Consider the following 55862-nt stretch of genomic DNA (forward strand, 5'->3'; position numbering starts at 1 on the left):
CGATGGTGCGGGCGCCACGGGCCCGGATCTCCTGGATGTTGGAGACGATCTTGTCGTGCAGGATCGACCGCCCGCGCGGCGAGGGGACGACCACGACGACCGGCAGCCCCTCCTCGATCAGCGCGATCGGGCCGTGCTTGAGCTCGCCCGCCGCGAAGCCCTCGGCGTGCATGTACGCCAGCTCCTTGAGCTTGAGCGCGCCCTCCAGGGCCACCGGGAAGCCGACGTGACGGCCGAGGAACAGCACCGAGCGCGCGTCGGCGAGCGAGCGGGCCAGCTCGCGCACCGGCTCCATGGTCTCCAGGACCTGCTCGACCTGCTTGGGCGCGTCGCCGAGCTCCTTGATGACGGCGAGGATCTCGTCGCCCCACTTGGTGCCGCGCACCTGGCCCAGGTAGAGGGCGACCAGGTAGCAGGCGACCAGCTGGGTCAGGAACGCCTTGGTGGAGGCGACGGCGACCTCGGGGCCGGCGTGGGTGTAGAGCACCGCGTCCGACTCGCGCGGGATGGTGGAGCCGTTGGTGTTGCAGATCGCCAGCACCTTGGCGCCCTGCTCCCGGGCGTGCCGCAGGGCCATCAGGGTGTCCATGGTCTCGCCGGACTGGGAGATGGCGATGACCAGCGTGCCCGGGCCCATGATCGGGTCGCGGTAGCGGAACTCGGAGGCGACCTCGACCTCGCAGGGGATGCGGGTCCAGTGCTCGATCGCGTACTTGGCGATCATGCCGGCGTGGAAGGCGGTGCCGCAGGCGACGATGACGACCTTGTCGACCGAGCGCAGGTCGGCGTCGGAGATGCGCAGCTCGTCGAGGATGAGCCGGCCGTCGGTGCCGATCCGGCCGAGGAGGGTGTCGGCGACGGCCTTCGGCTGCTCGGCGATCTCCTTGAGCATGAAGTAGTCGTAGCCGCCCTTCTCGGCGGCCGAGGCGTCCCAGTCGACGTGGTACTCGCGCACGTCGGCCGGGGTGCCGTCGAAGTTGGTCACCGTGACGCCGTCCCGGCGCAGCTCGACGACCTGGTCCTGACCCAGCTCGACGGCCTCGCGGGTGTGCGCGATGAACGCGGAGACGTCGGAGGCGAGGAAGTTCTCGCCCTCGCCGCGCCCGACCACCAGCGGCGAGTTGCGGCGGGCGCCGACGACCACGTCCGGCGCGTCGGCGTGCACGGCGACGAGGGTGAAGGCGCCGTCGAGGCGGCGGCAGACCACGCGCATGGCCTCCGCGAGGTCGCCGTCGTAGGCCTCGCCGAGCAGGTGGGCGACGACCTCGGTGTCGGTCTCGGAGCGGAGGGTGTGGCCGCGCTCGGCGATCTCGGCCCGCAGCTGGGCGAAGTTCTCGATGATGCCGTTGTGCACCACGGCCACCCGGAGGTGGTCGTCCAGGTGGGGGTGGGCGTTGGCGTCCGTCGGGCCGCCGTGGGTGGCCCAGCGGGTGTGGCCGATGCCGGTGGTGCCGCCGGGCAGAGGGGTCTCGGCGAGCGACTTCTCCAGGTTGGCGAGCTTGCCGGCCCGCTTGTCGGTGACCAGACTCCACTGCCCGTCGGAGTCCTGCGCCTGCACCGCGACACCGGCCGAGTCGTAGCCCCGGTACTCCAGTCGCTGCAGGCCTGCGATTACTACGTCGAGGGCGGACTGCGCGCCCACGTATCCAACAATTCCGCACATGCGTGCCAGCATAAGGGCGGTTCTGGGGCCCTTTTCCCGATTCCCGCGAACAGTGCGTGACCGACACCACAACCACGGTGAACGCCGCCACGGCTCACAATGGAGCATGTGCTGACCGAACTCTGTACGCGGGGCGCCGCCACGCCCGGCCCGTCGCCGTCCCCCTACGTGGACCTCAGTCGGGCCGAGTGGAGCGCACTGCGCGAGCGTACGCCGCTGCCGCTGACCGCCGAGGAGGTGGAACGGCTACGCGGCCTCGGTACCGCCCTCGACCTGGACGAGGTCCGCGACGTCTACCTGCCGCTGTCCCGGCTGCTGAACCTGTACATCCACGCCACGCACGAGCTGCGCGGCACGCTGGGCACCTTCCTGGACACGCCGGACACCGAGCGCACCCGCACCCCGTTCATCATCGGGGTGGCCGGCTCGGTCGCGGTCGGCAAGTCGACGACGGCCCGCCTGCTCCAGGCCCTGCTCGCCCGCTGGCCCGAGCATCCGCGGGTCGAGCTGGTGACCACGGACGGCTTCCTGCTGCCCAACGCCGAGCTGCGCCGCCGGGGCCTGATGGCCCGCAAGGGCTTCCCGGAGTCGTACGACCGACGGGCGCTGATGCGCTTCGTCGCGGACGTGAAGGCGGGCAAGGAGCGGGTCACCGCGCCGGTGTACTCGCACCTGGTGTACGACATCGTGCAGGGCGAGCGGCTCACCGTGGAGCGCCCGGACATCCTGATCGTCGAGGGCCTGAACGTGCTCCAGCCGGCCCTGCCCGGCAGCGACGGGCGCACCCGGCTGGCGGTGGCCGACTACTTCGACTTCTCGATCTACGTCGACGCCCGCACCGACGACATCGAGCACTGGTACCTGGACCGCTTCCGCAAGCTGCGGCAGACCGCCTTCCAGGACCCGAACTCCTACTTCCGCCGCTTCACCGAGGTGCCGGAGGAGGAGGCGATGGAGTACGGCCGGCAGGTCTGGCGCACCATCAACAAGCCGAACCTGCTGGAGAACGTGCTGCCGACCCGCGGCCGGGCCACCCTGATCCTCCAGAAGGGGGCGGACCACAAGGTCCGCCGGGCGCTGCTGCGCAAGCTCTGACACCGATGCGACGGAAGGGGCCCCGCCGGCGGCGGGGCCCCTTCCGTCGTGCCGGGCTCAGCCCAGGTGCGTCCGCACGGCCTCGGCGAGCCGCTGCGCGACGGACTCGGCCTGCACCGGGTCGGCGGCCTCGACCATGACCCGGACCAGCGGCTCGGTGCCGGACGAGCGCAGCAGCACCCGGCCGGTGGAGCCCAGTTCGGCCTCGGCCTCGGCGACCGCGGCGGCCAGCTCGACGCTGGTGTTCACCCGGCTCTTGTCGACGCCCTTGACGTTGATCAGCTGCTGCGGCAGACGGGTCATCACGGCGGCCAGGTCGGCCAGCGGCTGCTTGGTGCTGGCCAGTCGGGCGCCCAGCATGAGGCCGGTCAGGGTGCCGTCGCCGGTGGTGGCGTGGTCGAGCAGGATGACGTGGCCGGACTGCTCGCCGCCCAGCGCGAAGCCGTGCTCCTTCATCGCCTCCAGCACGTAGCGGTCGCCGACGGCGGTCTCCACCAGGTCGACGCCCTCGCGCTCCATCGCCAGCTTGAAGCCGAGGTTGGACATCACGGTGGCCACCGCGGTGTTGCGGCGCAGGGTGCCGGCGTCCTTCATGGCGACGGCCAGGATGGCGATGATCTGGTCGCCGTCCACCTCGTTGCCGTCGGCGTCGGCGGCCAGGCAGCGGTCGGCGTCGCCGTCGAGGGCGATGCCGAGGTCGGCGCGGTACTCCGTCATGGCGGCCTGCAGCCGGTCCAGGTGGGTGGAGCCGACGCCGTCGTTGATGTTGAGGCCGGTGGGCTCCGCCCCCAGGGTGTGGACGACCTCGGCGCCGGCCCGGGCGAAGGCCTCGGGGGCGACGTAGGCGGCCGCGCCGTGGGCGCCGTCGATGACGACCTTGATGCCGTCGAGGCGGTTGGGCAGCACGCCGATCAGGTGGGCGACGTACTTGTCGAAGCCCTCGGTGTACTCGCGCACCCGGCCGACGGCGGCGCCGGTCGGCCGGTTCCAGTCCTCGCTGCCGAGCGTGTGCGTGCGGTAGTGGGTCTCGATCGCGTCCTCGATGCGGTCGTCCAGCTTGTGGCCGCCGCGGGCGAGGAACTTGATGCCGTTGTCGGGCATCGCGTTGTGGCTGGCGGAGAGCATCACGCCGAAGTCGGCGCCGAGCGCGCCGGTGAGGTACGCCACGGCCGGGGTCGGCAGCACGCCGACCCGGAGCACGTCGACGCCGGCGCTCGCCAGGCCGGCGATGACAGCGGCCTCCAGGAACTCGCCCGAGGCACGCGGGTCCCGGCCGACCACCGCGACCGGCCGGTGGCCCTCGAAGGCGCCGGCCTCGCCGAGCACATGGGCCGCCGCGACCGACAGCCCGAGCGCGAGCTCGGCCGTCAGGCCCACGTTGGCCACCCCGCGCACGCCGTCCGTACCGAAGAGTCGTCCCACTGTCCCGTCCTCCATCACCACTGCTCGGAACCCAACCGATGGCACCCGGCCGCCGCACGATAGCCGGGGAACACGTCGCCCCGGAGTACACGTGGTACTCCGGGGCGACGGTTCGCGCAACCAGGGGGTGCGCCGCCAGGGCGGGCCGCACCCCCAGGGGCGCGATTAGCGCTTGCTGTACTGCGGCGCCTTGCGGGCCTTCTTGAGACCGGCCTTCTTGCGCTCGACGGCGCGGGCGTCACGGGTCAGGAAGCCGGCCTTCTTCAGCGCGCCGCGGTTGTTGTCCACGTCGGCCTCGTTCAGGGCACGGGCCACGCCGAGGCGCAGCGCGTAGGCCTGGCCGGAGACGCCGCCACCGGAGATGCGGGCGACGACGTCGTAACGGCCGTCAAGCTCGAGGAGCTTGAAGGGCTCGTTCACGGTCTGCTGGTGCACCTTGTTGGGGAAGTAGTTCTCCAGGGTGCGACCGTTGATCTTCCACTGGCCGGTGCCGGGGACGATGCGCACGCGGGCGATCGCCTCCTTGCGACGGCCGAGGCCGGCGCCCGGGATGGCCTCGCCGAAGCGGCCGGCCAGCGACTCGGAGGTGTACTCGCCCTCGGAGGTGTACTCGCCCTCGACAGCCTCAACGGCCTCGTCGAAGTCGACCTCAAGGGTCTCGGTGGTTTCAGTGGTCTCGGCCACGGTGTTCCTCAGCTCTTTTCAGTGTTGGGGGGCTTGGTGGCCGAATTACTGCGCGACCTGGGTGATCTCGAACGGCACCGGCTGCTGGGCAGCGTGCGGGTGCTGGTCGCCCGAGTAGACCTTCAGCTTCGAGAGCATCTGGCGGCCCAGGCTGTTCTTGGGGATCATGCCCTTGATGGCCTTCTCGACGGCCTTCTCCGGGTTGTTCGCCAGCAGGTCGTCGTAGCGCACCGACCGCAGACCACCCGGGAAGCCAGAGTGGCGGTAGGCCAGCTTCTGGGTCTTCTTGTTACCGGACAGGTGCACCTTGTCGGCGTTGATGATGATGACGAAGTCACCAGTGTCAACGTGCGGCGCGTAGATCGCCTTGTGCTTACCCCGGAGGAGGTTGGCGGCCTGGGAAGCCAGGCGGCCGAGCACGACGTCGTTCGCGTCGATGACGTGCCACTGACGCTGGACGTCGCCGGGCTTGGGGCTGTACGTACGCACGGTCGTAGCCTTCGCTTTTCAGTGAGTGAGTCCTGACAGGAGCACCTGGGACGGCAGAGCAGCCTGGTCAACCTTGGACGCAATTCAAGGGGGACCGCTGGTCGTCGAACCTGATGTCTCCGGCGTACCGACCTCTCACGTGAGATAGAGCGAGCCAATACGCACATCAAGCGTCCAGGTTACCGGGCGGGCGGGTGGGGGTCAAAAATCGGCTTCCCCCACCCCCGCCGTCACTCAGCGTTCGCGCTCCACCCGGCTGACGTCCCAGACCGGCTCGGGCGACTCGTAGACCCGGCCGTCGGCGCCGAACACCAGGTAGCGGTCGAAGGTCTTGGCGAACCAGCGGTCGTGGGTGACGCACAGCACGGTGCCGTCGAAGGCCTCCAGCCCGGCCTGCAGCGCCTCGGCACTGTCCAGGTCCAGGTTGTCGGTCGGCTCGTCGAGCAACAGGGCCGTCACGCCGGAGAGTTCGAGCTTGAGGATCATCAGCCGGGCCTGCTGCCCACCGGACAGCGACTCGAACTTCTGCTCCTCCTGCCGGTCCAGCTCGTAGCGGCGCAGCGCGCCCATCGCGGCGCTGCGGCTGAGCGCGTGCTCCTCCTCGACGATCGAGCGCACCGTCCGGCCGAACAGCTCCGGGTGGGCGTGGGTCTGCCGGAAGTGGCCGGGGACGACCCGGGCGCCGAGCTTCCAGGTGCCGGTGTGCGCGACGCTCTCGTCGCCCGCCAGCAGCCGCAGGAAGTGCGACTTGCCGGAGCCGTTGGAGCCGAGCACGGCGACCCGCTCGCCGTAGAACACCTCCAGGTCGAAGGGCTTCATCAGGCCGGTGAGCTCCAGCTGCTCCACGGTGAAGGAGCGCACGCCGGTACGCCCGCCCTTGAGCCGCATGGTGATGCTCTGCTCGCGCGGGGGCTCCTCCGGGCGGCCGGCCTCCTCGAACTTCTTCAGCCGGGTCTGGGCGGCGGCGTAGCGGGTGGCGAGCGCGTGGCTGACGGAGGCCGCCTGGCGCAGGGTGACGACCAGCTTCTTGAGCTTGGCGTGTTCCTCGTCCCAGCGCCGGCCCAGCTCCTCGAAGCGCGCGAAGCGGTCCTTGCGGGCCTCGTGGAAGCTGTCGAAGCCGCCGCCGTGCACCCAGACGCTGCTCCCGGCCGCGCCGGACTCGACGGCGATGATCTTGTCGGCGGCCTCGGAGAGCAACTCGCGGTCGTGCGAGATGAACAGGACGGTCTTCGAGGTGGCCTTGAGGGCCTCCTCCAGCCAGCGCTTGCCCGGGACGTCCAGGTAGTTGTCGGGCTCGTCGAGCAGCAGCACCTCTTCGGGGCCGCGCAGCAGCGCCTCCAGGACGAGCCGCTTCTGCTCACCGCCCGAGAGGGTGTTCAGGCCGCGCCACTGGGCCTTGTCGAAGGGCATCCCGAGGGCCGCCATGGTGCAGACGTCCCAGTCGGTCTCGTAGTCGTAGCCGCCGACGTCGGCCCAGTCGGAGAGCGCCTGGGCGTAGGCCATCTGGGTCTTCTCGTCGTCCTGCGCGATCATCGCCAGCTCGGCGGCGTCCACCGCGCGGGCGGCGACGGCGATCCGCTCGGGGGCGACGGACACCAGCAGGTCGCGGACGGAGGCGTCCGGGGCCAGCGCGCCCGGGGTGGCCCGCTCGTCCTCGCGGCCGGTGGTGCCGACGAACTGGCGCATCACGCCGAGCCCGCCGCTGATCGTCACCGTGCCGCCGTGCGGCTGGAGGTCCCCCGCGATCATCCGCAGCAGGGTGGTCTTGCCGGCCCCGTTGGCGCCGACCAGGGCGACTGCGGCGCCCTCGCCGACCCGGAAGGACGCGTCGTCGAACAGCACCCGCCCGTCCGGCAGGTAGTACTCCAGGTGCGAAATCTCGACGTGTCCCATGCGGACGATTGTCCCAAGCCGACGCGCCCGGCCCAAACGGATTACCCGACGGGCGGCTGACCGGGCAGTGTGCGCAGCCGCCTGGCCTGGCGGTTCCGCTCGGCGAGCTGGTCGTCCGGCGGGTAGCCGACTTCCTCCAGGGTGAGCCCGTACGGCCGGATCACGTTGACGGCCGAGTTGCGGACCCCGCCGGCCAGCACCTCGCCGGGGAACTCCACCGGCCGGTGCCCGTCGCCGACCAGCAGCATCGCCCCGACCAGCGCCCGGACCATGTTGTGGCAGAACGCGTCGGCGCGGACGGTGGCGACCGCCAGCGAGCCCTCCTGGGCGGCGTAGGAGTCCACCGGGACGCGGTCCCAGTGCAGCTCCAGCAGGGTGCGGATGGTGGTGGCGCCCTCGCGCTTCTTGCAGTACGCGGCGAAGTCGTGCTCGCCGAGCAGCAGCTTCGCGGCCTCGTTCATCCGGTCGACGTCCAGCGGGCGGTCGTGCCAGAGCACGTGCCCGCGCAGCAGCGGGTCGACCCCGCCGGGGTGGTCGGCGACCCGGTAGGCGTAGCGGCGCCAGATCGCCGAGAAGCGGGCGTCGAACCCGGCCGGCGCCTCGCCGACCCGGTAGATCCGGATGTCCCCGGGCAGCCGGCCGGCCAGTCGGCGCATCAGCTTCTCGCGGTGCGCCTCCCACAGCTCGGCCGGCAGGTCGACGTGCGCGACCTGGCCGCGGGCGTGCACCCCGGCGTCGGTGCGCCCGGCCACGGTCAGCGGGAACAGCTCGGGGCTGCGGGTGACGATCTGCAGCGCGCTCTCGATCTCCTCCTGGACCGTCCGGCGGCCGCCGCGCTGGCGGGCCCAGCCGGAGAACTCGGCGCCCTGGTAGGCGAGATCGAGCCGGACCCGGACGCACCCGTCGGCCGGGCCGTCCTTCACCGGCGGCTGCTCGGCGCAATCGTTGACCACAATCCACTCCAGACAGAAGGAACGGGCCCGCTCCCCCACGGATGGGAGAGCGGGCCCGCGACCACACCTAGCGGTGTCAGGCCTGCTCGGCCTCGACGGCCTCGTCGGCCTTGGCCTCGACCTTGGCGTCGGCCTCCTTGACGGCGCGCTTGGTGGCGCCCTCGGCCTCGCCGACGGCGGTCTGCGCGACGGTCAGCGCCTCGACCAGCTCGATCACGGCCATCGGGGCGTTGTCGCCACGACGGGGACCGATCTTGGTGATACGGGTGTAACCACCCGGGCGGTTCTCGTAGCGCGGCGCGATCTCGGTGAAGAGGGTGTGCAGCACGGCGATGTCGGTGATCGTCTTGCGCACCAGGCGACGGTTGTGGATGTCGCCCTTCTTCGCCTTGGTGATCAGCTTCTCCGCCAGCGGGCGCATCCGACGGGCCTTGGCCTCGGTCGTGGTGATGCGGCCGTACTGGAACAGCTCCCGGCACAGACCGGCGAGCAGCAGCGGCTCGTGGTGCGGGCCGCCGCCGAGGCGGGCACCCTTGGTGGGACGCGGCATGGATGACTCCTTGAATCTCCGACTACGGCCGTATCAGGTACCGCAGCGGGCGTCCGGGCACTGTTGCCCGGACGACTTTCACGACGACGGGGGCGGTTCGGTGGAACCGCCCCCGCGGCCAAATCTCTTAGTACTGCTCGGTCTCGGCGTAACCCGCGTCGTCCAGGTCGTCGGCGCCGAAGGCGTCGGCGGCGGCGGTCGGGTCGAACCCGGGCGGGCTGTCCTTGAGGGCCAGGCCCATGCCGGCCAGCTTCGCCTTGACCTCGTCGATCGACTTCGCACCGAAGTTGCGGATGTCGAGCAGGTCGGCCTCGGAGCGGGCGACGAGCTCACCCACGGTGTGGATGCCCTCGCGCTTGAGGCAGTTGTAGGAGCGGACGGTGAGCTCCAGCTCCTCGATCGGCAGCGCCAGATCGGCGGCCAGGGCGGCGTCCGTCGGGGACGGGCCCATGTCGATGCCCTCGGCGTCGATGTTCAGCTCGCGGGCGAGACCGAACAGCTCCACCAGGGTCTTGCCGGCCGAGGCCATGGCGTCACGCGGACGCATGGCGGGCTTGGTCTCGACGTCGACGATCAGCTTGTCGAAGTCGGTCCGCTGCTCGACACGGGTGGCCTCGACCTTGTAGGTGACCTTCAGCACGGGGCTGTAGATCGAGTCGACCGGGATGCGGCCGATCTCCTGGCCGGAGGCCTTGTTCTGGACGGCGGAGACGTAGCCGCGACCGCGCTCGACGGTCAGCTCCATCTCCAGCTTGCCCTTGCCGTTCAGCGTGGCGAGGACCAGCTCCGGGTTGTGCACCTCGACACCCGCCGGCGGGGCGATGTCGGCGGCGGTGACGACACCCGGGCCCTGCTTGCGCAGGTACATCACGACCGGCTCGTCGTGCTCCGAGGAGACGACCAGCTGCTTGATGTTGAGGATGAGGTCGGTCACGTCCTCCTTGACGCCCGGCACGGTGGTGAACTCGTGCAGGACGCCGTCGACGCGGATGCTGGTGACAGCGGCACCCGGGATCGACGACAGGAGCGTGCGGCGCAGGGAGTTGCCGAGGGTGTAGCCGAAGCCCGGCTCCAGCGGCTCGATCACGAACCGCGAGCGGAACTCGTCGACGACCTCTTCGGTCAGCGAGGGGCGCTGAGCGATAAGCATGGGGGGATTCCTCCAGTTGTCTTCGGCACCCACTATTTGATGCCGACAGGACCAAGCGTACGGGGTCCCGCGAACAGCGACGAATCACCGCGTGGGACCCCGTACGAAGGTTCAAAGCAGGTACTGCGAGCCCGAAGGCGCTGCGTCAGACGCGGCGGCGCTTCGGCGGACGGCAGCCGTTGTGCGGGGTGGGGGTGACGTCCTGGATCGAGCCGACCTCCAGGCCGGTGGCCTGGAGCGAGCGGATCGCGGTCTCGCGGCCGGAGCCCGGACCCTTGACGAAGACGTCAACCTTGCGCATGCCGTGCTCCTGCGCGCGACGGGCAGCGGCCTCGGCGGCCATCTGCGCGGCGAACGGGGTGGACTTGCGCGAGCCCTTGAAGCCGACGTGACCGGCGGAGGCCCAGGAGATCACGTTGCCCGCGGGGTCGGTGATCGAAACGATGGTGTTGTTGAACGTGCTCTTGATGTGCGCGTGGCCGTGAGCGACGTTCTTCTTTTCCTTGCGGCGGATCTTCTTCGCGCCGGCAGCCTGACGACCCTTGGGGGGCATAAGTCTGTTCTCCTACTGAGGTGGTCGGTCCGCTGACCCGCGGGCCGGAGGGATGTCCGGTTACGGGACGGACTACTTCTTGCCCGGCTTCTTCTTACCGGCGATCGCGCGACGCGGGCCCTTGCGGGTACGCGCGTTGGTGTGGGTGCGCTGACCGCGGACCGGCAGGCCGCGGCGGTGACGCAGACCCTCGTAGCAGCCGATCTCGACCTTGCGGCGGATGTCGGCGGCCACCTCACGGCGGAGGTCACCCTCGACCGTGTAGTTGGCGTCGAGGTACTGACCCAGCTTGACGAGGTCTTCCTCGGAGATGTCGCGAACGCGGACATCCGGGTTGACACCGGTCTCGGCCAGGGTCTGCTGGGCGCGGGTACGGCCGATGCCGTACACGTAGGTAAGGGCGATCTCGATCCGCTTCTCACGGGGGAGATCAACGCCGGCGAGGCGTGCCATTCAAGGCTCCTGTATTTCTTCAGAGGTCTTGCGTGCTACCTACTCCTTCGCCTCTCGACGATGGAGCCCCGGCCTCTGACCGGGGGCGGCAGTCCGTCCCTTCACTGGGACGGATCGGGTAGCCCACTTATGACGTTTTCGCGTCGCGCGAAGTACTACGAGAAATGCTGGGGAGAGATCAGCCCTGGCGCTGCTTGTGGCGCAGGTTGTCGCAGATCACCATGACCCGGCCGTGGCGGCGGATCACCTTGCACTTGTCGCAGATCTTCTTGACGCTCGGCTTGACCTTCATGTTCAGGTTCTCCGGGTCTAGATCTGACGTTCTTACTTGTAGCGGTAGACGATCCGCCCGCGCGTGAGGTCGTAGGGGCTGAGCTCCACGACGACCCGGTCGTCCGGCAGGATGCGGATGTAGTGCATGCGCATCTTGCCACTGATGTGCGCGAGGACCTTGTGACCGTTCTGCAGCTCGACCCTGAACATCGCGTTCGGAAGAGACTCGATCACGGTGCCCTCGATCTCAATGGCGCCTTGCTTCTTAGCCATGAACTGCGAGATCCACCTTCCGGGACCGGCTACCGTATGCGGCACGCTCGTGCGAACCTGGGTTCACCCCGCCCCCGAAGGGAAGAGGGCGTGCTGAAGCACGCTACGAGTGAGCCGACGGTCCATCCTACGCCAGCGTGTCCGGTGGGCCAAAACGAGATCCCCCGAAGGCAGCCATCGTGACGTTCCGGCTGGTCCCGGCGGGTCAGAACCCGGCGGTGACCTTCAGCGGCTCGACGTGGGCGGTGCAGGCCGCGCAGCGGCGGGCGGCCTCGGGGATCTCGGTCAGGCACTCGGGGCAGGGCCGCTTGGGGGTCTTCGCCTTCTTCGGCAGGTAGCGCGCGGTCGCCTTGGTGACCGGCAGCACGACGCAGAAGTACAGCACCGCCGCGGTCATCACGAAGGCGATCAGCACGTTGAGGAACTGGCCGTACGGGAAGGTGACCCCGGCCACCGTCGCCTTGTACGAGCTGAAGTCGCCGGCCGCGCCGACCACGACGCCGACCAGCGGGGTGAGGAAGGCCGACACGAAGCCGGTCACCACGCCGGTGAACGCGGCGCCGATGACGACACCGACCGCCATGTCGACCACGTTGCCGCGCATCATGAAGTCGCGGAATCCCTTGAACACTGCACTCTCCCGATCGATCGAAGCTGCTGAAGCCGCTACTGAAGCCACTGCCAGCCGATAAAAATAGGACAAAAGCCCTGGAGGTCCAAACCCCCAGGGCCCTGATCCCTTGTCAGCAGCGGAAGTTGGCCGCTCAGCCGACCGTCGTGAGACTAACCGAGCGGGTCCGGGGCGGCGGTGATGCCCAGCTTCGCGAGCTCCGCCTTGCCGCCGTCGAAGGCCGTCAGGACCAGCGGGCCCTGCTCGGTGACGGCCACCGAGTGCTCCCAGTGCGAGGCCCAGGTGCCGTCGTTGGTGACGACCGTCCAGTCGTCCTCCAGCACGGCGGTGTGCGGGGTGCCCAACGAGACCATCGGCTCGATCGCCAGCACGGTGCCGGGGATCAGCTTCGGGCCCTTGCCGCGGCCGCGCTCGACGTAGTTCAGCACGTGCGGCTCCATGTGCATCGCGGTGCCGATGCCGTGGCCGCCGTAGCCCTCGGTGATGCCCCACTTGCCCTTGGGGGGCAGCGGCTGGCGGCGGATGAAGCCCTCGATCGCCTTGGAGACGTCGACCAGGCGGTTGTTCTTCTTCATCTGGGCGATGCCGGCCCACATCGAGCCCTCGGTCACCCGGCTCAGCATCTCGACCTCGGGGCGGACCTCGCCGACCGCCACGGTGATCGCCGCGTCGCCGTGCCAGCCGTCCAGGATGGCGCCGCAGTCGATCGAGATGACGTCGCCCTCCTGGAGCACCCGGTCACCGGGGATGCCGTGCACGACCTCGTTGTTCACCGAGGCGCAGATCACCCCGGGGAACCACAGACCGCCGTGGTCGGCACGGAAGTTGGAGGTCGCACCGTGGTCGGTGATGACCTTGTCCGCGATGTCGTTGAGCTCCTGGGTGGTCACCCCCGGGGCGACCGCCTCCCGGCAGGCCTTCAGCGCCTCGGCGACGACCAGCCCGGCCGCTCGCATCTTCGCGATCTGCTCGGGGGTCTTGATCTCCACCATCTGGTCACGCCTTCCACGTTCTGTTTGCCACTGCCTACCACCGTACGACGCCGTACGGCCGCGCCGCCCGGGATCGGGGAGCGCGGCCGTACGGCGTCGCCGGGAAACTCAGTTGTCCTGCTTCAGCGCCTCGATCGCGCGCCGGGTGACCTCGTCCACCTTGCCGAGGGCCGAGATGGTCGCCACCAGGCCCTGCTGGACGTAGTAGTCGATGATCGGCTCGGTCTCCGTGTGGTAGACCTCCAGCCGGGTGCGCACCTTGTCCTCGGTGTCGTCCGAGCGCTGGTACAGCTCGCCGCCGCACTCGTCGCAGACGCCCTCGGCCTTCGGCGGGTTGTAGTCCACGTGGAAGACGTGGCCCCCGTCGTTGCGGCACAGGCGGCGGCCGGCGATCCGGCGGACGACCTCGTCCTCGGGGACCTCCAGGTCCAGCACGCCGTCCAGCTTGATCCCCTGCTCGACGAGGAACTCGTCGAGCGCCTTGGCCTGGCCGAGGTTGCGGGGGAAGCCGTCGAGCAGGAAGCCGCCCGCGGCGTCCTCCTGGAGCATGCGGTCCTTGGCCATCCCGATGGTGACCTCATCCGGCACCAGGCGGCCCGCGTCCATGTAGCTCTTGGCCTCGAGCCCCAGCGGGGTGCCCTGACCGATGTTGGCGCGGAACAGGTCGCCGGTGGAGATGTGGGGAATGGACAGGGTCTTGGCGAGCAGGTGCGCCTGAGTACCCTTCCCGGCCCCGGGAGGACCAACGAGGACGATACGCATCAGCGGAGGAACCCTTCGTAATTGCGCTGCTGGAGCTGGCTCTCGATCTGCTTCACAGTTTCGAGTCCGACGCCGACGACGATGAGCACGCTGGTGCCGCCGAACGGGAAGTTGGTCTGCTGTCCGAAGGCGACCAGGGCGATCATCGGGATCAACGCGATCAGGCCCAGGTAGAGCGAACCCGGCCACGTGATTCGGGTCAGCACGTAGTTCAGGTACTCGGCCGTCGGTCGGCCGGCCCGGATGCCCGGGATGAAGCCACCATACTTCTTCATATTGTCGGCAACTTCTTCGGGGTTGAAGGAGATCGCGACGTAGAAGAAGGCGAAGAAGACGATCAGCAGGAAGTAGGTCGCCATGTAGATCGGGTGGTCGCCCTTGACGAAGTGCTGGGTGACCCACACCGCCCAGCCCGACTGGCTACCGGTCAGCTGGACCACCAGGGCCGGGATGTACAGCAGCGACGAGGCGAAGATGACCGGGATGACACCGGCCTGGTTCACCTTGAGCGGGATGTAGGTCGACGTGCCGCCGAACGCCCGCCGGCCGATCATCCGCTTCGCGTACTGCACCGGGATCCGGCGCTGGGCCTGCTCGACGAAGATGACCAGCATCACAACGATGATGCCGACCGCGACCACGGACAGGAACTCGACCCAGCCGCCACCGATGGTGCCGGAGCCCTTGATCGCCCACATCGAGGACGGGAACTGCGCGGCGATCGAGGTGAAGATCAGCAGCGACATGCCGTTGCCGATGCCGCGGTCCGTGATCAGCTCGCCCAGCCACATGATCACCGTGGTGCCGGCGGTCATCGTGATCACCATGACGGCGATCCGGAACACGCTCGTGTCCGGGACGATCTGGTTGCCCACCGGGCAGCCGGAGAACAGCGCGCCGCTGGAGGCCGTCGCCACGATGCCGGTGCCCTGGAGCACGGCGAGCGCGATGGTCAGGTAGCGGGTGTACTGGGTGATCTTCGTCTGGCCGGCCTGGCCCTCCTTCTTCAGCGCTTCCAGTCGCGGGATCACGACCGTGAGGAGCTGGAGGATGATGCTCGCGGTGATGTACGGCATGATGCCGAGCGCGAAGATCGTCAGCTGGAGGAGCGCGCCACCACTGAACAGGTTGACGAGCCCGAAGAGGCCGTTGTTCTTGGTGTCCTTCACACACTCGTTCACGGCCGTGAAGCTCACGCCGGGGATCGGAATGTGTGAGCCCAGGCGGAACAGCACCATGATGCCCAGCGTGAACAGCAGCTTCTTGCGCAGGTCGGGCGTCTGGAACGCCCGCGCGAACGCACTGAGCACGGTGCCTCCTGCGCCTCCCGCGCGTCGTCGGCGGGAGGGTCGGTCCTGAATGGGAGTTTTGGCGGTACGGGCTCCCGTACAGACGGCACAGGCGAGCCTACGCGCAGCCTACAAGGGAACTCCACGGACTCTAACAGTGCGCAGCCACTCGGAAGAAGCGCGTACCGCCCCTCCCCCACTCACGGGGTACGGGATGCCCGGGTTTGCCACACAAAAGAACGAGGACACGTCAACGGAATGCCCGGAAAACGCGATGCCCGGGAAACGCGATGCCCGGGAAACGCGCGAGCCCCGCACCTCCCGAAGGAGGTGCGGGGCTCGCACGGAAGTCAGCGGGCTCAGACGAGCTCGGTGACGGTACCGCCGGCGGCGGTGATCTTCTCGGTGGCGGAGCCGGAGACGGCGTCGACCGTCACCTGCAGCGCAACCGAGATCTCGCCGGTGCCGAGCACCTTGACGAGGGAGTTCTTGCGAACCGCGCCCTTGGCGACCAGGTCCTCGACGGTGACCTCTCCACCCTGCGGGTAGAGCTCGGCCAGCTTGTCGAGGTTGACGACCTGGAACGTGATCTTGAACGGGTTCTTGAAACCCTTCAGCTTCGGCAGGCGCATGTGGAGCGGCATCTGGCCACCCTCGAAGCGATGCGGAACCTGGTAGCGGGCCTTGGTGCCCTTGGTACCACGACCGGCGGTCTTACCCTTGGAGGCCTCACCACGACCCACGCGGATCTTGTCGGTCTTGGCACCCGGGGCGGGACGCAGGTTGTGGATCTTGATCGGGTTGTCGCCCATGATCAGTCCACCTCCTCAACCGTCACCAGGTGACGGACCGTTTGGGCCATCCCGCGGATCTCGGGACGGTCCTCCTTCACCACGACGTCGTGCATGCGCTTGAGACCAAGCGAACGCAGGGTGTCACGGTGATTCTGCTTGCTGCCGATGTACGACTTGGTCTGCGTGATCTTCAGGCGAGCCATCAGGCACTCACCCCTGCAGCACGCGCCCGCAGCAGAGCAGCGGGAGCCACGTCCTCCAGCGGCAGGCCACGACGAGCGGCGATCTCCTCGGGGCGCACGAGGCCCTTCAGAGCAGCCACGGTGGCGTGCACGATGTTGATCGCGTTGTCCGAGCCGAGCGACTTCGACAGGATGTCGTGAATGCCGGCGCACTCCAGGACGGCGCGCACCGGACCACCGGCGATAACACCGGTACCGGGGGCGGCGGGCTTCAGAAGCACGACGCCGGCGGCCTTCTCACCCTGGATCGGGTGCGGGATGGTGCCCTGGATACGGGGGACCTTGAAGAAGTTCTTCTTGGCCTCCTCAACACCCTTGGCGATGGCGGCCGGAACCTCCTTCGCCTTCCCGTAACCGACACCCACGGTGCCGTCACCGTCGCCCACCACGACCAGCGCGGTGAAGCTGAAACGACGACCACCCTTGACAACCTTGGCGACACGGTTGATCGCGACAACGCGCTCGACGTAAGCGGTCTTCTCGACGGCGGGGGCGTTGCCCCGGTCGTCACGCTTACGGTCGCGCCGCTCGCCACCGCCGGTGCCACCGCCGGCGCCGCTACCGCGGCGCTGGGGTCCAGCCATTGGAATTACCTCTCTCGATTACGTCCGTCGACTGAGTCGACGAGCGGCTTAGAAGTCGAGCCCGGCCTCGCGAGCCGCGTCCGCCAGGGCGGCGATGCGGCCGGCGTACCGGTTGCCCGCGCGGTCGAAGACGACCGACTCGATGCCGGCGGCCTTGGCGCGCTCGGCGACCAGGCTCCCGACCTTCTTGGCCAGCTCGGTCTTGTCGCCCTCGGCGCCCTTGATGGACACGTCGAGGGTGGACGCCGACGCCAGGGTGTGACCCTTGGCGTCGTCGATGACCTGGGCGACCATGTGACGGTTCGAGCGCGTCACGACGAGGCGCGGACGCACCTCGGTGCCGACGACGCGCTTGCGAACGCGGATCGCGCGGCGCTTACGAGCGGCGCTCTTGTAGGCGTTGCCCTTGCCGATCTTGACAGAGACGCTCATCGCTTACTTACCACTCTTTCCGACCTTGCGGCGGATGACCTCGCCCGCGTACTTGACGCCCTTGGCCTTGTACGGGTCGGGCTTGCGCAGCTTGCGGATCTTCGCGGCGACCTCGCCGACCTTCTGCTTGTCGATGCCGTCCACGTGGAACTTGGTGGCCGACTCGACGACGAAGGAAATGCCCTCAGGGGCCTCGACCAGGATCGGGTGGCTGTAGCCCAGCTGGAACTCCATGTCGGAGCCCTTCGCCAGAACTCGGTAGCCGACACCGCTGATCTCCAGCGACTTGCGGTAGCCCGCGGTCACGCCGGTGATCATGTTCGCCACCAGCGTGCGGGAAAGGCCGTGCAGGGCCTTCGACAGACGCTCGTCGTTGGGGCGGGTGACGAGCAGCGTGCCGTCCTCGCCCTTACCGATCTCGATCGGCGCGGCGACAACGTGGGTGAGGGAGCCCTTGGGGCCCTTCACCGAGACCGCCCGGCCATCGATGGTGACGTCCACGCCAGCGGGGACCTGGATGGGCAGCCGTCCAATGCGCGACATTGCTGTACCTCCGTTTCCCGAATTACCAGACGTAGGCGAGAACTTCTCCGCCTACGCCCTTCTTGGCGGCCTGCTTGTCGGTGAGGAGACCCGAGGACGTGGAGATGATCGCCACGCCCAGGCCGCCGAGCACCTTCGGCAGGTTGGTGGACTTTGCGTAGACCCGCAGGCCCGGCTTGCTGATCCGCTTGATGCCAGCGATCGAGCGCTCACGGTTGGGGCCGAACTTGAGCTCGATGGTCAGCTTCTTGCCGACCTCGCCCTCAACGGGCTCCTCAACCTTGTAGGAGGAGATGTACCCCTCCTGCTGCAGGATCTCGGCGACGTGCGCCTTGATCTTGCTGGCCGGCATCGCCACGGAATCGTGGTACGCCGAGTTAGCGTTACGCAGACGCGTGAGCATGTCTGCGATGGGGTCGGTCATGGTCATGATGGCCTCAGGCCTCTCTCGCCGTGGTTTCTCCGCGCCAGGTCCCCCTGCCGCACTCCGAGGAGTGCGGCAGGGGCACAGACGCAGGGGACCTGCGGCGTCGTAAGACTGGGTGCGAGCCCTCCGAAGAGGGTCGACGGCAGCTATGGAGCTCCCGCGACAGGGGGCCCGACCTCACTACCCTACGGGATTCCGTACGCAGCCCCAAAAAGGGGCGCTGTGGGGTCGGGCACACCTGCTTCGCTATGGCATTACCGCGAGGTCCTGGACTACCAGGAGCTCTTGGTCACGCCCGGCAGCTCGCCGCGGTGCGCCATCTCACGAAGGCAGACACGGCAGAGGCCGAACTTGCGGTACACCGAGTGCGGACGGCCGCAGCGCTGGCACCGGGTGTAGGCCCGGACGCCGAACTTCGGCTTGCGCTCGGCCTTCGCGATGAGGGACTTCTTCGCCATGTGGTTACGCCTCCTTGAACGGGAAGCCCAGAGCGCGCAGGAGCGCCCGGCCCTCGTCGTCGGTCTGGGCGGTGGTCACGACGGTGATGTCCATACCGCGCTGACGGTCGACCTTGTCCTGGTCGATCTCGTGGAACATGACCTGCTCGGTCAGACCGAAGGTGTAGTTGCCACGGCCGTCGAACTGCTTCGGGGAGAGGCCACGGAAGTCACGGATACGCGGCAGGGCCAGCGACACCAGACGGTCCAGGAACTCCCACATGCGGTCACCGCGGAGGGTGACGTGGGTGCCGATCGGCTGGCCCTCACGCAGCTTGAACTGCGCGATGGACTTGCGAGCCTTCGTCACCGCCGGCTTCTGACCGGTGATGGCGGTGAGGTCGCGGATCGCGCCCTCGATCAGCTTGCTGTCACGGGCGGCCTCGCCGACACCCATGTTGACGACGACCTTGACCAGGCCGGGCGTCAGCATGACGTTCTCGTACGAGAACTGCTCCTGCAGCTGACCCTTGATCTCGGAGTTGTAACGCTCCTTGAGACGGGGGGTCACCTTCTCAACAGTCGTCTCAGACATCAGATGTCCTCACCGGTTCGCTTGGCAACGCGGATCTTGTTGCCCTCGTCATCGAAGCGGTAGCCAACGCGGGTGACGACCTTCTTGCCGTCCTTCTCCACGACCAGCTGGACGTTGGAGACGTGCACCGGGGCCTCGACGGTGACAATGCCACCCTGAGTGCCCGGGCCCGGCTTGGTGTGCTTCTTGACCCGGTTCACACCCTCGACCAGGACCTTGTTCTCGGCGGGCATGGCCTGAATGACCTTGCCCTGCTTGCCGCGGTCCTTGCCGGTGATGACCTGAACCAGGTCACCCTTCTTGATCTTCATGCTGTTCGCCATGGGTTAGAGCACCTCCGGCGCAAGCGAGATGATCTTCATGAACTTCTTGTCACGCAGCTCGCGGCCCACCGGGCCGAAGATGCGGGTACCACGGGGGTCACCATCGGTGTTCTTCAGAACGACCGCGGCGTTCTCGTCGAAGCGGATGTACGAGCCATCCGGACGACGACGCGACTTCACGGTACGGACGACGACGCACTTGACGACGTCACCCTTCTTCACCGAACCGCCGGGGATCGCGTCCTTGACGGTCGCGACGATGACGTCCCCGATGCCGGCGTAGCGGCGACCGGAACCACCGAGAACGCGGATGCAAAGGATTTCCTTCGCGCCCGTGTTGTCGGCGACTCGCAGTCGCGACTCCTGCTGGATCACAGCTTTCTCCTGATCGTCAACGAGAGCTGACGGGCCGGCCGCTGCTCACACCAGCGCCCGCGAGGGGCCTGGTGCACATACGGCCGTACCGCATCAACTTCGTTACTTGGCCTTCTCGAGGATCTCGACGACGCGCCAGCGCTTCGTCGCGGACAGCGGGCGGGTCTCCGCGAGGAGGACCCGGTCGCCGATGCCGCAGGCGTTCGCCTCGTCGTGCGCCTTCAGCTTGTTCGTACGGCGGATGACCTTGCCGTACAGAGCGTGCTTGACGCGGTCCTCGACGGCGACGACGACGGTCTTGTCCATCTTGTCGCTGACGACGAGACCCTCACGGGTCTTGCGGAAACCGCGCGTCTCGTTGGTGTTCTCAGTCATCAGGCGTTCTCCACCGTCTCGATGCCCAGCTCGCGCTCGCGCATCAGGGTGTAGATCCGCGCGATGTCCTTACGGACGAGCTTGAGCCGTCCGTGGTTGTCGAGCTGCCCGGTCGCCGCCTGGAAGCGGAGGTTGAACAGCTCCTCCTTGGCCTCACGGAGCTTGGCAACGAGACCCTCGTTGTCCAGCTCGCGGAGGTCAGCAGCCTTGGTGCCGGCCGACATCAGCTCTCACCTGCCTCGCGCCGGATGATCCGGCACTTCATCGGGAGCTTGTGAGCTGCGCGGGTCAGCGCCTCACGAGCCACCTTCTCGTTGGGGTACGACAGCTCGAACATGACCCGACCCGGGTGCACGTTCGCGATCCACCACTCGGGCGAACCCTTACCGGAACCCATGCGGGTCTCGGCCGGCTTCTTGGTGAGCGGACGGTCCGGGTAGATGTTGATCCAGACCTTGCCGCCACGCTTGATGTGACGGGTGACGGCGATACGAGCGGACTCGATCTGCCGGTTCGTCACGTAGGCCGGGGTGACGGCCTGGATGCCGTACTCGCCGAAGGCGAGCTCGGTGCCACCCTTGGCAGCGCCACGGCGCTTGGGGTGGTGCTGCTTGCGGTGCTTGACCCGACGGGGGATCAGCATTGGGGTCAGGCCTCCGTTCCGGTGTTCTCGGCAGCCGGAGCCTCCGCGGCCGCGGCCGCAGGGGCCTCGGACGCGGCGGGGCGACGGCCGCGGCCACCGCGCTCGCCACCACGGCGCTCGCCACCGCGGGCGGGACGACCACCCTCGGGACGGGCCGGGCGGTTACCCGAGCGGGCAGCGGCGTTCTCAGCGCGGACCTCGGCGATGTTCTTGACGTCGCCCTTGTAGATCCAGACCTTCACACCGATGCGGCCGAAGGTCGTCTTGGCCTCGAAGAAGCCGTAGTCGACGTTCGCGCGCAGGGTGTGCAGCGGCACACGGCCCTCGCGGTAGAACTCCGAACGGCTCATCTCGGCGCCGCCGAGACGACCGGAGCACTGGACCTTGATGCCCTTGGCGCCGGACTTCATGGTGCCCTGCATCGACTTGCGCATGGCACGGCGGAAGGAGACGCGGGAGGACAGCTGCTCCGCGACGCCCTGAGCCACGAGCTGGGCGTCCAGCTCGGGGTTCTTGACCTCGAGGATGTTCAGCTGGACCTGCTTGCCGGTCAGCTTCTCGAGGTCGCCGCGGATGCGGTCGGCCTCGGTGCCACGGCGGCCGATGACGATGCCGGGGCGAGCGGTGTGGATGTCAACGCGGACGCGGTCGCGGGTGCGCTCGATCTCGACCTTGGAGATGCCGGCGCGCTCCATGCCCTTCGTCATCATGCGACGAATGGCAACGTCTTCCTTGACGTAGTCCTTGTACAGCTTGTCGGCGTACCAGCGGGACTTGAAGTCCGTGCTGATGCCGAGGCGGAACCCGTGCGGGTTAACCTTCTGGCCCATTACCGGGTCCCTTCCTTGCTGCTGACGACCACGGTGATGTGGCTGGTCCGCTTGCGGATCCGGTAGGCACGACCCTGCGCACGCGGACGGAACCGCTTCAGGGTCGGGCCCTCGTCAACGTACGCCTCGCTGATGACGAGGTCGTCCACGTTGGAGTGGTTGTAGTTGTGCGCGGCGTTGGCAATGGCGCTGTCGAGCACCTTGCCGACGGGCACGGTGGCGGCCTGCGGAGCGAAACGCAGGACGGCCTGGGCCTCCGTGGCCGGAAGGCCACGGATGAGGTCCACCACGCGGCGGGCCTTCATGGGCGTGACGCGGATGTACCGCGCCTGGGCCCTGGCTTCCATGGTTGTCCCCTTGCTGGTGTAAGTCATTGAGTCGGTAATCTCGCTGGCGACTAGCGACGCTTCGACTTGCGGTCGTCCTTGACGTGACCGCGGAAGGTACGCGTCGGCGCGAACTCGCCGAGCTTGTGGCCGACCATCGACTCGGTGACGAACACCGGGACGTGCTTACGGCCATCGTGCACCGCGATCGTGTGGCCGAGCATGGCCGGGAAGATCACGGAGCGACGGGACCAGGTCTTGATGACGTTCTGGGTACCCGCCTCGTTCTGCGCGTCCACCTTCTTGAGAAGGTGGCCGTCGATGAAGGGGCCCTTCTTGAGACTGCGCGGCATCTGACCTGCTCCTAGCGCTTCTTGTTGGTCTTGCGGCGGCGCACGATGAGGGCGTTCGAAGCCTTCTTCGGGCTACGAGTGCGACCCTCCTTCTGGCCCCACGGCGAGACCGGGTGGCGGCCACCAGAGGTCTTACCCTCACCACCACCGTGCGGGTGGTCGATCGGGTTCATGGCGACACCACGCACGGTCGGGCGAACGCCCTTCCAGCGCATACGGCCGGCCTTGCCCCAGTTGATGTTCGACTGCTCGGCGTTGCCGACCTCGCCGACGGTGGCGCGGCAGCGCGCGTCCACCAGGCGGATCTCACCGGAGGGCATGCGCAGGTGCGCCATCTTGCCCTCACGCGCCAGCAGCTGGATGCCGGCACCGGCGGAGCGGGCCATCTTGGCACCGCCACCGGGACGCAGCTCCACCGCGTGGATGGTGGTACCGACCGGGATGTTGCGCAGCGGCAGGTTGTTGCCCGGCTTGATGTCGGCGCCAGCGCCGTTCTCGATCCGGTCACCCTGCGCGATGCCGCGCGGCGCGATGATGTAGCGCTTCTCGCCGTCCGCGTAGTGCAGGAGCGCGATGCGCGCGGTGCGGTTCGGGTCGTACTCGATGTGCGCGACCTTGGCCGGCACGCCGTCCTTGTCGTGACGACGGAAGTCGATCACGCGGTAGGCGCGCTTGTGCCCGCCACCCTGGTGGCGAACGGTGATCCGACCGGCGTTGTTACGGCCGCCCTTGCTGTGCAGGGGGCGAACCAGCGACTTCTCCGGCGTGGACCGCGTGATCTCTACGAAGTCGGCCACGCTGGAGCCACGACGGCCCGGCGTAGTCGGCTTGTACTTGCGGATGCCCATTTGGCTCTCTCGTCCTCGTCCTTATCGACGATCACGATCTCCGTTAGGAGACCGGACCACCGAAGATGTCGATGCGGTTGCCCTCAGCCAGCGTCACGATGGCGCGCTTGGTGTCCTTGCGCTTGCCAAAGCCCGTCTTGGAGCGCTTGCGCTTGCCCTGACGGTTGAGCGTGTTGACGGACTCGACCTTGACCGAGAAGACCGCCTCGACGGCCTGCTTGATCTGGGTCTTGTTGGCACCGGGCGACACGACGAACGTGTACTTGTTCTCGTCGAGGAGCGAGTAGCTCTTCTCCGAGATGACCGGCTTCACCAGGACGTCACGGGGGTCCGTGAACGTCTTGCTCGTGATCTCTGCAGCCATCAGGCGGCGCTCCCTTCGAGCTCGCCCTCAGCAGCCACGGCCTTGGCGGACGCGGCGGGACCCGCCACGAAACGCTCGAAGGCGGCCTGGGTGAAGACCACATCGTCGGAGACGAGCACGTCGTAGGTGTTCAGCTGACCGGCGTCCAGGATGTGCACGTGCGGCAGGTTGCGGGCGCTCTTCAGACCCAGCTCGTCGGCACGCTCGACGACGAGGAGGATGTTCTTGCGCTCGGTGATCTTGCCGAACAGACCCTTGGCGGCCTTGGTCGACGGCGCCTCGGCCGCGATCACGTCGGTGACGACGTGGATGCGGTTGTGGCGGGCCCGGTCGGTGAGCGCACCGCGCAGGGCGGCGGCGATCATCTTCTTCGGGGTCCGCTGCGAGTAGTCGCGCGGCACGGGACCGTGCACGACGCCACCGCCGGCGAACTGCGGGGCGCGGGTCGAGCCCTGACGGGCGCGGCCGGTGCCCTTCTGGCGGTACGGCTTACGGCCGCCACCGCGGACCTCGGCACGAGTCTTGGTCTTGTGGGTGCCCTGACGGGCCGCAGCGAGCTGCGCCACGACGACCTGGTGCATCAGCGGAACGCTGACCTTCGCGTCGAAGATCTCGGCCGGCAGCTCGAGGCTGCCGGTCTTGTCGCCCGAGGGCGACAGGATGTCAATGGTGCTCATATCCTCACAGCCCCTTCGCCGCGGTGCGGACGAGGACGAGGCCGCCGTTCGGACCCGGGATTGCGCCCTTGATCAGGAGCAGCCCCTTCTCCGCGTCAACGGCATGGACGGTCAGGTTCTGGGTGGTCACGCGCTCGTGGCCCATCCGGCCGGCCATCCTCATGCCCTTGAACACGCGACCCGGGGTGGCGCAGCCACCGATCGAGCCGGGCGAGCGGTGCTTGCGCTGCACACCGTGACCGGCGCCGAGGCCCCGGAAGTTGTGGCGCTTCATGACACCGGCGAAGCCCTTGCCCTTGGAGGTGCCGGTCACGTCGACCTTGACACCCGCCTCGAACAGCTCCGCGGTGATCTCCTGGCCGAGGGTGTACTCGGACGCGTCCGAGGTACGGAGCTCGACCAGGTGGCGGCGCGGGGTGACACCGGCCTTGGCGAAGTGGCCCGCGAGGGGCTTGTTCACCTTGCGGGGGTCGATCTCGCCGAAGCCGATCTGGACGGCGTCGTAGCCGGCCGGACTGTCAGCGGTGTGGACCTGGGTCACGACATTGGGCCCAGCCTTGACGACGGTCACCGGAACGATCCGGTTGTTCTCGTCCCAGACCTGGGTCATGCCGAGCTTCTCGCCCAGGATGCCCTTAATCTGCTTAGCCATCTTCGGTGCGCCTCTCAGAGCTTGATCTCGATGTCGACGCCAGCCGGCAGGTCGAGACGCATGAGCGAGTCAACCGTCTTCGGCGTGGGGTCGAGGATGTCGATCAGACGCTTGTGAGTACGCATCTCGAAGTGCTCGCGCGAGTCCTTGTACTTGTGCGGCGAGCGGATGACGCAGTACACGTTCTTCTCAGTGGGCAGCGGCACCGGGCCTGCGACCTGCGCACCAGTTCGGATCACCGTCTCGACGATCTTCTTCGCCGAGGAATCGATGACCTCGTGGTCGTAGGCCTTGAGCCGGATGCGGATCTTCTGTCCCGCCATGGCTACTCAGTAGTCCTTTGTCCTTAGTCACTGCACGACCACCCTCCGACCCCCGCGCTCGGGCGTGTCGCGCTCGCGCTTGCAAAAAACCGGCGAAAAGCTCGTCGGTTTCAAACTTTCGGGGTGGGGGGGCCGGGCCGAGGCCCCGCATGCACTTCCCGGAAGATTCCCGTACTTTCGCCCCGCAGCTGCCGTGGCGTCGACTTCACGCTTAACGGCCATCACGGGAACGACGAGTACCTGGGACTCGCTTCCAGTCCTCCCGGCGGGAGGCGCACAGCATCGGCAACTCAACCGAGCAACTTGGACATACTGCCACATGGAGCAGCCCGGATGCCAATCGGGGCCGGTGAGGTCGCCCTCACCGGCCCCGATCGGGTGACCGTCCTCAGCCGCGGCACGCACCACCGCGGACCCGCGTCACCAGGGTCGCTTGCTCCCGCAGGTCAGCGCCCACTCGTCGCCGGTCACGTTGGCGCACCACAGCTGACCCTTGTCGGGCTCGTTGTTGTACTCCTTGAGCTCCTTGTTCACCGGCGCGCAGTCGGTCGGCCCGGCCGGGTCGTACTTCGGGCACTTGCCGTTGCGGTTCACCAGGATGTGGGCGCGCCAGGCGTCCGCGCCCATGTCGATGCCCTTGGCCCCGGCGACCGGCACGTACTCGGGCTTGGTGGTCGGCATGTAGCGGTCCGCCGACCAGGAGGCGGCCATGGTGGCGAACAGCGCCACCGCGCAGACCGCGCCGGCGACCAGCCGGCCGGTGACCGCGGGCCGCAGGGTGAGCGGCGCCGGCCGCCCGTCGGTGCCGACCCGCTGCACCGTGCGCAGCCAGCCGGCGCCCCGCTGGACGAGGAACATCAGGCCGAGCACCGCGAGGATCATCAACGCGTACAGGATGATCCAGGTCGTCCGCGGGTACAGCTGGATGGACTTGGTCTGGGCCATCTGGGAGGCGAACCAGAAGCGCAGCAGCCAGGCGCTGATCAGGGTGGCCGTCACGGTCCGGACGGTGATGCTGCGCAGCCCGAGGCCCAGCGCCAGCGCGACCCCGGCGAGCAGCAGCAGGGTGTAGGCGCTCTGCCCGGCGAGCTCACCGTGCCACGGGAAGTCGTGGTAGTTCAGGTCGCCGTTGCGGTCCGAGGCCCAGCCCATGATGTACGCCGGGTCGATGTACACCGAGAGGTACGCGTACCGGTCCTTGGCCTGGGCACCCAGCCGCACCAGCTCGTACAGCAGCGGCGAGCCGACCACGCCGGCGCTCACCAGCGTCACGCCGAGGAACAGCAGCACCCGCTTGATCCGGGCGGCGCCCTGGCGCCACGGGATGACGAACAGCGTCAGGACGAGGACGCCGGGCGCGGCCCAGACGAACCAGCCCGAGTACCAGAGGAACATCAGGCCGAACGAGACGCCGAAGCCGAGGCCGCGCAGCACCGTGGACCGGGTCGACAGCTCGTGCGACCGGCGGAGCTCCCGCAGGGCGGCGGCCAGCATCGGCACCATGACCAGCATCGTGACGTGGCTGTACGGCCGGATCGGGTCGAGGAAGAGGATCGCCGACGGGACGGCGATCAGCAGCGCCCAGACCGGCCGCAGCATCAGCCGCCAGGAGAGGTACGCCATCGGGCCGACCAGTGCGCTGCAGATCAGCTGGACGTCCTTCATGGCGTAGCCGACGCCGCCGACGCCGCCGTAGAACAGCTTCGACCAGACCGCCAGCAGCGCCGGGAAGCCGGGCGGGTAGACGCCGGGCAGGCCCTTGCCGCGCAGCATGTCGTTGGCCATGCCCATGAGGTTGCCCGGGTCGCCCTCCTGACCGCCGAGGCCCCACTGGGTGCCGTTCAGCGCCACCGCGATCCCGCCCGCGACCGCGCCGGTGGCCAGTCCCGCGACGGCCGCGCAGACCAGCCGCTGGGCCAGCTGGTACCGGGCCAGGCTGCCCCGGTAGGCGGCGTACAGCAGCACCGCCAGGATGGGCAGGCCCACGATGGCGGCGTACTTCTGGAGCATGGCCAGACCGCTGACCTGGCCCACCCGGTTCAGCGGGTTGACGTCGATGCGGGTGCAGAGCAGCGCGAAGCCGAACGCCGCCACGATCGAGACCAGGGCCTCGGCCGAGCGGACCGCCCAGGGGCGCTCCAGCAGGCCGTCGAGCCGTCCGGGGCGGGGCGCGATCGCGCCCTCCGGTTCGAGCGACTCCTTGCGGGAGCCGCCGACCGGGCTGGTGGCCAGATCAGTCATGTCAGTCACTTCCGTGCAGTGGCCACGTCCGATGAGTGGCGAAGAATGGCGCAGTGGACCGGCGATCAGCGGCCATCATAGGGCGCTTACCAGAAGCCGAGGCCTCGGGCAAGAACCCCGTTCCGGCCGTATCGGGGCTGGGGCGTGGTGGTTCAGCAAGGTCCGCCCGGTCGGTCGTCGGTGCTCCCCATGAGCACCCCCTCACCCACCCAGAGCCCAGCGGCCGACCGAAGCGCTTACTCCCACCCCGTCGAATTCGGCCGGGCGCCTCGGGGGCGCCGTGACCCGGGGGCGTCCGGCCGGCTGCCGGCACCGCCCTCGGACCCGCTCGGGTCAGCTGCTGCGGACCGCGCGGCCGACCATGGCGCCGGCGTGGGAGAAGTCACCCGCGCCGAGCCGGCCGGCGGCGACCATCAGGGCGTGCAGGCGGGACGAGAGGTGAAGGTCGGCCGAGCGCGCAGCGTTGGTCCAGCCCTTGGCGCGCAGTTCCTTGGAGATCAGCGAGTAGTACCGCAGCTCCTCGTCGAAGCGCTTGCCGTCCTTGACCCGGTTCGAGGAGTCGCTGGCCTGGTGGCGCCGGTAGCGGAACACCTCGCGCTCGTCGACCAGCAGGTTGCCGCCCTCCATCAGCATGTCGACCATGAACGCCAGGTCGTGGATGGCGTCGATGTCCGGGCGGTACGGGATCTTCGACAGCGCGGACTGGCGGTAGGTGAGCGACGGCGTGTACAGCCAGTTGCCGGACAGCAGGCTCTTCACCGCGGCCTCGCCGCTGATCACCCCGGCCTTGCGGGCCGGTGCGCTGATCCGGCGCTTGACCTTGTCGCCGATGCCGAGCGAGGGCACCAGGGTCCCGTCGCTGTCCATCACCCGCACGCCCGGCTGGACGGCGATCGCGTTCGGGTCGGCCCGCAGGCGCTCCAGGACGACGTCCAGGTAGTCGGGCTCCAGCAGGTCGTCGGCGCCCATCATCGAGACGAACTCGCGCTCGGCCAGGGTGGAGGCCTTGTAGGTGTTGCCGTTGGGCCCCAGCCGCTCCGCGTTGCGGATGTACCGGATCCGCTCGTCGTTCAGGCTCTCGATGTACTGGGGCGCCCGGAAGCCCGGGTACTGGTCGTCCACGATGGTCAGCCGCCAGTCCTGCTGGTGCTGGGCCCGGATGCTGTCGATGGTGGCGAACAGGTACTCCGGATCGCCGTAGTACGGGATGACGAAATCGACGCTCATGACGGCGCCGCACCTCCTGGTCCTGGATCACGCTTCGGTGCCGCCCGGCCGCGGCCAGCGGGCGCCCCAAGTCAACCAGCTTTGCCGGGCCCGTGCGTCAGCCGGTCGGCCCACACCGGTGCCGGGGGGCGGAAACCGGGTGCGCAGAGGCCGCCAATCGGAAATTCTGGCACAAGGAAATACGTCCACCGGGCGGCCGGGGGATGAATGAACTCGGTAATGTCCGGATTTTCCGGAGCCCAAAAAGGCGGCACCTATTGGCGCCCCCTTCTTCCACAACGGATGAACGGGCGTCACCGTTCGGCTCGGTGGCCGACGGTCGACGGGATCGTTCGCCGACCTCTCCGGCGGCGCGCTCACCCGCACGCACGGCTGAGGGCCGGCACCCCGTCGGGGGTGCCGGCCCTCAGGCCTCGTGCCCTGTCGCGTGGAGCGCGATCAGTGGTCGGAGCCGACCGGAGCGTCGAGGCGGTCGTTGTTGTGACGGACGCCCTCGGTGATGGCGACCGTACGGGCCAGGTCGGTGAGCTTCTTCTCCAGCGACCGGAAGCGCAGGTAGGTGTTGAGCGTCAGGAAGCCCATGGCGATGACCATCAGGTAGAGCACCAGGTCCGTGCCACGGCCGACGCCCAGCGCGGTGGCCAGCTTGGTCACGCCGGCCGGCCACAGGATCGCGATGACGTTGGCGACGACGAAGAGCGAGAAGGCGATGCGCTTCCACGCCCGGGTGTTCGCGGCGTCCCAGCGCCGGACGAACAGAAGGGCCATGCCCACGGCGGCCAGGACGAGGATCAGCTGGATCCAGAGGTGATTCATCGGCGGTTACGCTCCCGCAGCGAGATGTCGAAGAGGATGTTCACGCCGTTGATCAGGGACTGGCCCTTGGCGCGCGAGTAGTCGGTGTAGAGGATGTCCACCGGCACCTCTGCCACCCGGAGGTCCGAGCCGGCGAGGAAGGAGACGATCTCCGAAGCGTGGGCCATGCCGTTCATGGTGATCCGGATGCGGCTGGCCGCCTCCCGGTTCATCACGCGCAGACCGTTGTGCGCGTCGGTGAGCTTGAGCTTGCGGGCGGTCGGGCTGACCGCGGCGGCGGTGCGGAGCACGACCCGCTTGATCCACGGCACCTGGCCGGTCTGCTCGATGAAGCGGGAGCCGAGCACGATGTCGGCCTCGTCCTGGCGCAGCAGCGCCACCATCTTCTCCACGTCGGCGGTCTGGTGCTGGCCGTCCGCGTCGAAGGTGGCGAAGTACTCGGCGCCCTCCTGCTCCAGCGCGTACTTCAGGCCGGTCTGCAGCGCTGCGCCCTGGCCCAGGTTGACCGGGTGCCGCACCAGGTGGGCGCCGGTCGTCATGACGTGCTTCGCCGTGTCGTCGGTGCAGCCGTCGTCGATCACCACGATGTTGGGGAAGGTCTTGCGTGCCCCCTCCACGACCTCGGCGATCACCTGGCCTTCGTTGTAGGCCGGGATCACCAGCCAGACGTTGTCATAGTCGGACACAGGGGCTCCATGCTTGGCGAACGGCACGGCGTCGCGTGCCTCGGTCTGTCTGTCGGTGGTGATCACGGGCGTCGTCGGCCAATCACAGTCCGGTCCCCCACCGTCACGAGGTCCGCAGCGGCTCGGCCGCGCTCCTGCTGTCCAGCCCGGAGTGCCCGGAGGCGGCGGGGCGGGAGGGGAACGCGCGGTACAGCGCCCACAGCATCAGGACGGCGCTGATCAGCGCGCCGGCCAGGTACGCGAGCTCGGCACGGAGACCGACGTCGCCCGGGGAGAGGGCGACCGCAACCAATGCTACGGAACCGGCTGTCCAGCCCACCAGCTGTCGGCGGTGCTGGGCGCTCGACATCAGCGCCTGGCCGAAGACCGTCGCGAGGACGTAGCAGAGCGTGCCGAGGACGAGCCAGGTGAAGTCCAGCGGGTTGAGCAGGTCCTTGGCGTTGAAGAGCAGCGGGTTGAGCCAGGCGCCGAGCGCGATGACCGGCAGCCCACCGCCGATGCACATGGCGGCGACGATCGCCGTGGTGCGGGTCAGCACCTTGCGGAACTCGGCGTGGTCGCCGGCCGCGGTGGCACCCGAGAGCGCGGAGACCATGGAGGCCTGGAGGGCGCTGTAGGCGAAGAGCGGCACGCGGGCCATCACCACGGCCTGGCCGAGGGCGAAGACCAGGGCGTCGGACGCCTCGGAGTGCTTCGGCGCGAGCAGGCGCACGCAGACGACGGTCGCGTTCACCACCAGCTGGCTGAGCATCACGGAGCCGATCAGCAGGCCGAGCCCGCTGGTGAGCTGGCGCCAGGACACCTCCGGCCCGGGGGCGCGGTCGGCGAGGATGCCCCGCAGGCCGATCAGCGAGGCGGCGACCGGGGCGACCACCAGGATCAGGCCGAAGGCCAGCGCCGAGTGCAGCCCGAGGACGGCGGTCAGCGCGGCCAGCCCGATGCGCAGGGCACCGTCGACGGCCAGCTGGGTGCCGTAGGGGCCGAACAGCCCGAGGCCGGCCAGCGCACCGCGGGAGACCGAGCTCACCGCGAGGCCCGCCATGCCGCCGGCGAGGGCCACCACGAGGGTCCGGTCGCCGCCGAACAGCTGGTCGGCGATCGGGCCGGCGGCGGCCGCCAGCACGGCGCAGGCCGCGACCAGGATCGCCAGGGCGAGCAGCAGCATCCGCCGTACCGCGGGCAGTGCCCCCGCCCCGGACACCTTGCGGGCGGCGACCAGCCTCGTCAGCTCCAGTTCGACGGGCTGGAACAGGCCCCACCCGACGGACATCACGATCGTCCAGAGCATCGTCACCCTGGCTGCGCCGGCCGTGCCCAGGCTGTAGCCCACGAGCGCCATGTAGACGTACGCCGAGGCGCCGAGCACGACCGTCCCACCGACCACGAGCCGGGCCCCCGGGGGTAGCACCCCGAGCAGCTTGGCGATCGGGTTCTTCATCACATGATCACCGAATTAACCGGCCGACCTTGCCACACATCTCCGCACGAGGCCGGCCCGGCCGTGCGATTGCTGTGAATAGTAGCGGGTAGCCGTGAACGTCCGATGACGGTGGGCCCCACCCTCAGACCCCCGGGAAGGTACGGGACCACGGCTCCGTCCACAGGTTCTGAGGATCGCTCAGCACCGTCACCGTGACACCCTGCGCCGCCAGGTCCCGCTTGATCCGGTCGCCCACGGAGCGGTCGGCGGTCAGGACGGTCGGCGGGACGGGCGCGGCCGGGAGCTTGTCGATGGCTCCCTTGAGGCGGCCCAGAGACTTCTGGTAGTCCTCCTCCTTCACCTGGGGGCCGCCGATGGACACCCAGTGGATGTCGTACAGCGCCGTCATGTCGCCCCCGCGCCGGTTCAGCAGCGAGGCGAGCCAGGTGGCCTTGAGGTTCTTGTAGTCGTCGTTGGCGAAGAGCGCGATCACCGGGCCCTTGCTCGATATGTCGAGCGCCTGCGCGCCCTTGGGGCCCATGTCCCCCTTGAACTCGCCGCGTCCCCAGGCCACCAGCGGGTTGCCGGACCAGGCGGACGGGTTGTCCTTGGTGGTCAGGAAGCCCCACTGCACGTTGGCGAAGAGGCTGAGCGCGGCGGCGACGGCGAGGCCGGATATCGCCAGCTCGCCGAGGCGGCTCGGCAGCGTGCGGCCCGTCCCCCGGTACGGGCTCTGCAGCATGACCCCGACGGCGCCGAGGGATATCAGGCTGACCACGACCCCCACGGCCGTCATCTTGTGGAAGTAGTACGAGTACTTGCCGATGGTGTGCAGCTGGTAGGCGGCGAAGGCGCTGAGCAGCCCGCCGGTGCCGAGCAGGACCGCGAGGTGCGCCTGGCCGACGGCGGTCCGGCGGTTGCGCGGCATGACCGCGGCCAGCAGGCCGAGCAGCCCGCCGCCGATGAGTATGGAGCGGTCGGCCCCGACGCTCGGGCCGTTCATGTTCGAGGCACCGGCCACGTCGAGGTTGCCCAGTATGGACAGGACGCTCGGCAGCGCGGCCACGCCCAGCGCGCACGCCAGCGCGCCGGCGGTCCACCACCAGCGCCCGGCGAACTTGCGCCGGTGCGCCACCAGCGCGCCCAGCAGTGCCACGCCGACGAAGGCGCCGTAGATGTTGTACGCGTAGGTGACGGTGATCAGCCCGGCCGACGCGGCCAGCACGAACTCGGTGGTGCCCATCGCCGGCCGGATCATCACGGCCAGCGCGAGTGCTATCAGCAGCAGCCCGATGAAGGTCGAGTCGAAGCCGTGGACCATCAGGTCCATGTAGTTGCTCGCGAACATGATCGCGCCGACGGTCGCGCACACCGCCGCGCAGCGCCAGCCGCGCAGCCGCGGCCCGCCGATCCACCGGGCCGCCCAGACCAGTGCGGCGCAGAACAGCGCGTACCCCACCAGCAGGTACAGGAAGTACCGGTTCATGGTGTAGAGCATGTCGCCGGAGTCGGCGGCGGAGTGGACGAGGGTGTCCGTCCAGGCCAGCAGGAAGTGGGAGCCCTGCGGGTACGTCACCTCGGACGGCGGTATCAGGTAGGACCGGGCCGCCTCCTGGTGGAGGAAGTTGAAGCCGCCGACGTTCTGGATGCCGGAGAAGAAGGAGAAGTGCGCGAGCCGGTCCTCCGACGTGGCGAAGTAGGCGACCCGCTCGGCCGCCGACGTTCCCGCGATCGGGTGGAACAGGTAGTGCCAGACGCCGTAGCCGGTGCCCAGGACCAGCAGGTCGGACCAGCGGAAGCGCAACGGCAGGCGCGGGCCGCGGCGGGCGGCCCAGGCGGCAACCGTCACCACGCTGAACATCAGGCCGGTGGTGGCGACGGGCGAGAGGCCCCACGGCCAGAGCGAGAAGAGCAGGCCGAACGTCAGCACCGAACCGGCGAGCACCAGCCCGGCGACGAACAGCCGGTCGAGCAGCACACCACCGACCCGGAGCACGGCGGCTATGGAGAACAGCAGCAGCGGCAGCAGCAGGACGCCCAGGTCCAGCGCGACCAGCCCGGTCGGCACCAGCCAGGACAGGGCCAGCCCCCCGGCCAGGACGAGCGGGTTGCGCCTGGACCGTCCACCGGTGATCGGCGCGGGCGGCGGCCCCGGCGGTGCGGTCGGTCGTTGAAGCTCGCGCTCAGGCGAGGAATGTACGGTCGACACGGTGCCGTGCCCCTTCGGTCAAGTCCCTGCCGCCCGTCTCCCCGGCCGGGTGCGGACTTCCACTACCGTCAGCGGGCAGGCTACGAGCCACAGCATACCGAGGGGCCCGTCGGCACGACGGGCTGAGGGGGCCGGGTGGACGGTCCGCGAACGGCCGGTAACGGGCGCCGTTCAGCGCCGGTTCAGCCCCGGAAGACCCAGATCTTCAGCAGCACGAACCGGGCCACCGTGGCGAGCCCGTTGGCGACGACCAGCCCGGCGACCTCGACCGGCCGGGAGGCGTTCGGCGCCACCTGGTCCAGCAGGGCGAGCACGCCCGCGCTGAGGCCGAGCCCGATCAGGAAGGCCACCGCGCCCTGCAGCTGGTGCCGGACCATGCCCTGCGAGCCGGTGACCCCGAAGGTGAAGCGGCGGTTGGCCGCGGTGTTGGCCACCGCGCTGACGGCCAGCGCGATCAGGTTCGCCGCCTGCGGGTCGGTGAACCACCGCGCGGCGACGAACAGCGCCAGGTAGAAGACGGTGCTGAGCACGCCGATGACCAGGAAGGACGGCAGCTGGCGGCGGGTCGACGGGGCCGGCTCGGCGGGCTCGGCCGGTTCCTCGGTGACGGTCACCGGCCCGGGCCCCGCGCGTCGCCGTGCGCCGCGTCGCCGTGCGCCAGTTCGTCGTCGGCCGAGTCGTAGCCGACGAAGTAGGTCGGGCGGGCCTGCACCGCCGAGTAGATCCGGCCGACGTACTCCCCCAGCAGTCCGACGCAGATCAGCTGCACGGCGCCGATGAAGAGCATGCCGATGAACAGCGAGGACCAGCCGGGCACGGTCGCACCGAGCGCGTACGAGAGAGTGGTGTAGACCGCGAGGGCCAGGCAGACCACGAAGCTCACCAGGCCCAGCCAGGTGGCCAGCCGCAGCGGGGCGGCGGAGAAGTTGGTCACGCTGTCCAGTGCGAGCCGGACCATCTTGGACAGCGGGTAGTGGGTGCCGCCGGCCACCCGCTCCTCCCGGACGTACACCACCTCGCCGCTGGGGAAGCCGAGCCACGGCACCAGCAGCCGGTAGACCGGCTGGTGCTCGGGCAGCTGCTTGAGGGCCTCCACGGCCGCGCGGCTGAGCAGGCGGAAGTCGCCGGCCTGGTTGGGCATCCGCTTGCCGACCAGCTTGCGCATCAGCCAGTAGTAGGCGCCGGCCGTCCGGCGCTTGAAGGCGGTGTCGGTGGCGCGGTCCCCGCGCACGCCGTAGACCACGTCGAAGCCCTGCTCGCGGGCCAGGTCGAGCATCTCCGGGATCTTCTCCGGCGGGTCCTGGAGGTCGGCGTCGATGCTCACCACGTAGTCGCCGCGCGCCCGGTGGATGCCGGCGGTGAGCGCGGCCTGGTGTCCCGAGTTGCGGGCGAAGCGGACGATGCGGAACTCCGGCCAGTCCTGCCGGACCTTCTGCAGGACGACGGGGGTGGCGTCCGTACTGCCGTCGTCGACGCCCACGACCTCGTAGTCGACCCCGAGCCCGTCCAGGATCGGCCGCAGCCGCTCCACGGTCAGCGGGAGCGCCTCCTGCTCGTTGTAGATCGGCATCACGACCGACAACAGTGGTGCCGTTGGCATGCGTTGGATCCCACTTTCCGCGACGGCGGCCTGGACGGTCGCCCGACAATAACAGCCGGCCATGAGCAGCCCGTGAGAGCGGGTGAAGGCCTGATGAAGGCCGAAGGGCTCCGCACACCTGGGTGTGCGGAGCCCTTCGGTTCGCCTGTGCGGGACAGACAGGTCAGAACATCAATTACTTGATGATCTTGGTGACCTGGCCGGCGCCCACGGTGCGGCCACCCTCACGGATGGCGAACTTCAGGCCCTCCTCCATGGCGATCGGCTGGATCAGCGCGACCGTCATGGCGGTGTTGTCGCCCGGCATGACCATCTCGGTGCCCTCGGGGAGGGTCACGACGCCGGTCACGTCCGTGGTACGGAAGTAGAACTGCGGGCGGTAGTTGTTGAAGAACGGGGTGTGGCGGCCACCCTCGTCCTTCGACAGGATGTAGGACTGGGCCTCGAAGTCGGTGTGCGGCGTGACCGAACCCGGCTTGATGATGACCTGGCCGCGCTCGACGTCCTCGCGCTTGATGCCACGGAGGAGCAGACCGACGTTCTCGCCGGCCTGGCCCTCGTCGAGCAGCTTGCGGAACATCTCGATGCCGGTGACCGTGGTGGTGGTCTTGGTCTCCTTGATGCCGATGATGTCGACAGTCTCGTTGACCTTGAGGATGCCACGCTCGATACGACCGGTGACGACGGTGCCACGACCGGTGATCGTGAAGACGTCCTCGATCGGCATCAGGAACGGCTGGTCCACGGCGCGGGCCGGGGTCGGGATGGCCTCGTCCACGGCGGCCATGAGGCCGAGGAGCTTCTCGCCCCACTCCTTGTCGCCCTCCAGCGCCTTCAGCGCGGAGACGCGGACGACCGGCAGGTCGTCGCCCGGGAACTCGTACTCCGAGAGGAGCTCGCGGACCTCGAGCTCGACGAGCTCCAGGATCTCCTCGTCGTCCACCATGTCGGCCTTGTTCAGGGCGACGACGATGTAGGGGACGCCGACCTGGCGGGCCAGGAGGACGTGCTCCTTGGTCTGCGGCATCGGGCCGTCGGTGGCGGCGACGACGAGGATCGCACCGTCCATCTGGGCCGCACCGGTGATCATGTTCTTGATGTAGTCCGCGTGACCCGGGCAGTCGACGTGGGCGTAGTGACGCGCCTCGGTCTGGTACTCGACGTGCGCGATCGAGATGGTGATACCGCGCTGCCGCTCCTCCGGCGCCTTGTCGATCTGGTCGAACGGCGTGAAGGGGTTGATATCCGGGTGAGCGTCGTGCAGCACCTTGGTGATGGCCGCGGTAAGGGTCGTCTTACCGTGGTCAATGTGACCAATGGTGCCGATGTTGACGTGGGGCTTCGTCCGCTCGAACTTCGCCTTCGCCACTGCAGTCCTCCTGAGGACAGTTCTGTACGCCGTGCTGACGTCAGTTGGTCTTTGATCGGGTTTGGGCCCGAGGTGCCGGAAGCACCTCGCACCGTCCCGCGGGGTGGGGGCCGGAGGCCCCCCGGGAGAATCCGGTCGGATTCTCCCGGGACGCCTCCTAATAGCCTAAGGGTTCACAATCGTCCCGAAATATCGGGACGGCCGCGGCCTCGTAGGGAGCCGGCTGGAGCCGGTCCTTACTCGCCCTTGGCCTTGGCGATGATCTCCTCCGCCACGGCCTTCGGAACCTCGGCGTACGAGTCGAACTGCATCGAGTAGCTCGCGCGACCAGAGGTCTTGCTGCGCAGATCACCGACGTAGCCGAACATCTCGGAGAGCGGCACCAGCGCCGTGACGACGCGAGCACCGTGACGCTCGTCCATGGACCGGATCTGGCCACGGCGAGAGTTGATGTCACCGATCACGTCGCCCATGTAGTCCTCGGGCGTGGTGACCTCGACGGCCATCATCGGCTCGAGGAGGACCGGCTTGGCCTTCCGCGCGCCTTCCTTGAACGCCATCGAACCGGCGATCTTGAACGCGAGCTCGGACGAGTCGACGTCGTGCGCCTGGCCGTCGAGCAGCTTCACGCGGACACCCTGCAGCGGGTAGCCGGCGAGGATGCCGAACTCCATGGCCTCCTGGCAACCGGCGTCGACCGACGGGATGTACTCCCGCGGCACGCGGCCACCGGTGACCTGGTTGACGAACTCGTAGCCCTCGGCCTGCTCGAGCGGCTCGATCGCGATCTGCACCTTGGCGAACTGACCGGAACCACCGGTCTGCTTCTTGTGGGTGTAGTCGATGCGCTCGACGGCCTGACGGATCGTCTCGCGGTACGCGACCTGCGGCTTGCCGACGTTGGCCTCGACCTTGAACTCACGCTTCATACGGTCGACCAGCACCTCAAGGTGCAGCTCGCCCATACCCGCGATGATGGTCTGGCCGGTCTCCTCGTCCGTGTTGACCTGGAAGGACGGGTCCTCCTCGGCGAGACGCTGGATGGCAACACCCAGCTTCTCCTGGTCACCCTTGGACTTGGGCTCGATCGCGACGCGGATGACCGGGGCCGGGAAGTCCATGGACTCCAGGATGACCGGGTTCTTCTCGTCGGACAGCGTCTCACCGGTGGTGGTCTGCTTCAGGCCCATGACGGCGACGATGTCGCCGGCGCCCACCGACTCGATCTCCTCACGCTTGTTCGCGTGCATGCGGTAGATCTTGCCGATGCGCTCCTTCTTGCCCTTCACGGCGTTCAGCACCGAGGTGCCGGACTCCAGGCGGCCGGAGTAGATCCGGACGAAGGTGAGCTTGCCCAGGTGCGGGTCGGACATGATCTTGAACGCCAGCGCGGCCAGGGGCTCGTCGTCCGAGGCCTTGCGGGTGATCTTGGTCTCCGGGTCGTTGGGCTTGGTGCCCTCAACCGACTCGATGTCCAGCGGCGACGGGAGGTACTTGACGACCGCGTCGAGCAGGGGCTGAACGCCCTTGTTCTTGAACGCGGTACCGCAGAAGATCGGCGTGAAGGCCGACTCCAGGGTGCCCTTGCGGATCGCCTCGTACAGCAGCTCCTCGGGGACGTCCTCGCCCTCCATGGCGAGCATCATCACGTCATCGCTGACGTTCGACACCTCGTCCAGGAGCATCTCGCGGTACTCGTTCGCCTGCTCCTGCAGCTCGGCCGGGATGTCGACGATGTCGTACATCTCGCCCTTGGCGGCCTCGGCGGACCAGACCAGCGCCTTCATGCGGACAAGGTCGACAACGCCCTTGAAGTCCGCCTCGGCACCGATCGGGAGCTGCATGACCAGCGGGGTCGCGCCGAGGCGGTCCACGATGGTCTTGACGCAGAAGAAGAAGTTCGCGCCCGTGCGGTCCAGCTTGTTGATGAAGCAGATGCGCGGGACGCCGTAGCGGTCAGCCTGCCGCCACACGGTCTCGGACTGGGGCTCGACACCGGCGACACCGTCGAACACCGTCACGGCACCGTCGAGGACGCGCAGCGAACGCTCCACCTCTACGGTGAAGTCGACGTGACCCGGGGTGTCGATGATGTTGATGGTGTTGTCGACGTCGTCGACCGTCCAGTGACAGGTCGTCGCGGCCGACGTGATCGTGATGCCGCGCTCCTGCTCCTGCTCCATCCAGTCCATGGTGGCAGCGCCATCGTGGACCTCACCGATCTTGTACGAGACGCCGGTGTAGAACAGGATCCGCTCGGTGGTGGTGGTCTTGCCCGCGTCGATGTGCGCCATGATCCCGATGTTGCGGACCCTGGCGAGGTCAAGGGAGGTTGCAGCCATGGTGGCTCGTTCTCTCTCTGTCTAGTGACGGGGTAGGGACTACCAGCGGTAGTGCGCGAAGGCCTTGTTGGACTCGGCCATCTTGTGGGTGTCCTCGCGACGCTTCACGGAAGCGCCCAGGCCGTTGCTGGCGTCGAGGATCTCGTTCATCAGACGCTCGGTCATGGTCTTCTCGCGACGGGCGCGGGAGTAACCGACCATCCAGCGCAGCGCCAGGGTGCTGGCGCGGCCCGGACGGACCTCGACCGGAACCTGGTAGGTCGCGCCACCGACACGGCGGGACTTGACCTCGAGGGCCGGCTTGACGTTCTCCAGCGCGCGCTTCAGCGTCACGACCGGGTCCGAGCCGGTCTTCTCACGGACGCCCTCAAGGGCGCCGTAGACGATCCGCTCGGCGGTGGAGCGCTTGCCGTGCAGCAGGATCTTGTTGACCAGCTGGGTGACGACCGGGGAGCCGTAAACCGGGTCGATGATGACCGGGCGCTTCGGGGCGGGGCCCTTACGAGGCATTCTTACTTCTCCTTCTTGGCGCCGTAGCGGCTGCGAGCCTGCTTGCGGTTCTTGACACCCTGGGTGTCAAGCGAACCGCGGATGATCTTGTAGCGGACACCAGGAAGGTCCTTCACACGACCACCGCGCACCAGCACGATGGAGTGCTCCTGCAGATTGTGGCCCTCGCCCGGGATGTAAGCGGTGACCTCGATCCCGCTGGTGAGGCGCACACGGGCGACCTTGCGGAGAGCCGAGTTCGGCTTCTTCGGGGTGGTCGTGTACACACGCGTGCAGACCCCACGACGCTGCGGGGAACCCTTCAGCGCGGGAGTCTTGTTCTTCTCGACCTTGTCCTGCCGGCCCTTTCGGACCAGCTGCTGGATCGTAGGCACCGTTTCTCCGTTTTCTGTGTGCCAAGGCTTGGTAAAACTAACCTGCGGTGATCCCCCGCACACGGCCCCGTGGTCGACCCACGCGGTCGGGTGTGTTGGGCTTATTCCGACACGGAATCCCATGAGCTGATGTACAGCGACGGCGCTCAACGCGCGGGGCGCTGGAAGGCGCTCCGGCTAGGCGCGGCGACCGGTGTGCATGCACGCACAAGGACCCGGGGACACCCCAGGCACAAGGTCAGAGCGTACCTAGCGCATCGGGCGCGGTCAAAACAAATGCAACGCCGCAGGTCGCGACCTTCGGCCGGATGTCCCAGGAGTGTCCCGGACGCGACCACCCGGTGTCGGACCGCCCTCCACCCGCTCTACCACAGCCCACCGACCGCCGCCACCGGGGCGGGATGCGCCCGGGGCGACTCGCTCAGACCGGCACCTGCAGCACCACCAGGAGCAGCAGCGTCCAGAGCGCGCAGCCCGCGTAGCCGAAGAGCAGGCCGAGGGTGGAAACCCAGTCGCCGGCCCGGTCGTGGCGGCTCAGCTGGGCCTTCGCGACGTGCCCGACGACCACCGCGGGCAGCGAGAGGCCGGTCAGGCCGAAGACCAGTGAGGTGACCGCCAGCCCGTTGGTGGAGCGAACCGGCGGCGGAGGCGGCGGGAGGAAGGTCGCCGGGACGGGCGGGGCGGCGAAGGCCATCGGCGCCGGCATCGGGCCGGAGGGCAGGTCGGACACCAGCCCGGCCAGCTGGCCGTAGGTCTGCGCGACGGAGGCCTGCTCGTGGCGCTGCTCGTACTCCTCGGCGGAGAGCCGGCCCTCGGCGAACGCGGCCTTCAGCACGTCGATCGTCCGGTCCCGGTCCGCGTACCCGGCGCGCATCCCCGCGTGGAACCCGGGCTGCGGGACGGACTGCGGGACAGGCTGGGGCTGCCAGCCCCCGGCCGGGTGGCGATCCGGCTCGCCGGGGTCCGAGGCTCCCCACGGTTGAACGGCCATCCGCACCTCCCGGCACCCGGCGCGGCCCCGCGCCCCTCGCTGTCCCTCACTGCCCCTCATAGTGCAGGACGAACGGCGCAGCTGAGTAGTTGCCAATTCCAGCCCGGCACCCGCCGTAACGCGCCGTCCGGACGGCGCGCCTCACCCGTTCGGCCCACTCGCTCAGGGGATCCTCAACTCGGGAGACAGCCCGTTTCCGCAATGACAGGCTGAGTCCGAGACACCCATCCGCCAGCGAACAGAGAAGGCCGCCATGCAGGCGTCAGCGCCGCCGCCGTCCGACCACCCCGCACCCGTTCCCCCCTCCGCCGTCAGCATCCAGGGGCTGTGGAAGCACTTCGGCGGCCAGGCCGCCGTCGCCGGACTCAGCCTGGAGCTGCCGGCCGGCTCCTTCATCGGCCTGGTCGGCCCGAACGGCGCCGGCAAGACCACCACGCTGTCCATGGCCACCGGCCTGCTCCGGCCCGACCAGGGCACCGTCCTCATCCACGGCGGCGACGTCTGGGCCGACCCGGTCGCGGTCAAGGCCCGGATCGGCATCCTGCCCGAGGGGCTGCGGATGTTCGAGCGGCTCAGCGGCCGCGAACTGCTGCAGTACAACGGGCGGCTGCGCGGCCTGCCCGGCGCCGAGGTGGACCGCCGCGCCGAGGAACTGCTGGCCGTCCTGGACCTCGCCCGCGACGCCGACAAGCTGGTCGCCGACTACTCCACCGGCATGCGCAAGAAGATCGGCCTGGCCGCCGCGCTGCTGCACAACCCCGACGTGCTGTTCCTCGACGAGCCCTTCGAGGGCGTCGACCCGGTCTCCGCGCAGACCATCCGCGGCGTGCTCAAGCGGTACGCGGCGGCCGGATCCACGGTGGTCTTCTCCAGCCACGTGATGGAACTGGTCGAACAACTCTGCGACTGGGTCGCCGTGGTCAACGCCGGCCGGGTGATCGCCCACGGCCCGCTGGACACCGTGCGCGGCGGGCGCAGCCTCCACGAGGCCTTCCTCGGCCTGATCGGCGTCCGCGAGGACGACGGCCAGGCGCTCGGCTGGCTCGGCGGCGGAGCGGCCGGAAACGCTCCGGCCGGCGGCGGGCAGGCCGGCGCGCAGCTCGGGGGCGGGCAGTGAGCACCACCCCCGCGGCCGCCCGTACCCCGGTGCCCGACGGGCGGACGGTGGTCCGCGCCCTGGTGGCACTCAAGCTGCGGCTGCTGCGCAACGGCCTGCGGCGCAGCCCCGGCCGGACCGCCGTGTACGTCATCGGCGGCGTCCTCGGCCTGGCCTTCGCGGCCGGCATCGCCTTCGCCCTCGCCATGATGAACGGACGCTTCGACGGCTCCGGGGACGCCGGGGTGATGCTGCTCGGCGCGCTCACCCTCGGCTGGGCGGCGCTGCCGCTGTTCCTCTTCTCCAGCGACGAGAGCGCCGACCCGACCCGGCTCACCATGCTCCCGCTGCGGCCCGGCCCGCTGCTGCGCGGCTCGCTGCTGGCCGCGCTGATCGGGCCCGGCCCGCTGGTCAGCCTGGTGCTGGTGACCGGCGCGGCGCTGTCCGGCGCCAACGGCGGGGCCTCGGCCGCGGCCGCACTGGTCGGCGTCCCGCTGGCCGTGCTCTGCCTGGTCACGCTCTCCCGGGCGGTCGCCGCCGGCAACGCCCGGATGCTCTCCAGCCGGCGCGGCAAGGACTTCGCGATCTTCGGCGGACTGCTGTTCGCCCTGCTCGTGCAGGCCGCCAACGTCGGCTCGCAGAGCGTCTTCGGCCGGCCCGGGGACCACCTCGACCTCAGCCCGCTGGCGCCGATCGCCTCCGTGCTGCGCTGGCTGCCGCCGGTCGGCGCGGCGGACGCGGCCCGCACCGCCGGCGAGGGGCGGTACGGGCTGGCGCTGTTCCAGCTCGCCGCGGCCGCGGCGCTGCTCGCCCTGCTGCTGCGCTGGTGGCGCGGCAGCCTCCAGGAGCTGATGGTCACCGCCGACTCCTCCACCCTGGAGGTGGCCCGCGGCGTGCAGAGCTCGCGCGGCTGGAGCTTCCTGCCCGAGGGCCGGGCCGGCGCGGTGATGCAGCGCCACCTCCGGTACGCCTGGCGGGAGCCGCGGGCCAAGGCCGCGGTGTTCACCAGCATCGGCATGACGCTGGTGATCTGCGTGCTGTCGATGGTCCAGGGCTGGTCGAGCGTCTACCTGCTGGCGATGACCGGGATGTTCCTCGGGCTGCAGATGCTCAACCTGTTCGGCATGGACGGCTCGGCGTTCTGGATGGTCGCCGCCACCCTGCTCACCCCGGCCGACGCCCGGGACGAGCTGCGCGGCCGGGCCTACGCGGTGCTGTCGTACGCCATCCCGGTGACGCTGGTGCTCGGGCCCGTGCTGGCCGCCGCCACCGGCGACTGGGCCGGCCTGCCGTCCGCACTCGGCCTCGCGCTCGCCCTGCTCGGCTGCGGCGTCGCGCTCGGCGCGACGCTCAGCGTGCTCGCGCCGTACACCATGCCGGCCGACAGCAACCCGATGCGCAACGCCGCCCCCGGGCAGGGCGGCCTGGTGCTGGTCAACCAGTTCGGCTCGCTGTTCGGTGTGGCGTTGCTCTCCCTGCCGGTGAGCGGCTACCTCGGCTGGGCGCTGCTCTCCGCCGGCCCGACCTGGCCGGTCCTGGTGGTCGGCCCGCTCTACGGCGCCCTGATCGCCGCCCTCGGCATCCGTTTCGCGGCCGGGCGGCTGCTGGAGCGCGCCCCGGAGATCCTGGCCAAGGCCGTCGAGCGCTGAGTCGCCTGCGTCACCCCGGAGCGCCCGGTCCCGTCGGAGGGGCCGGGCGCTCCGGCATCATGGGCGGGAGGGCCGGACCGTCGAGGAGAGCAGGGACACACCGTGGGCAAGCGCGCGCAGCAGGACGGGGACGGGGGCGCCGGCCCACTGCTGGAGCAGGCGGTGCGATCGGTGCTGACGGCCCCGGACGAAACGCTGGACCTCGCCCTGGACACCGGGGCGTCGCTGCTCGCGGCCTCGGCCGGGCAGTGGCCGGCGGTCAGCCGGGCGCTGCTGGGGTACGCGGAAACCGCCGTCGGCCGCTGCTGGTCCGCCGGGTGGCGCCCGGCCGACCTGGCCCGGGTGGTCCGGCGCGGGCTGAAGCCCGTCCACCTGGCCCTCGCGGTGGACCTGATCGCCGCCGAGGGCCGTCGGCACGCCGCGGCCGCCCTCGACCGGCGCTGGCACGAGCAGCTGCGCGAGCTGGAGGCCGAGGTCTGGTGGCCGGGCGACGAGCAGTACCTCGGCGCCTTCGCCGACCGGCACCGGCTGGACCGCTTCGCGCTCGCCACCGCCGCCCTGGAGCTGCTGCGGACCTGGGGCCGGCTGCCGCCGATCTCCCCGGTCGGCCCCACGCCCGGCCGGCGGCCGCAGGCCGAGCGCACCACGGGCCCGCAGACCGAGCGCACCACGGGCCCGCTGACCGGCGAGCCACGGATGCTGGCCCGGATCCGGGCGCTGCTGGCCAAGGCCGAGTCCACCGAGTACCCGGAGGAGGCCGAGGCGCTCACCACCAAGGCCCAGCAGCTGATGGCCCAGCACAGCATCGACGACGCGCTGCTGGCCGCCACCGGCGACGACCGGAACACCCCGGCGGCGCTGCGGATCGGCGTGGACAACCCGTACGAGAGCCCCAAGACGATGCTGCTGGACGCCGTCGCGGCGGCCAACCGGTGCCGGGCGGTGTGGGCCAAGGAGTTCGGCTTCTGCACCGTCGTCGGCTTCGACGGCGACCTGGACGGCGTCGAGCTGCTCTACACCTCGCTGCTGGTGCAGGCCACCCACGCGCTCAACAAGGCCGGCTCCCGCCGGGACTCGCGCAGCAAGGCGTTCCGGCACTCCTTCCTGGTCGCGTACGCGGCGCGGATCCGCGAGCGGCTGACCGCCGCCACCGAACGCGCGACCAGCGCCGCCGCGGCCGGCCGGCACCTGCGCGAGGACGGCACCGAGGAGCAGCTGCTGCCCGACGAGCGGCTACTGCCCGCGCTCGCCGCCCGCTCCGAGGCGGTGGACGACGAGGTCGGCCGGCTGTTCCCCAAGCTGGTCTCGCAGCGGGTCCGGGTGAGCGACGGCGTGGGCTGGGCGGCCGGGCGCGCCGCCGCCGACCGCGCCGCGCTGCACGGGCGCGCCGGGCAGATCCGCCGGTAGACCTGATAGAACGTATCCCGCCATGAACCAAGGGGGATCGACGTGACGGAGTCGGCGGCCGAATCGGGATACCGCGACCGGGTGCGCGGGGCGCTGCTCGGCGGGGCCGTCGGCGATGCGCTGGGCTGGCCGGTGGAGTTCCAGCAGCTCCACCAGATCCAGCAGCGGTACGGGCCGGACGGCGTGACCGGGCTGCCGGCCGGCGCCGGGCCGGTCGAAGTCACCGACGACACCCAGATGACCCTGTTCACCGCCGAGGGCCTGATCCGCGCGTTCGTCCGCGGCTGGACGGGCGGCGGCGGCTCGGTGCCGGAGGCCGTCCACGCCGCGTACCGGCGCTGGCTGCTGACCCAGCGCCAGGGCTCGCCGGACACCACGCCGCAGCCCCGCCCGTACGACGGCTGGCTGCTGACCAGGCCCTTCCTGTACGCGTCGCGGGCGCCCGGCAACGCCTGCATGAGCGGGGTGGCCGAGCACCCGGAGTTCGAGTCGCCGTCCGTGATCGGGCAGCCGGGGCCGATCAACCCGGAGTCCAAGGGCTGCGGCACGGTGATGCGCTCGGCGCCGTTCGGGCTGGCCCGGCTGGGCGTCGAGCTGTCCTTCGGGCTGGCCGTGCAGTGCGCCCAGCTCACCCACGGGCACCCGACCGGCTACCTCTCGGCAGGCGCCTTCGCGGCACTGGTCGAGCGGCTCGCCAACGGGACCGAGCCGTGGGCGGCGGTCGGCGAGACCGTGGAGCAGATCCGCGAGCTGCCGGGGTCCAAGGAGACGGTGCAGGCGCTGGCCCGGGCCGTCCGGGTGGCCCAGGAGTCGCAGCCGACGGCGGAGTCCGTGGAGCGGGTCGGCCTCGGCTGGATCGCCGAGGAGTGCCTGGCCATCGCGGTGTACTCGCTGCTGGCGACCACCCTCGAACCCGACCCGGTGCGCAGCGCGCTGCTGCTGTCGGTGAACCACTCCGGGGACAGCGACTCCACCGGCGCGGTCTGCGGCAACCTGGTCGGCGCCGCGTACGGCGCCTCGGCGCTGCCCGCCGAGTGGGCGGGGGCGGTCGAGGGCCGGGCCGAACTGCTGCGGGTCGCGGACGACCTGCTGGTGCTGTTCGGCAGCCGCGACCCGGCCCACCCGGCGCTCGGCGGGCGCTACCCGGCCTGGTGACGCCCGGTCCTCCTCCGGCTGCTTCGCCTGCTTCGTCCGCTTCGCCTTCTTCGTCTGCGGGTCGGCTCAGGGCGCCTGCGGGTCGGCTCAGGAGGCCTGCGGGTCGGTGACCTGGCCGAGGAACAGCGGCCGCCCGTCGGCGGTGTCGCGGATCAGGAACAGGAACGGCCGGTCGATGTGCAGTTGGACGGACTCCGGCGCGGCCGGCGCCGCCATCGCCGCCACCCCGGCGCCGCTGCCGGCCGCCGCGACCGTACCGTCCTCGTTCACCTCGACGGTGGCCTTCTGCACCACCGCGCCCAGGCCGAGCGGCTCCTTGGCGGTGATGCCGGTGAAGTCGGGCGCGTCGAAGGCCGCCTTGACGCCGAGTGAGCGCAGGACGGGGACGAGGTCGTTGGCCGTGTCGAAGTGGAACCGCGGCAGGGTCAGGTCGACGGACCGCTCGCCGAGCCCGCCGAGGATCCGGTCGAGCTGGGCCTGGTCCAGGCCCTTGCTGAAGGCCGCGTAACCGCCCTGCGCGGGGACGATCAGATCCATCGCCAACCCACCTCCCGCGTAAGGGAGTTCGACGGCCTGCCAGGGTTCGCCGACGATGCCGCCGGAGCCCTCGGCGTACCGGAGGGTCCCGGTGCGGCTCATCGTGCTCACCGCCGGGGTGGAGCCGTCCAGCCGGTGGAAGGGGCGCTCGGAGGTGTTCGCGGGCTTGAACCCGGAGGCCCACGCCGCCTTCAGGTAGAGCGCGTCGGTGAGTGCCAGCCGGGTGTCGGCGGTGATCTGCCGCGGGCCGAAGAGCTCCTTGATCCGCCCCTCGGTGGCCTTCTCCACCGCCGCGTTGATGCTCCCGCGGGCGCCGGCCGGGTCCCTGGCGAAGTCGACGGGGTGCACGCCGGTGTCGAAGGCGGCAGCGAGCGTGTCCAGGTACTCCGGGGCGACGGCCAGGCCCTGCTGCGTCCACAGGTCGTCGGAACGGCGCAGGACGACCTGGTCGCCGCCGGCCCGGCTCCCGCTGTCCGGCGCGCCGACGGCAAGGGCGTACTGCCGCGGGTCGAGCCCGGTGTGCAGGGCCTTGGCCAGCTCCTCGGCGGTGGCGCCGCGCGCCCCCGGCAGCAGCATCCCGAGCACGCTCGCCAGCCCGGCCGGCGAGACCACGACGTTGCGCCCCGCCCCGTCCGGCGTCGCGGTCAGCGCGTGCAGCAGGTCCAGCCCGAAGGCACTGGTCCCGGCCGCCACCGCCGCCACCTGCCCCGGGTCCACCGCCGCCCGGCTCCCCGACGTCGAGGCCCGCACCACCACGGGCCCCCCACCCGCCGCACTCCCGCACCCGGCCAGCGCCGGGCCGGCCGCCAACCCGGCGGCGAGAAGCAGCCCCACCCGACGGCGGGAACGGCGATGCCCTGCGGTGCTGCGCTTCGTCATGGCCCTTCGACGCACCACCCCCGAACCCGGTTCCCCGGGCCCGGAACGCAGGTTGTGGAGCTCAGTCCCAGAGCGCCCCGAGCGCGAGCAGCTCGTCCCGGTACTCGATCCGCTCCACCCACTCCTGCGGCCAGACCGACTCCCCGTGATGGGCCCCGGCGAAGGCGCCGGTCAGACAGGCCAGGGAGTCCGAGTCGCCGCTGGAGTAGGCGGCCCGGCGGACGGCGGACACCGGGTCGTCCGGCAGCAGCAGAAAGCAGAGCAGGCCGGTGGCGAAGGCCTCCTCGGCGACCCAGCCCTCACCGGTGGCCAGACACGGGTCCGCTTCGACGTCGGGCGCGGCGAGCGCGGCGTCCAACTGGTCGAGCACGGCCAGGCAGTCGTCCCAGCCGCGGGCGATGACGTCCTGCGGCGAGCGACCGTACCAGCGCGCGGAGAGGTCGCCGAGCCAGAACTCGTCGTACCGCTCGCGGCTCGCCAGCGCGTACGCCCGCAGCACCGCGGGCAGGCCGGCCGGCGGAACGCCCTCGGCGAGCTTGCGGATGGCGTACGCGGTGAGGTCACTGGCGGCGAGTGCGGTCGGGTGCCCGTGGGTGAGCGCGGACTGCAGCTGCGCGGCGCCCGCGAGCTGGCGGGCGTCGAGTTCGCGGATCAGTCCGACCGGAGCGACCCGCATGTTGGCGCCGCAGCCCTTGGAACCGACGTCGCTCGCCTGCTGCCAGCGGTACTTGGGGCGGCTCAGCCGCTCGCAGGCTCGCAGGCAGGTCATGCCGGGAGCACGGTTGTTCTGCGGGGAGCGCCACCAGTCGACGAACTCCTCGCGAACGGGCCGCTCCAGCCGTAGCGGGGTGAGCGGCCCGCGCTCCAGGGCAATGCGCAGACCACGGCCGAGGGCGAGGGTCATCTGGGTGTCGTCGGTGACCAGCGCCCTTGGGGGCAGCGGAAGTTGCCGCCAGTCCGGGTGGTCGTCGGCAATCATCTCTACCGTCTTGAACTCGGTCACCCGGCCGATCGCATCCCCGATCGCCAGCCCCAGCAGTGACCCCGTCGCCTTGCCCACAGCTCTCCCCCGTTCCTCGAACCGACCCCGACCTGGCCCCGACCTCGGCCTAGACCTCGACCACCAGTTCCCTGAGGCCCCGGATCACGTAGCCCGGATTCCACTCGGGTTCGCGGGCCAGGCGCAGGCCGGGGGCGCGGCGCAGGAGGGCGCCGTAGGACTCGGTGAGCTCCAGTCTGGCGAGCGGGGCGCCGAGACAGAAGTGGATTCCGGCGCCGAAGGTGATGTGGGGGTTGTCGGTGCGGCCGAGGTCGAGGCGGTCGGGATCGGTGAAGCGCTCGGGGTCGCGGTTGGCGGAGCCGAAGAGGAGGGCGACCTCGGAGCCGCGCGGGATGGTGACGCCGCGCAGCTCGATGTCCTCCAGCACCCACCGTTCGAACAGCTGCAGCGGGGTGTCCCAGCGCATCAGTTCCTCGATGGCGGTGGGCAGGAGCGCGTCGGTCGCGCCGCGCAGCCGGGCGAGTTCACCGGGGTTGCGGAACAGCGCCCACCAGCCGTTGCCGGTGGTGTTGACGGTCGCCTCGTGGCCGGCGTTGAGCAGCAGCACGCAGGTGGAGATCATCTCCTGCTCGCTGAGCGCGTCGGAGCCCTCCTGGGCCTGGATCAGCGCGCTGATCAGGTCGGTGCCGGGGGCGGTGCGGCGTTCGCGGATGAGGGCGCGCAGGTAGTCGGAGAACTCGGTGCTCGCGGTGACGGCCTTGCGGGCGGCCTCCTCGCTCGGGTTGAGCTCGTACATGCCGGTGATGTCGGCGGACCAGGGCCGCAGCAGGTGCCGGTCGCCCTCCGGCACGCCGAGCATCTCGGCGATCACGGCGACCGGCAGCGGCTCGGCGACGGCGGCGATCAGGTCGCCGCCGCCGGCCGCGAGCAGGCCGTCGACGAGTTCCCCGGCGAGCCGCTGGACGGTCGGCCGCAGGCCCTCGACCATGCGCGGGGTGAAGGCCTTGGAGACCAGCCGGCGGATCCGGGTGTGGTCGGGGGCCTCCAGGTCGAGCAGCCCGAAGTCGTTGAGGGTGTGGAAGGGCTCGTGCGCCGGGTCGGGTTCGGGCCGGCCGAACTCCTGGTGGCTGAAGCGGTGGGTGTAGGTGCGGCCGAGCCGCCGGTCGCGCAGGAGCGCGCTGACGTCCTCGTGCCGCGAGACGAGCCACTGCCCGGTCGGCTCGAAGTACGTCACCGGCGCGTGCTCGCGCAACTCGGCGTACGCGTCGTACGGGTGGGCCACGAACGCCGCCGACCAGGGGTCGAACTTCGCCGTCGTCGTCATCGCTCGATCACTCCAGGCCATGAGGGGGGAGCCGGAAGGATCATCGTACGCATGCGGTTCGCCCGTTTTTAAGCCCCTTTCCTCAGGCCTCCCGGTGGCCACCCGAAAATCCGGGTGCGCCGCGTCAACTCCCGCCGCAGACTGGGCCGGTCACCCCACCACTTGCCAAGGAGCCCCGTGCAGGGAGCAGTCAGCGTCTCGCCCGTCCAGATTCCCGAGTTGCTGCTCGGGCTGGCCACCGTCCGGCCGGTGTTCCTCTGGGGCGCGCCCGGGATCGGAAAGTCCTCGCTGGTAAGGGAGTTCGCCGAGTCACTCGGCCTGGAGTGCGTGAGCCTGGTCGGCACCCAACTCGCCCCGGAGGACCTGATCGGTGTCCCGCAGCTGACCCCGGAGGGCCGTTCCCGGTTCTGCCCGCCCGAGCAGATCGCCCGCGACGAGCCGTACTGCCTGTTCCTGGACGAGCTCAACGCGGCGACCCCGGACGTCCAGAAGGCGTTCTACTCGCTGATCCTGGACCGCCGGATCGGCTCGTACGAGCTGCCGCCCGGCTCGATCGTGATCGGCGCCGGGAACCGCGCCACCGACGGCGCGCTCGCCCGACCGATGGCGTCCGCGCTGGTCAACCGCATGGTCCACGTGCACCTGCGGGCCAGCGCCGCGGACTGGCTGCGCTGGGCGGCCGGCGCCGGCATCCACCCCTGGGTCATCGACTACGTCACCGACCGGCCCGACCACCTGTGGTCCGCCCCGCCGAAGACCGAGGAGCCGTTCTCCACCCCGCGCGCCTGGCACATGCTCTCCGACGCGCTGCACTCCTTCGGCCCCACCTTGGACGAGGAGACCCTCAAGGTGCTCGCGTACGGGCTGCTCACCCCGCAGCACGCGATCGCCTTCTGCGGCTACGCCAAGATCGTCCGCAACGCCTACGGCCTGGAGGCGATCCTCAAGGGCGACGCCCGCTGGCCGCACCGGCTGGAGGACCGCGACCTGCTCTACTACCTGGCCGACGCCTTCCGCGGCCGCCTGGTCAAGGAGCTTCCGGCCAGCAAGGAGCACGCCTCGGGAGCGCAGCGGCAGACCGCCTTCCGGGCCAAGTCGCTGCTGGTGCAGCTGGCCGAGATCTCGGTGGAGGTCGCCCAGACGGTGATCGCCGACGGCGCGGACGGCAATCCGGTGCTGCCCTCCTGGTTCCTGATCGAGGCGGCCCGGGACATGCCCCGGCTGGTCGAGGCCCGCCGGTGAGCCCTTCCGTCCAGAAGGGTGCGAAGAAGCCGGACCCGGGCGCGGAGGTCTTCGCCGAGGGGGTCCGGCTGCTGCGCCAGAACCCGGCCTTCGACGCCGTGCCCGCCGATTTCTGCCGCCGGGACGACTGCGGGCTGGCCCCGACCGGCGGCTGGGCGGTGGTCGACTCCGACGGCACCGTGCACGTCAACCCGCGCCGCCGGGCCGAGCCGGACGAGTGGGCCTGGGTGCTGGCGCACTGCCTGCTGCACCTGGGCTTCGGCCACGTCCCGGCCGCCAAGGGTGTCCGGGTCCAGCCCGACGCCTACGAGGAGGCGGCCCGCTGCGCGGTGGTGAACCGTTTCCTCGCGACCTTCCCCGTCGGCCGCCCCCCGGTCGCCCTCCCGCAGGAGTACCCGGGCGGCGACGAGGAGGAGCTGGCCGCTCGCTGGCGCCGCGACGGCCTGCCGCCCGCCGTCACCGCCGGGACGGCCGGCACCGCCGACCACGACCAGCTGCTGGTCGAGTGGCAGGACTACGGCCACACCCCTCAGGACTGGTCGGCGGCCTTCGCCGCCGCCCTCACCCGCACCATGTCCGCCGCGATGGACCGGGCCGGCGGCCGTTTCGACCGGGAGACCGGCGAGCGCCTGCCCGTACGGCCGTGGACCAGGGCGCTCGGCTGGTTCGTCTCCTCCTACCCGCTGCTCGGCGGCATCGCGGCCGGCCTCACCGTCGTCGCCGACGCCGAACTGGCCCGCGCCCACGGCATCTCCGTCGCCGCCGTCAACGCCGAGGCCGGCGAGGTCTACATCAACCCGCTGCGCCAGCAGACCGACGAGGAGTGGCGGTTCATCCTCGGCCACGAGATGCTGCACGCCGCCCTGCGGCACGGCGAGCGCCGCGGCGGCCGGGACCCGTTCCTCTTCAACGTCGCCGCCGACTACGTCATCAACGGCTGGCTGCTGGAGATGGGCGTCGGCGACATGCCGGAAGGCCTGCTGCACGACCCGCAGCTGAAGGGGCTGTCGGCCGAGGAGGTGTACGACCGGATCGTCCGCGACGAGCGCCGGATCCGCCGGCTCGCCACTCTGGCCGGCAAGAACCGCCCGGACATCCTCGGCGCACCGCTGGACCGCGGCCCGCGCGACTACGTGGACCTCGACGACTTCTACCGCCGCGGCCTCCAGCAGGGCTTCGAGCTGCACCAGCGCGACCGCGGGCTGCTGCCCGCCGGACTGGTCGAGGAGATCCGCGCCCTCGCCCACCCGCCGCTGCCCTGGGACGCCCGGCTGGCCCGCTGGTTCGACGAGTTCGTGCCCCGTCCGGAGCCGGTCCGCAGCTACTCCCGCCCGGCCCGTCGGCAGTCCGCCACCCCGGACATCCCCCGGGCCGGCCGCTACCACCCGCCGGAGGAGGTGCCGCGCTGCACCTTCGGCGTCGTCCTGGACACCTCCGGCTCGATGAACCGGGTCCTGCTCGGCAAGGCGCTCGGCGCGATCGCCTCGTACGCGGCCGCCCGGGACGTGCCCGCGGCCCGAGTGGTGCACTGCGACGCCGCACCGCACGACGCCGGGTACGTCCCGGTCGGCGAGATCGCCGGCCGGGTCCGGGTGCGCGGGCGCGGCGGCACCGAGCTGCAGCCGGGCGTCGACCTGCTGGAGCGGGCCGAGGACTTCCCGCGCGGGGCGCCCGTGCTGGTGATCACCGACGGCGCGTGCGACGTGCTGCGGGTGCGGCGCGAGCACGCCTTCCTGGTCCCCCGGGGCGCCGGGCTGCCGTTCACCCCGCGCGGACCGGTGTTCCGGATGAGCTGACGGGCGCCCGCCCCTCCCCTGCGGGAGCGGCCGCCCGTCCGTCCGTACCGCCCGGCCGGACCAGCACCGGGCGGGCCGGCACCGGTCAGGCCAGCACCGGGCGGGGCCCGGCGGCGCGGCGGGCCAGCGGGGCCAGCGCCGCCAGGTAGCAGACCGCGGCCACCGGGATCAGCGCCAGGTCGGCCCCCGAGGCGGCGGTGCCGACCAGCATCAGCACCGGGCTCCACCAGGGCAGCGTCCGGGCCGCGCCCACCGCGGCGGCGACCAGCAGGGCCAGCAGGCCGACGTAGAACAGCAGCGGACCGATCTGGTAGACCGCCGGCAGCACCCCGGGGACGCCCTGGACGCGGTCGAACATCCGCGACTGCCCGGCCTTGTCCGCCGCCGCCAGGCCGACGTACAGGTCGATCCCGATCTGCACCAGCGAGGCCGCCAGGCCGGCGAACGCCGTCCCGAGCGCGGCACCGGCCGCGAGCCGCCCGGCCGTGGTGCCGCGCGGGGCGAGCAGCCCGCGCAGGGCGAGCAGGACCGGGGCGAACAGCAGCAGCCCGGCGAACATCGCGGTGTGGCCGACCGTCCAGCCGAGGCCGGGCTCCCGGGAGCCCGGGACCAGCCGGATCCCCCCGTAGAGGGCCATCAGGGCGGGGGCGCCGACGACGGCGTAGGCGGTGCGGCGGTTCTCCTGCGGGGTGTTCATCCGACGATCTCCTATGGTGATCCGCGGCCCCGGCAGGTAGCTGGTGGCCCGTGGTCCGTTCCGACACCACAGATGCTGTCCGCCGCACCCCTCGTCGCGGATCGCCCGCACCGGCGAACCCGCCGCCTCCCCCGCACGGGGGAGCCCCGACCAGGGGCCCCGCGCCCGGCGTGATCCGCAAGAGAGCCCCTACGCCTCCCCCGCCACCACCGCGCCGGCCTCGTACGCGAACACCACCGCGTGCACCCGGTCCCGCAGCCCCAGCTTGCTCAGCACATTGCTGACGTGCGTCTTCACCGTGTGCTCGCTGACCACCAGCTCGGCCGCGATCTCCGCGTTGGAGAGCCCGCGCGCCAGCAGCCGCAGGGTCTCCTGCTCACGCAGGGTGAGCTGCTCCAGCAGCTTGGACGGCGGCCGCAGCGCCCGCTCGGGCGAGCCCGGGCGGCGGGCGGCGAACTCGCCGATCAGCCGCCTGGTCACCGAGGGCGCGAGCAGCGCCTCCCCGGAGGCCACCATCCGCACCCCGTGCGCCAGGTCGTCCCGCCGGACGTCCTTGAGCAGGAAGCCGCTGGCGCCCGCGTACAGCGCGTCGAAGACGTAGTCGTCGGCGTCGAAGGTGGTCAGCATGATCACCTTGGTGGACGGGAACTCGGCGCAGACCCGGCGGGCCGCCTCCAGCCCGTCCATGACCGGCATCCGGACGTCCAGCAGCAGGACGTCCGGGCCGTGGGCGCGGACCGCCTCGACCGCCTCGGCGCCGTCGCAGGCCTCGGCCACCACCTCGATGTCGGGCTGCGCGTCCAGGATCATCCCGAACCCCGCCCGCACCAGCTCCTGGTCGTCCGCGACGACCACCCGAATCGGCTTCATCCGCCCGCCTTCTCCACCACGCCCGCCACCCCCAACGGCAGCCGGGCACTCACCAGGAAGCCCTTGCCCTCCGGTCCGGGTCCGGCCTCGGCCCGCCCGCCGCAGGCCGCCGCCCGCTCCCGGATGCCGACCAGCCCGCGGCCGCCGGACCAGCCGTTCACCACGCCGCCGGCGGTCACCGGCAGCCCGCGCCCGTTGTCGGACACCACGACCTCCAGGGTGTCCCCGGACCGCCGCACCCGGACCGCCACCCGGTCGGCGCCGGAGTGCTTGACCGTGTTGGTCAGCGCCTCCTGCACGATCCGGTACGCCGCGGCCTGGAGGTCGGCGGGCACCGCGCCCAGCCCGTCGGCCATTTCGAGCTCCACCGCCGGTCCGGCCCGGCGCACCCGCTCGGCCACGTCGGCGAGTTCGGCCAGCCGGGGCTGCGGGGCCAGCTCAGGACCGGCCCCCTCCTCCTTCAGCACTCCGAGGACGCGCCGCAGTTGGACCATCGCGTCGCGGCCCGCGTCGGCGATGGTGTCGAAGGCGCGGATCGCCCGGTCCGGGTTGGCATGCACCACCAGCGGCCCGGCCTCGGCCTGGATGATCATCAGCGAGACGGCGTGCGCCAGGATGTCGTGCATCTCCCGGGCGATCCGGGCCCGCTCCTCCACCACCGCGCGGCCCGCCTCACTGGCCGCCCGTTCCCCGGCCTCGCGGGCCCGCTCGGCCTCCAGCCGGGCCAGCCGCCGCTGGGCGCGCACCAGCGAGCCGAAGACGAACGAGCCGACCGAGGTGAGCAGGCTGAACAGCATGCCGTTGGGCGAGTGGGTGCCGATCACGTTGGCGACCACCACCACCGCCAGCACCGTCCAGCGCTGCCGGTCCGGGGAGCGCTCCGCCACTGTGTAGATGCCGATCACACCGGCCAGCGGCACCTGCGGACTCGCCGAGTGCGCCACCACGGACAGCGTCATGAAGGCCACGCTGCCCGCCGCCAGCGCGGCCAGCGGCGCCCGGCGCCGCCAGGGCAGCGACAGCGAGGTGGACACCGCCACCAGGTAGACCCACCACCGCCAGGCCCTGTCGTCGTTGCCGACCGCCCAGACCGAGATCCCGGCCGATGCCACGGCCAGCAGCGAGTCCAGCACGTACGGACTCAGCCCGGCCGACCA

The 55862-nt window shown here is 70.2% G+C and carries 63 protein-coding genes (2 of these 63 running past the window's edge); 7 read left to right on the top strand and 56 right to left on the bottom strand.

Translation table 11 applies throughout. The annotated features are described in order from the left end of the window. Positions 1-1663: the 5' portion of a glutamine--fructose-6-phosphate transaminase (isomerizing) gene (glmS, locus tag AB0R04_RS08580; protein WP_363369300.1), read on the bottom strand. Its footprint begins 194 nt before the window's first position; the window shows 1663 of its 1857 coding nt (coding positions 1-1663); it begins with the start codon at positions 1661-1663; its stop codon lies beyond the left edge, outside the window. A 99-nt stretch (positions 1664-1762) separates the two neighbouring features. Here glmS and coaA point away from each other — a divergent pair, with 99 nt between their 5' ends. After that, the gene (gene coaA, locus AB0R04_RS08585) at positions 1763-2758 is read left to right on the top strand and encodes a type I pantothenate kinase (protein WP_063348983.1); all 996 of its coding nucleotides are present in this window, start codon (positions 1763-1765) and stop codon (positions 2756-2758) included. A gap of 57 nt (positions 2759-2815) precedes the next feature. Here coaA and glmM read toward each other — a convergent pair whose 3' ends face one another. From glmM to AB0R04_RS08830, 49 genes are all read right to left on the bottom strand, one after another. Continuing rightward, positions 2816-4180, bottom strand: a complete 1365-nt coding sequence (gene glmM / locus AB0R04_RS08590) for a phosphoglucosamine mutase (protein WP_363369302.1) — start codon at positions 4178-4180, stop codon at positions 2816-2818. Between the two features lie 165 nt (positions 4181-4345). Then, positions 4346-4876, bottom strand: coding sequence for a 30S ribosomal protein S9 (gene rpsI / locus AB0R04_RS08595; RefSeq protein ID WP_107452914.1), 531 nt, complete (start codon positions 4874-4876; stop codon positions 4346-4348). A gap of 33 nt (positions 4877-4909) precedes the next feature. Then, positions 4910-5353 carry a 50S ribosomal protein L13 gene (gene rplM / locus AB0R04_RS08600; RefSeq protein ID WP_063348980.1) on the bottom strand — a complete coding sequence of 148 codons (444 nt, stop codon included), beginning with the start codon at positions 5351-5353 and terminating at the stop codon, positions 4910-4912. 234 nt (positions 5354-5587) lie between these two features. Continuing rightward, positions 5588-7246 (bottom strand): ATP-binding cassette domain-containing protein, encoded by a 1659-nt coding sequence (locus tag AB0R04_RS08605; protein WP_350877126.1) that lies wholly within the window; start codon positions 7244-7246, stop codon positions 5588-5590. A gap of 41 nt (positions 7247-7287) precedes the next feature. Next, complete coding sequence (truA, locus tag AB0R04_RS08610; RefSeq protein ID WP_244293441.1) at positions 7288-8199, bottom strand: tRNA pseudouridine(38-40) synthase TruA; 912 nt, start codon at positions 8197-8199, stop codon at positions 7288-7290. A gap of 76 nt (positions 8200-8275) precedes the next feature. Beyond that, positions 8276-8749: a 50S ribosomal protein L17 gene (gene rplQ, locus AB0R04_RS08615; protein ID WP_063348978.1), complete on the bottom strand. Its 474-nt coding sequence runs from the start codon at positions 8747-8749 to the stop codon at positions 8276-8278. Between the two features lie 127 nt (positions 8750-8876). Further along, positions 8877-9899 (bottom strand): DNA-directed RNA polymerase subunit alpha, encoded by a 1023-nt coding sequence (locus AB0R04_RS08620; RefSeq protein ID WP_030232516.1) that lies wholly within the window; start codon positions 9897-9899, stop codon positions 8877-8879. Between the two features lie 145 nt (positions 9900-10044). Continuing rightward, positions 10045-10452, bottom strand: coding sequence for a 30S ribosomal protein S11 (rpsK, locus tag AB0R04_RS08625; RefSeq protein WP_030232513.1), 408 nt, complete (start codon positions 10450-10452; stop codon positions 10045-10047). Between the two features lie 72 nt (positions 10453-10524). Continuing rightward, a complete protein-coding gene (rpsM, locus tag AB0R04_RS08630; RefSeq protein WP_363369306.1) occupies positions 10525-10905 on the bottom strand; it encodes a 30S ribosomal protein S13 in 381 nt (126 codons plus the stop codon). 178 nt (positions 10906-11083) lie between these two features. Then, positions 11084-11197, bottom strand: coding sequence for a 50S ribosomal protein L36 (gene rpmJ / locus AB0R04_RS08635; RefSeq protein ID WP_003956441.1), 114 nt, complete (start codon positions 11195-11197; stop codon positions 11084-11086). A 32-nt stretch (positions 11198-11229) separates the two neighbouring features. Continuing rightward, positions 11230-11451 (bottom strand): translation initiation factor IF-1, encoded by a 222-nt coding sequence (gene infA / locus AB0R04_RS08640; protein ID WP_014047798.1) that lies wholly within the window; start codon positions 11449-11451, stop codon positions 11230-11232. Positions 11452-11656: 205 nt separating this feature from the next. Continuing rightward, positions 11657-12082 (bottom strand): large conductance mechanosensitive channel protein MscL, encoded by a 426-nt coding sequence (gene mscL / locus AB0R04_RS08645; RefSeq protein ID WP_363369308.1) that lies wholly within the window; start codon positions 12080-12082, stop codon positions 11657-11659. 152 nt (positions 12083-12234) lie between these two features. After that, complete coding sequence (gene map / locus AB0R04_RS08650; RefSeq protein ID WP_063348975.1) at positions 12235-13074, bottom strand: type I methionyl aminopeptidase; 840 nt, start codon at positions 13072-13074, stop codon at positions 12235-12237. Positions 13075-13182: 108 nt separating this feature from the next. Continuing rightward, a complete protein-coding gene (locus tag AB0R04_RS08655; protein WP_363369310.1) occupies positions 13183-13836 on the bottom strand; it encodes an adenylate kinase in 654 nt (217 codons plus the stop codon). Beyond that, positions 13836-15146 carry a preprotein translocase subunit SecY gene (gene secY, locus AB0R04_RS08660; RefSeq protein ID WP_063348973.1) on the bottom strand — a complete coding sequence of 437 codons (1311 nt, stop codon included), beginning with the start codon at positions 15144-15146 and terminating at the stop codon, positions 13836-13838. The genes AB0R04_RS08655 and secY overlap by 1 nt, the downstream gene beginning before the upstream one ends. Before the next feature lie 338 nt (positions 15147-15484). Then, positions 15485-15940, bottom strand: a complete 456-nt coding sequence (gene rplO / locus AB0R04_RS08665) for a 50S ribosomal protein L15 (RefSeq protein WP_363369408.1) — start codon at positions 15938-15940, stop codon at positions 15485-15487. Continuing rightward, on the bottom strand, positions 15940-16122 hold the full coding sequence (rpmD, locus tag AB0R04_RS08670) for a 50S ribosomal protein L30 (RefSeq protein WP_030251557.1): 183 nt from the start codon (positions 16120-16122) through the stop codon (positions 15940-15942). Before rpmD ends, rplO begins: the two co-directional genes overlap by 1 nt. Beyond that, complete coding sequence (gene rpsE, locus AB0R04_RS08675) at positions 16122-16745, bottom strand: 30S ribosomal protein S5 (RefSeq protein WP_030055834.1); 624 nt, start codon at positions 16743-16745, stop codon at positions 16122-16124. The genes rpmD and rpsE overlap by 1 nt, the downstream gene beginning before the upstream one ends. 48 nt (positions 16746-16793) lie before the next feature. Beyond that, on the bottom strand, positions 16794-17177 hold the full coding sequence (rplR, locus tag AB0R04_RS08680) for a 50S ribosomal protein L18 (protein WP_030280785.1): 384 nt from the start codon (positions 17175-17177) through the stop codon (positions 16794-16796). Positions 17178-17180: 3 nt separating this feature from the next. Beyond that, on the bottom strand, positions 17181-17720 hold the full coding sequence (gene rplF, locus AB0R04_RS08685) for a 50S ribosomal protein L6 (protein ID WP_063348971.1): 540 nt from the start codon (positions 17718-17720) through the stop codon (positions 17181-17183). A 22-nt stretch (positions 17721-17742) separates the two neighbouring features. Beyond that, positions 17743-18150 carry a 30S ribosomal protein S8 gene (gene rpsH, locus AB0R04_RS08690; RefSeq protein ID WP_030055831.1) on the bottom strand — a complete coding sequence of 136 codons (408 nt, stop codon included), beginning with the start codon at positions 18148-18150 and terminating at the stop codon, positions 17743-17745. Positions 18151-18419: 269 nt separating this feature from the next. Beyond that, on the bottom strand, positions 18420-18605 hold the full coding sequence (locus AB0R04_RS08695) for a type Z 30S ribosomal protein S14 (RefSeq protein WP_030393303.1): 186 nt from the start codon (positions 18603-18605) through the stop codon (positions 18420-18422). A 4-nt stretch (positions 18606-18609) separates the two neighbouring features. Further along, complete coding sequence (gene rplE / locus AB0R04_RS08700) at positions 18610-19179, bottom strand: 50S ribosomal protein L5 (RefSeq protein WP_030393302.1); 570 nt, start codon at positions 19177-19179, stop codon at positions 18610-18612. After that, positions 19179-19490 carry a 50S ribosomal protein L24 gene (gene rplX / locus AB0R04_RS08705; RefSeq protein ID WP_030055828.1) on the bottom strand — a complete coding sequence of 104 codons (312 nt, stop codon included), beginning with the start codon at positions 19488-19490 and terminating at the stop codon, positions 19179-19181. The genes rplE and rplX overlap by 1 nt, the downstream gene beginning before the upstream one ends. Before the next feature lie 15 nt (positions 19491-19505). Then, on the bottom strand, positions 19506-19877 hold the full coding sequence (rplN, locus tag AB0R04_RS08710) for a 50S ribosomal protein L14 (RefSeq protein ID WP_030393301.1): 372 nt from the start codon (positions 19875-19877) through the stop codon (positions 19506-19508). A gap of 102 nt (positions 19878-19979) precedes the next feature. Next, positions 19980-20252, bottom strand: coding sequence for a 30S ribosomal protein S17 (gene rpsQ / locus AB0R04_RS08715; protein ID WP_030055826.1), 273 nt, complete (start codon positions 20250-20252; stop codon positions 19980-19982). Continuing rightward, a complete protein-coding gene (rpmC, locus tag AB0R04_RS08720) occupies positions 20252-20476 on the bottom strand; it encodes a 50S ribosomal protein L29 (protein WP_063348970.1) in 225 nt (74 codons plus the stop codon). Before rpmC ends, rpsQ begins: the two co-directional genes overlap by 1 nt. Next, positions 20476-20895, bottom strand: a complete 420-nt coding sequence (gene rplP / locus AB0R04_RS08725; protein WP_030055824.1) for a 50S ribosomal protein L16 — start codon at positions 20893-20895, stop codon at positions 20476-20478. The genes rpmC and rplP overlap by 1 nt, the downstream gene beginning before the upstream one ends. A 5-nt stretch (positions 20896-20900) precedes the next feature. Beyond that, complete coding sequence (rpsC, locus tag AB0R04_RS08730; protein ID WP_063348969.1) at positions 20901-21725, bottom strand: 30S ribosomal protein S3; 825 nt, start codon at positions 21723-21725, stop codon at positions 20901-20903. Continuing rightward, on the bottom strand, positions 21725-22072 hold the full coding sequence (rplV, locus tag AB0R04_RS08735) for a 50S ribosomal protein L22 (protein ID WP_030055822.1): 348 nt from the start codon (positions 22070-22072) through the stop codon (positions 21725-21727). Before rplV ends, rpsC begins: the two co-directional genes overlap by 1 nt. Before the next feature lie 50 nt (positions 22073-22122). Then, on the bottom strand, positions 22123-22404 hold the full coding sequence (rpsS, locus tag AB0R04_RS08740; RefSeq protein WP_030055821.1) for a 30S ribosomal protein S19: 282 nt from the start codon (positions 22402-22404) through the stop codon (positions 22123-22125). An 11-nt stretch (positions 22405-22415) separates the two neighbouring features. Then, positions 22416-23252 carry a 50S ribosomal protein L2 gene (gene rplB / locus AB0R04_RS08745; protein ID WP_063348968.1) on the bottom strand — a complete coding sequence of 279 codons (837 nt, stop codon included), beginning with the start codon at positions 23250-23252 and terminating at the stop codon, positions 22416-22418. 43 nt (positions 23253-23295) lie between these two features. Continuing rightward, positions 23296-23619: a 50S ribosomal protein L23 gene (rplW, locus tag AB0R04_RS08750; RefSeq protein WP_104816576.1), complete on the bottom strand. Its 324-nt coding sequence runs from the start codon at positions 23617-23619 to the stop codon at positions 23296-23298. Beyond that, the gene (rplD, locus tag AB0R04_RS08755) at positions 23616-24293 is read right to left on the bottom strand and encodes a 50S ribosomal protein L4 (protein WP_063348966.1); all 678 of its coding nucleotides are present in this window, start codon (positions 24291-24293) and stop codon (positions 23616-23618) included. The genes rplW and rplD overlap by 4 nt, the downstream gene beginning before the upstream one ends. A gap of 4 nt (positions 24294-24297) precedes the next feature. After that, a complete protein-coding gene (gene rplC, locus AB0R04_RS08760; protein ID WP_063348965.1) occupies positions 24298-24945 on the bottom strand; it encodes a 50S ribosomal protein L3 in 648 nt (215 codons plus the stop codon). A 14-nt stretch (positions 24946-24959) separates the two neighbouring features. Beyond that, complete coding sequence (rpsJ, locus tag AB0R04_RS08765) at positions 24960-25268, bottom strand: 30S ribosomal protein S10 (protein WP_012785157.1); 309 nt, start codon at positions 25266-25268, stop codon at positions 24960-24962. A 420-nt stretch (positions 25269-25688) separates the two neighbouring features. After that, positions 25689-27509, bottom strand: coding sequence for a hypothetical protein (locus tag AB0R04_RS08770; protein WP_363369317.1), 1821 nt, complete (start codon positions 27507-27509; stop codon positions 25689-25691). A gap of 333 nt (positions 27510-27842) precedes the next feature. Next, entirely contained in the window at positions 27843-28736 is an 894-nt protein-coding gene (locus tag AB0R04_RS08775) for a glycosyltransferase (protein ID WP_063348963.1), read from the bottom strand. Between the two features lie 438 nt (positions 28737-29174). Further along, positions 29175-29552, bottom strand: a complete 378-nt coding sequence (locus AB0R04_RS08780; RefSeq protein ID WP_063348962.1) for a DUF2304 domain-containing protein — start codon at positions 29550-29552, stop codon at positions 29175-29177. Further along, positions 29549-30238: a glycosyltransferase family 2 protein gene (locus tag AB0R04_RS08785; RefSeq protein ID WP_063348961.1), complete on the bottom strand. Its 690-nt coding sequence runs from the start codon at positions 30236-30238 to the stop codon at positions 29549-29551. The genes AB0R04_RS08780 and AB0R04_RS08785 overlap by 4 nt, the downstream gene beginning before the upstream one ends. A 103-nt stretch (positions 30239-30341) precedes the next feature. After that, positions 30342-31676, bottom strand: coding sequence for a hypothetical protein (locus AB0R04_RS08790; RefSeq protein WP_363369320.1), 1335 nt, complete (start codon positions 31674-31676; stop codon positions 30342-30344). A gap of 124 nt (positions 31677-31800) precedes the next feature. Next, positions 31801-33867 carry a hypothetical protein gene (locus AB0R04_RS08795; protein ID WP_363369322.1) on the bottom strand — a complete coding sequence of 689 codons (2067 nt, stop codon included), beginning with the start codon at positions 33865-33867 and terminating at the stop codon, positions 31801-31803. 182 nt (positions 33868-34049) lie between these two features. Further along, a complete protein-coding gene (locus tag AB0R04_RS08800) occupies positions 34050-34481 on the bottom strand; it encodes a GtrA family protein (protein ID WP_363369324.1) in 432 nt (143 codons plus the stop codon). Then, positions 34478-35467, bottom strand: a complete 990-nt coding sequence (locus AB0R04_RS08805) for a glycosyltransferase family 2 protein (RefSeq protein WP_363369326.1) — start codon at positions 35465-35467, stop codon at positions 34478-34480. Before AB0R04_RS08805 ends, AB0R04_RS08800 begins: the two co-directional genes overlap by 4 nt. A gap of 175 nt (positions 35468-35642) precedes the next feature. Beyond that, a complete protein-coding gene (gene tuf, locus AB0R04_RS08810; protein WP_188301648.1) occupies positions 35643-36836 on the bottom strand; it encodes an elongation factor Tu in 1194 nt (397 codons plus the stop codon). 236 nt (positions 36837-37072) lie between these two features. After that, positions 37073-39178: an elongation factor G gene (gene fusA, locus AB0R04_RS08815; protein WP_363369328.1), complete on the bottom strand. Its 2106-nt coding sequence runs from the start codon at positions 39176-39178 to the stop codon at positions 37073-37075. Positions 39179-39217: 39 nt separating this feature from the next. Beyond that, a complete protein-coding gene (gene rpsG, locus AB0R04_RS08820; RefSeq protein WP_030055803.1) occupies positions 39218-39688 on the bottom strand; it encodes a 30S ribosomal protein S7 in 471 nt (156 codons plus the stop codon). Between the two features lie 2 nt (positions 39689-39690). Further along, positions 39691-40062 (bottom strand): 30S ribosomal protein S12, encoded by a 372-nt coding sequence (gene rpsL / locus AB0R04_RS08825; RefSeq protein WP_014144289.1) that lies wholly within the window; start codon positions 40060-40062, stop codon positions 39691-39693. A 421-nt stretch (positions 40063-40483) separates the two neighbouring features. Further along, entirely contained in the window at positions 40484-41053 is a 570-nt protein-coding gene (locus tag AB0R04_RS08830) for a DUF1707 and DUF4190 domain-containing protein (RefSeq protein ID WP_363369331.1), read from the bottom strand. A 253-nt stretch (positions 41054-41306) separates the two neighbouring features. Between AB0R04_RS08830 and AB0R04_RS08835 the strand changes: the two genes are divergently transcribed. The 4 genes from AB0R04_RS08835 to AB0R04_RS08850 all read left to right on the top strand — a co-directional run bounded on the left by AB0R04_RS08835 (position 41307) and on the right by AB0R04_RS08850 (position 46360). Further along, positions 41307-42170, top strand: a complete 864-nt coding sequence (locus AB0R04_RS08835; RefSeq protein ID WP_063348953.1) for an ABC transporter ATP-binding protein — start codon at positions 41307-41309, stop codon at positions 42168-42170. Beyond that, entirely contained in the window at positions 42167-43798 is a 1632-nt protein-coding gene (locus tag AB0R04_RS08840; protein ID WP_363369333.1) for a transporter, read from the top strand. The genes AB0R04_RS08835 and AB0R04_RS08840 overlap by 4 nt, the downstream gene beginning before the upstream one ends. Before the next feature lie 102 nt (positions 43799-43900). Next, entirely contained in the window at positions 43901-45205 is a 1305-nt protein-coding gene (locus tag AB0R04_RS08845; RefSeq protein ID WP_363369334.1) for a DUF2786 domain-containing protein, read from the top strand. 42 nt (positions 45206-45247) lie between these two features. Further along, on the top strand, positions 45248-46360 hold the full coding sequence (locus tag AB0R04_RS08850; RefSeq protein ID WP_363369336.1) for an ADP-ribosylglycohydrolase family protein: 1113 nt from the start codon (positions 45248-45250) through the stop codon (positions 46358-46360). A gap of 87 nt (positions 46361-46447) precedes the next feature. Here the strand turns inward: AB0R04_RS08850 and AB0R04_RS08855 are convergent, their stop codons facing one another. The 3 genes from AB0R04_RS08855 to AB0R04_RS08865 form a co-directional block, all read right to left on the bottom strand. Beyond that, on the bottom strand, positions 46448-47614 hold the full coding sequence (locus AB0R04_RS08855) for a serpin family protein (RefSeq protein ID WP_363369339.1): 1167 nt from the start codon (positions 47612-47614) through the stop codon (positions 46448-46450). 223 nt (positions 47615-47837) lie between these two features. Next, positions 47838-48836, bottom strand: coding sequence for an ADP-ribosylglycohydrolase family protein (locus tag AB0R04_RS08860; protein WP_363369341.1), 999 nt, complete (start codon positions 48834-48836; stop codon positions 47838-47840). Positions 48837-48885: 49 nt separating this feature from the next. Then, positions 48886-50100, bottom strand: a complete 1215-nt coding sequence (locus tag AB0R04_RS08865; protein WP_363369343.1) for a cytochrome P450 — start codon at positions 50098-50100, stop codon at positions 48886-48888. Between the two features lie 177 nt (positions 50101-50277). Here AB0R04_RS08865 and AB0R04_RS08870 point away from each other — a divergent pair, with 177 nt between their 5' ends. Both AB0R04_RS08870 and AB0R04_RS08875 read left to right on the top strand, forming a co-directional pair. Then, entirely contained in the window at positions 50278-51342 is a 1065-nt protein-coding gene (locus tag AB0R04_RS08870) for a MoxR family ATPase (protein ID WP_363369345.1), read from the top strand. Then, positions 51339-53138 (top strand): hypothetical protein, encoded by a 1800-nt coding sequence (locus AB0R04_RS08875; RefSeq protein WP_363369347.1) that lies wholly within the window; start codon positions 51339-51341, stop codon positions 53136-53138. The genes AB0R04_RS08870 and AB0R04_RS08875 overlap by 4 nt, the downstream gene beginning before the upstream one ends. An 85-nt stretch (positions 53139-53223) precedes the next feature. Here AB0R04_RS08875 and AB0R04_RS08880 read toward each other — a convergent pair whose 3' ends face one another. From AB0R04_RS08880 to AB0R04_RS08890, 3 genes are all read right to left on the bottom strand, one after another. Continuing rightward, positions 53224-53835, bottom strand: a complete 612-nt coding sequence (locus tag AB0R04_RS08880; protein ID WP_363369349.1) for a hypothetical protein — start codon at positions 53833-53835, stop codon at positions 53224-53226. 189 nt (positions 53836-54024) lie between these two features. Continuing rightward, entirely contained in the window at positions 54025-54705 is a 681-nt protein-coding gene (locus AB0R04_RS08885) for a response regulator transcription factor (protein WP_063348943.1), read from the bottom strand. Then, positions 54702-55862: the 3' portion of a sensor histidine kinase gene (locus tag AB0R04_RS08890; protein ID WP_363369351.1), read on the bottom strand. The gene runs 27 nt beyond the window's last position; only the last 1161 of its 1188 coding nucleotides appear in the window; the start codon falls outside the window, past its right edge; it ends in the stop codon at positions 54702-54704. The genes AB0R04_RS08885 and AB0R04_RS08890 overlap by 4 nt, the downstream gene beginning before the upstream one ends.

It is taken from the genome of Kitasatospora sp. NPDC056731, assembly GCF_040687675.1.
Classification (GTDB): Bacteria; Actinomycetota; Actinomycetes; order Streptomycetales; family Streptomycetaceae; genus Kitasatospora.

Excerpts from the sequence above, each read along its gene's own strand:
- rpmD (WP_030251557.1), bottom strand. The coding sequence starts at position 16,122 with ATGGCTCGCCTGAAGATCACGCAGACCAAGTCGTACATCGGCAGCAAG.
- rplB (WP_063348968.1), bottom strand. The coding sequence starts at position 23,252 with ATGGGCATCCGCAAGTACAAGCCGACTACGCCGGGCCGTCGTGGCTCC.
- rpsC (WP_063348969.1), bottom strand. The coding sequence starts at position 21,725 with ATGGGCCAGAAGGTTAACCCGCACGGGTTCCGCCTCGGCATCAGCACG.
- infA (WP_014047798.1), bottom strand. The coding sequence starts at position 11,451 with ATGGCTAAGAAGCAAGGCGCCATTGAGATCGAGGGCACCGTGATCGAG.
- rpsM (WP_363369306.1), bottom strand. The coding sequence starts at position 10,905 with ATGGCACGCCTCGCCGGCGTTGATCTCCCCCGTGAGAAGCGGATCGAG.
- rpsG (WP_030055803.1), bottom strand. The coding sequence starts at position 39,688 with ATGCCTCGTAAGGGCCCCGCCCCGAAGCGCCCGGTCATCATCGACCCG.
- rplD (WP_063348966.1), bottom strand. The coding sequence starts at position 24,293 with ATGAGCACCATTGACATCCTGTCGCCCTCGGGCGACAAGACCGGCAGC.
- rplX (WP_030055828.1), bottom strand. The coding sequence starts at position 19,490 with ATGAAGATCAAGAAGGGTGACCTGGTTCAGGTCATCACCGGCAAGGAC.
- AB0R04_RS08885 (WP_063348943.1), bottom strand. The coding sequence starts at position 54,705 with ATGAAGCCGATTCGGGTGGTCGTCGCGGACGACCAGGAGCTGGTGCGG.
- AB0R04_RS08835 (WP_063348953.1), top strand. The coding sequence starts at position 41,307 with ATGCAGGCGTCAGCGCCGCCGCCGTCCGACCACCCCGCACCCGTTCCC.
- AB0R04_RS08880 (WP_363369349.1), bottom strand. The coding sequence starts at position 53,835 with ATGAACACCCCGCAGGAGAACCGCCGCACCGCCTACGCCGTCGTCGGC.
- AB0R04_RS08605 (WP_350877126.1), bottom strand. The coding sequence starts at position 7,246 with ATGGGACACGTCGAGATTTCGCACCTGGAGTACTACCTGCCGGACGGG.
- rpsH (WP_030055831.1), bottom strand. The coding sequence starts at position 18,150 with ATGACCATGACCGACCCCATCGCAGACATGCTCACGCGTCTGCGTAAC.
- rplP (WP_030055824.1), bottom strand. The coding sequence starts at position 20,895 with ATGCTGATCCCCCGTCGGGTCAAGCACCGCAAGCAGCACCACCCCAAG.
- AB0R04_RS08770 (WP_363369317.1), bottom strand. The coding sequence starts at position 27,509 with ATGACTGATCTGGCCACCAGCCCGGTCGGCGGCTCCCGCAAGGAGTCG.
- rplF (WP_063348971.1), bottom strand. The coding sequence starts at position 17,720 with ATGTCGCGCATTGGACGGCTGCCCATCCAGGTCCCCGCTGGCGTGGAC.
- fusA (WP_363369328.1), bottom strand. The coding sequence starts at position 39,178 with ATGGCTGCAACCTCCCTTGACCTCGCCAGGGTCCGCAACATCGGGATC.
- rpsJ (WP_012785157.1), bottom strand. The coding sequence starts at position 25,268 with ATGGCGGGACAGAAGATCCGCATCCGGCTCAAGGCCTACGACCACGAG.
- rplE (WP_030393302.1), bottom strand. The coding sequence starts at position 19,179 with ATGTCTGAGACGACTGTTGAGAAGGTGACCCCCCGTCTCAAGGAGCGT.
- rpsE (WP_030055834.1), bottom strand. The coding sequence starts at position 16,745 with ATGGCTGGACCCCAGCGCCGCGGTAGCGGCGCCGGCGGTGGCACCGGC.
- rpsS (WP_030055821.1), bottom strand. The coding sequence starts at position 22,404 with ATGCCGCGCAGTCTCAAGAAGGGCCCCTTCATCGACGGCCACCTTCTC.
- AB0R04_RS08655 (WP_363369310.1), bottom strand. The coding sequence starts at position 13,836 with ATGCGTATCGTCCTCGTTGGTCCTCCCGGGGCCGGGAAGGGTACTCAG.
- AB0R04_RS08830 (WP_363369331.1), bottom strand. The coding sequence starts at position 41,053 with ATGGCCGTTCAACCGTGGGGAGCCTCGGACCCCGGCGAGCCGGATCGC.
- rplC (WP_063348965.1), bottom strand. The coding sequence starts at position 24,945 with ATGGCTAAGCAGATTAAGGGCATCCTGGGCGAGAAGCTCGGCATGACC.
- AB0R04_RS08695 (WP_030393303.1), bottom strand. The coding sequence starts at position 18,605 with ATGGCGAAGAAGTCCCTCATCGCGAAGGCCGAGCGCAAGCCGAAGTTC.
- rpsK (WP_030232513.1), bottom strand. The coding sequence starts at position 10,452 with ATGCCCCCCAAGGGTCGTCAGGCTGCCGGCGCGAAGAAGATCCGCCGC.
- AB0R04_RS08790 (WP_363369320.1), bottom strand. The coding sequence starts at position 31,676 with ATGAAGAACCCGATCGCCAAGCTGCTCGGGGTGCTACCCCCGGGGGCC.
- AB0R04_RS08780 (WP_063348962.1), bottom strand. The coding sequence starts at position 29,552 with ATGAATCACCTCTGGATCCAGCTGATCCTCGTCCTGGCCGCCGTGGGC.
- AB0R04_RS08865 (WP_363369343.1), bottom strand. The coding sequence starts at position 50,100 with ATGACGACGACGGCGAAGTTCGACCCCTGGTCGGCGGCGTTCGTGGCC.
- AB0R04_RS08805 (WP_363369326.1), bottom strand. The coding sequence starts at position 35,467 with ATGCCAACGGCACCACTGTTGTCGGTCGTGATGCCGATCTACAACGAG.
- rplQ (WP_063348978.1), bottom strand. The coding sequence starts at position 8,749 with ATGCCGCGTCCCACCAAGGGTGCCCGCCTCGGCGGCGGCCCGCACCAC.
- rpsQ (WP_030055826.1), bottom strand. The coding sequence starts at position 20,252 with ATGACTGAGAACACCAACGAGACGCGCGGTTTCCGCAAGACCCGTGAG.
- rplR (WP_030280785.1), bottom strand. The coding sequence starts at position 17,177 with ATGAGCGTCTCTGTCAAGATCGGCAAGGGCAACGCCTACAAGAGCGCC.
- rpmC (WP_063348970.1), bottom strand. The coding sequence starts at position 20,476 with ATGTCGGCCGGCACCAAGGCTGCTGACCTCCGCGAGCTGGACAACGAG.
- rpmJ (WP_003956441.1), bottom strand. The coding sequence starts at position 11,197 with ATGAAGGTCAAGCCGAGCGTCAAGAAGATCTGCGACAAGTGCAAGGTG.
- AB0R04_RS08775 (WP_063348963.1), bottom strand. The coding sequence starts at position 28,736 with ATGAGCGTCGATTTCGTCATCCCGTACTACGGCGATCCGGAGTACCTG.
- map (WP_063348975.1), bottom strand. The coding sequence starts at position 13,074 with ATGGTGGAGATCAAGACCCCCGAGCAGATCGCGAAGATGCGAGCGGCC.
- AB0R04_RS08620 (WP_030232516.1), bottom strand. The coding sequence starts at position 9,899 with ATGCTTATCGCTCAGCGCCCCTCGCTGACCGAAGAGGTCGTCGACGAG.
- coaA (WP_063348983.1), top strand. The coding sequence starts at position 1,763 with ATGGAGCATGTGCTGACCGAACTCTGTACGCGGGGCGCCGCCACGCCC.
- rplV (WP_030055822.1), bottom strand. The coding sequence starts at position 22,072 with ATGGAAGCCAGGGCCCAGGCGCGGTACATCCGCGTCACGCCCATGAAG.